This is a genomic window from Caulobacter sp. CCH9-E1, assembly GCF_001556515.1.
Lineage (GTDB): Bacteria > Pseudomonadota > Alphaproteobacteria > Caulobacterales > Caulobacteraceae > Caulobacter.
In genome coordinates this window covers 1-53948 of record NZ_LSJA01000018.1, presented here as the reverse complement: position 1 = coordinate 53948, position 53948 = coordinate 1, and the positions used below count along the sequence as shown (strand labels likewise).

At 69.0% G+C, this 53948-nt stretch carries 62 protein-coding genes and 1 pseudogene; 37 read left to right on the top strand and 26 right to left on the bottom strand.

From position 1 onward, the window contains the following. Nucleotides 1-222 precede the first annotated feature (222 nt). Nucleotides 223-702 (top strand): helix-turn-helix transcriptional regulator, encoded by a 480-nt coding sequence (locus AX690_RS01230; RefSeq protein ID WP_066685886.1) that lies wholly within the window; start codon nucleotides 223-225, stop codon nucleotides 700-702. Here the strand turns inward: AX690_RS01230 and AX690_RS24080 are convergent. Together AX690_RS24080 and AX690_RS01225 are read right to left on the bottom strand one after the other, a co-directional pair. Continuing rightward, entirely contained in the window at nucleotides 596-985 is a 390-nt protein-coding gene (locus tag AX690_RS24080; RefSeq protein ID WP_369798157.1) for a transcriptional regulator domain-containing protein, read from the bottom strand. The genes AX690_RS01230 and AX690_RS24080 overlap by 107 nt on opposite strands. 137 nt (nucleotides 986-1122) lie before the next feature. Beyond that, nucleotides 1123-2129 (bottom strand): annotated as a pseudogene (locus AX690_RS01225) (DUF2285 domain-containing protein). Between the two features lie 74 nt (nucleotides 2130-2203). Here AX690_RS01225 and AX690_RS01220 point away from each other — a divergent pair. Then, nucleotides 2204-2482 carry a DNA -binding domain-containing protein gene (locus tag AX690_RS01220; protein ID WP_066685885.1) on the top strand — a complete coding sequence of 93 codons (279 nt, stop codon included), beginning with the start codon at nucleotides 2204-2206 and terminating at the stop codon, nucleotides 2480-2482. An 8-nt stretch (nucleotides 2483-2490) separates the two neighbouring features. Here AX690_RS01220 and AX690_RS01215 read toward each other — a convergent pair whose 3' ends face one another. Continuing rightward, on the bottom strand, nucleotides 2491-2802 hold the full coding sequence (locus AX690_RS01215) for an AlpA family transcriptional regulator (RefSeq protein WP_231732078.1): 312 nt from the start codon (nucleotides 2800-2802) through the stop codon (nucleotides 2491-2493). A gap of 234 nt (nucleotides 2803-3036) precedes the next feature. On the opposite strand from AX690_RS01215, the gene AX690_RS01210 reads away from it, so the two are divergent. The 3 genes from AX690_RS01210 (at nucleotide 3037) to AX690_RS01200 (ending at nucleotide 5246) form a co-directional block, all read left to right on the top strand. Then, nucleotides 3037-3288 (top strand): AlpA family transcriptional regulator, encoded by a 252-nt coding sequence (locus tag AX690_RS01210; RefSeq protein WP_066685884.1) that lies wholly within the window; start codon nucleotides 3037-3039, stop codon nucleotides 3286-3288. 394 nt (nucleotides 3289-3682) lie between these two features. Further along, the gene (locus AX690_RS01205) at nucleotides 3683-3970 is read left to right on the top strand and encodes a hypothetical protein (protein WP_156449519.1); all 288 of its coding nucleotides are present in this window, start codon (nucleotides 3683-3685) and stop codon (nucleotides 3968-3970) included. Then, nucleotides 3960-5246 carry a hypothetical protein gene (locus tag AX690_RS01200; RefSeq protein WP_066685881.1) on the top strand — a complete coding sequence of 429 codons (1287 nt, stop codon included), beginning with the start codon at nucleotides 3960-3962 and terminating at the stop codon, nucleotides 5244-5246. Before AX690_RS01205 ends, AX690_RS01200 begins: the two co-directional genes overlap by 11 nt. On the opposite strand, the gene AX690_RS01195 is transcribed toward AX690_RS01200, so the two are convergent. The 3 genes from AX690_RS01195 to AX690_RS01185 all read right to left on the bottom strand — a co-directional run bounded on the left by AX690_RS01195 (nucleotide 5243) and on the right by AX690_RS01185 (nucleotide 6547). Then, nucleotides 5243-5464, bottom strand: a complete 222-nt coding sequence (locus tag AX690_RS01195; protein ID WP_062098090.1) for a hypothetical protein — start codon at nucleotides 5462-5464, stop codon at nucleotides 5243-5245. The genes AX690_RS01200 and AX690_RS01195 overlap by 4 nt on opposite strands. A gap of 285 nt (nucleotides 5465-5749) precedes the next feature. After that, nucleotides 5750-6220 carry an SRPBCC family protein gene (locus AX690_RS01190; RefSeq protein ID WP_231732076.1) on the bottom strand — a complete coding sequence of 157 codons (471 nt, stop codon included), beginning with the start codon at nucleotides 6218-6220 and terminating at the stop codon, nucleotides 5750-5752. A 45-nt stretch (nucleotides 6221-6265) separates the two neighbouring features. Next, nucleotides 6266-6547: a hypothetical protein gene (locus AX690_RS01185; RefSeq protein ID WP_062098094.1), complete on the bottom strand. Its 282-nt coding sequence runs from the start codon at nucleotides 6545-6547 to the stop codon at nucleotides 6266-6268. Between the two features lie 122 nt (nucleotides 6548-6669). Between AX690_RS01185 and AX690_RS01180 the strand changes: the two genes are divergently transcribed. The 3 genes from AX690_RS01180 (at nucleotide 6670) to copD (ending at nucleotide 8295) form a co-directional block, all read left to right on the top strand. Beyond that, nucleotides 6670-6939, top strand: coding sequence for a DUF2933 domain-containing protein (locus AX690_RS01180; RefSeq protein WP_066685877.1), 270 nt, complete (start codon nucleotides 6670-6672; stop codon nucleotides 6937-6939). 63 nt (nucleotides 6940-7002) lie between these two features. Continuing rightward, complete coding sequence (gene copC, locus AX690_RS01175; RefSeq protein WP_066685876.1) at nucleotides 7003-7365, top strand: copper homeostasis periplasmic binding protein CopC; 363 nt, start codon at nucleotides 7003-7005, stop codon at nucleotides 7363-7365. 3 nt (nucleotides 7366-7368) lie between these two features. Continuing rightward, complete coding sequence (gene copD, locus AX690_RS01170; RefSeq protein ID WP_066685875.1) at nucleotides 7369-8295, top strand: copper homeostasis membrane protein CopD; 927 nt, start codon at nucleotides 7369-7371, stop codon at nucleotides 8293-8295. Nucleotides 8296-8304: 9 nt separating this feature from the next. Here copD and AX690_RS01165 read toward each other — a convergent pair whose 3' ends face one another. From AX690_RS01165 to AX690_RS01135, 7 genes are all read right to left on the bottom strand, one after another. Beyond that, complete coding sequence (locus tag AX690_RS01165) at nucleotides 8305-9408, bottom strand: acyltransferase (RefSeq protein WP_066685874.1); 1104 nt, start codon at nucleotides 9406-9408, stop codon at nucleotides 8305-8307. Nucleotides 9409-9461: 53 nt separating this feature from the next. Further along, complete coding sequence (locus AX690_RS01160) at nucleotides 9462-9716, bottom strand: copper-binding protein (RefSeq protein ID WP_082769426.1); 255 nt, start codon at nucleotides 9714-9716, stop codon at nucleotides 9462-9464. An 84-nt stretch (nucleotides 9717-9800) separates the two neighbouring features. After that, nucleotides 9801-10841, bottom strand: a complete 1041-nt coding sequence (locus tag AX690_RS01155; protein WP_066685871.1) for a copper resistance protein B — start codon at nucleotides 10839-10841, stop codon at nucleotides 9801-9803. Continuing rightward, a complete protein-coding gene (locus AX690_RS01150; protein ID WP_066685870.1) occupies nucleotides 10838-12679 on the bottom strand; it encodes a copper resistance system multicopper oxidase in 1842 nt (613 codons plus the stop codon). The genes AX690_RS01155 and AX690_RS01150 overlap by 4 nt, the downstream gene beginning before the upstream one ends. Nucleotides 12680-12793: 114 nt before the next feature. Then, on the bottom strand, nucleotides 12794-13366 hold the full coding sequence (locus AX690_RS01145) for an RNA polymerase sigma factor (protein WP_066685867.1): 573 nt from the start codon (nucleotides 13364-13366) through the stop codon (nucleotides 12794-12796). Next, complete coding sequence (locus AX690_RS01140) at nucleotides 13363-13803, bottom strand: periplasmic heavy metal sensor (RefSeq protein ID WP_062098114.1); 441 nt, start codon at nucleotides 13801-13803, stop codon at nucleotides 13363-13365. Before AX690_RS01140 ends, AX690_RS01145 begins: the two co-directional genes overlap by 4 nt. Nucleotide 13804: 1 nt before the next feature. Next, on the bottom strand, nucleotides 13805-14092 hold the full coding sequence (locus tag AX690_RS01135) for a hypothetical protein (protein ID WP_066685866.1): 288 nt from the start codon (nucleotides 14090-14092) through the stop codon (nucleotides 13805-13807). 454 nt (nucleotides 14093-14546) lie between these two features. Between AX690_RS01135 and AX690_RS01130 the strand changes: the two genes are divergently transcribed. From AX690_RS01130 to AX690_RS01060, 15 genes are all read left to right on the top strand, one after another. Then, on the top strand, nucleotides 14547-14900 hold the full coding sequence (locus AX690_RS01130) for a hypothetical protein (RefSeq protein ID WP_066685865.1): 354 nt from the start codon (nucleotides 14547-14549) through the stop codon (nucleotides 14898-14900). Nucleotides 14901-15016: 116 nt separating this feature from the next. Next, nucleotides 15017-15466, top strand: a complete 450-nt coding sequence (locus AX690_RS01125; protein WP_062098120.1) for a heavy metal-responsive transcriptional regulator — start codon at nucleotides 15017-15019, stop codon at nucleotides 15464-15466. 132 nt (nucleotides 15467-15598) lie between these two features. Then, on the top strand, nucleotides 15599-15979 hold the full coding sequence (locus AX690_RS01120; RefSeq protein ID WP_066730188.1) for a hypothetical protein: 381 nt from the start codon (nucleotides 15599-15601) through the stop codon (nucleotides 15977-15979). A gap of 17 nt (nucleotides 15980-15996) precedes the next feature. After that, nucleotides 15997-17895, top strand: a complete 1899-nt coding sequence (locus tag AX690_RS01115; protein ID WP_066681832.1) for a 2Fe-2S iron-sulfur cluster-binding protein — start codon at nucleotides 15997-15999, stop codon at nucleotides 17893-17895. Then, nucleotides 17895-18617: a hypothetical protein gene (locus tag AX690_RS01110; protein ID WP_062100026.1), complete on the top strand. Its 723-nt coding sequence runs from the start codon at nucleotides 17895-17897 to the stop codon at nucleotides 18615-18617. Before AX690_RS01115 ends, AX690_RS01110 begins: the two co-directional genes overlap by 1 nt. Further along, nucleotides 18617-19330 (top strand): cytochrome C, encoded by a 714-nt coding sequence (locus AX690_RS01105; RefSeq protein ID WP_231732075.1) that lies wholly within the window; start codon nucleotides 18617-18619, stop codon nucleotides 19328-19330. The genes AX690_RS01110 and AX690_RS01105 overlap by 1 nt, the downstream gene beginning before the upstream one ends. Further along, complete coding sequence (locus AX690_RS01100) at nucleotides 19317-19718, top strand: DUF1622 domain-containing protein (protein WP_062100024.1); 402 nt, start codon at nucleotides 19317-19319, stop codon at nucleotides 19716-19718. The genes AX690_RS01105 and AX690_RS01100 overlap by 14 nt, the downstream gene beginning before the upstream one ends. 30 nt (nucleotides 19719-19748) lie before the next feature. Further along, nucleotides 19749-20195, top strand: a complete 447-nt coding sequence (locus AX690_RS01095) for a four-helix bundle copper-binding protein (RefSeq protein WP_062100023.1) — start codon at nucleotides 19749-19751, stop codon at nucleotides 20193-20195. A 118-nt stretch (nucleotides 20196-20313) separates the two neighbouring features. Beyond that, nucleotides 20314-20673, top strand: coding sequence for a hypothetical protein (locus AX690_RS23150; protein WP_062100022.1), 360 nt, complete (start codon nucleotides 20314-20316; stop codon nucleotides 20671-20673). 154 nt (nucleotides 20674-20827) lie between these two features. Continuing rightward, nucleotides 20828-22348 carry an aldehyde dehydrogenase family protein gene (locus AX690_RS01085; protein ID WP_062100021.1) on the top strand — a complete coding sequence of 507 codons (1521 nt, stop codon included), beginning with the start codon at nucleotides 20828-20830 and terminating at the stop codon, nucleotides 22346-22348. Between the two features lie 22 nt (nucleotides 22349-22370). Further along, nucleotides 22371-23396, top strand: coding sequence for an alcohol dehydrogenase AdhP (gene adhP / locus AX690_RS01080; protein ID WP_062100020.1), 1026 nt, complete (start codon nucleotides 22371-22373; stop codon nucleotides 23394-23396). Nucleotides 23397-23424: 28 nt separating this feature from the next. Then, nucleotides 23425-25113: a copper resistance system multicopper oxidase gene (locus AX690_RS01075; protein ID WP_066681835.1), complete on the top strand. Its 1689-nt coding sequence runs from the start codon at nucleotides 23425-23427 to the stop codon at nucleotides 25111-25113. Then, on the top strand, nucleotides 25110-26063 hold the full coding sequence (locus AX690_RS01070; protein ID WP_066681838.1) for a copper resistance protein B: 954 nt from the start codon (nucleotides 25110-25112) through the stop codon (nucleotides 26061-26063). The genes AX690_RS01075 and AX690_RS01070 overlap by 4 nt, the downstream gene beginning before the upstream one ends. Further along, a complete protein-coding gene (locus tag AX690_RS01065) occupies nucleotides 26054-27316 on the top strand; it encodes an MFS transporter (RefSeq protein ID WP_062099701.1) in 1263 nt (420 codons plus the stop codon). The genes AX690_RS01070 and AX690_RS01065 overlap by 10 nt, the downstream gene beginning before the upstream one ends. A gap of 64 nt (nucleotides 27317-27380) precedes the next feature. Further along, a complete protein-coding gene (locus AX690_RS01060; RefSeq protein WP_062099702.1) occupies nucleotides 27381-27818 on the top strand; it encodes a DUF411 domain-containing protein in 438 nt (145 codons plus the stop codon). Here the strand turns inward: AX690_RS01060 and AX690_RS01055 are convergent. The 3 genes from AX690_RS01055 to AX690_RS01045 all read right to left on the bottom strand — a co-directional run bounded on the left by AX690_RS01055 (nucleotide 27812) and on the right by AX690_RS01045 (nucleotide 30490). Continuing rightward, nucleotides 27812-28261: a response regulator gene (locus tag AX690_RS01055; protein WP_062099703.1), complete on the bottom strand. Its 450-nt coding sequence runs from the start codon at nucleotides 28259-28261 to the stop codon at nucleotides 27812-27814. The two genes, AX690_RS01060 and AX690_RS01055, sit on opposite strands and share 7 nt — an antisense overlap. A gap of 80 nt (nucleotides 28262-28341) precedes the next feature. Further along, complete coding sequence (locus AX690_RS01050) at nucleotides 28342-28965, bottom strand: response regulator transcription factor (RefSeq protein WP_066681842.1); 624 nt, start codon at nucleotides 28963-28965, stop codon at nucleotides 28342-28344. Beyond that, a complete protein-coding gene (locus tag AX690_RS01045) occupies nucleotides 28955-30490 on the bottom strand; it encodes a PAS domain S-box protein (protein ID WP_062099705.1) in 1536 nt (511 codons plus the stop codon). Before AX690_RS01045 ends, AX690_RS01050 begins: the two co-directional genes overlap by 11 nt. 387 nt (nucleotides 30491-30877) lie before the next feature. On the opposite strand from AX690_RS01045, the gene AX690_RS01040 reads away from it, so the two are divergent. Together AX690_RS01040 and AX690_RS01035 are read left to right on the top strand one after the other, a co-directional pair. After that, nucleotides 30878-33214 carry a heavy metal translocating P-type ATPase gene (locus AX690_RS01040; RefSeq protein ID WP_062099706.1) on the top strand — a complete coding sequence of 779 codons (2337 nt, stop codon included), beginning with the start codon at nucleotides 30878-30880 and terminating at the stop codon, nucleotides 33212-33214. 60 nt (nucleotides 33215-33274) lie between these two features. Continuing rightward, a complete protein-coding gene (locus AX690_RS01035; protein WP_062099707.1) occupies nucleotides 33275-35041 on the top strand; it encodes an oleate hydratase in 1767 nt (588 codons plus the stop codon). Nucleotides 35042-35072: 31 nt separating this feature from the next. On the opposite strand, the gene AX690_RS01030 is transcribed toward AX690_RS01035, so the two are convergent. From AX690_RS01030 to AX690_RS01015, 4 genes are all read right to left on the bottom strand, one after another. Next, nucleotides 35073-35699: a response regulator transcription factor gene (locus tag AX690_RS01030; protein ID WP_062099708.1), complete on the bottom strand. Its 627-nt coding sequence runs from the start codon at nucleotides 35697-35699 to the stop codon at nucleotides 35073-35075. A gap of 152 nt (nucleotides 35700-35851) precedes the next feature. Further along, on the bottom strand, nucleotides 35852-36736 hold the full coding sequence (locus AX690_RS01025; RefSeq protein ID WP_062099709.1) for a ribose-phosphate pyrophosphokinase: 885 nt from the start codon (nucleotides 36734-36736) through the stop codon (nucleotides 35852-35854). Then, a complete protein-coding gene (locus tag AX690_RS01020; RefSeq protein WP_062099727.1) occupies nucleotides 36733-38271 on the bottom strand; it encodes a thymidine phosphorylase family protein in 1539 nt (512 codons plus the stop codon). Before AX690_RS01020 ends, AX690_RS01025 begins: the two co-directional genes overlap by 4 nt. Further along, entirely contained in the window at nucleotides 38268-39800 is a 1533-nt protein-coding gene (locus AX690_RS01015; RefSeq protein ID WP_231732072.1) for an MBL fold metallo-hydrolase RNA specificity domain-containing protein, read from the bottom strand. The genes AX690_RS01020 and AX690_RS01015 overlap by 4 nt, the downstream gene beginning before the upstream one ends. Before the next feature lie 133 nt (nucleotides 39801-39933). On the opposite strand from AX690_RS01015, the gene AX690_RS01010 reads away from it, so the two are divergent. Both AX690_RS01010 and AX690_RS01005 read left to right on the top strand, forming a co-directional pair. Then, on the top strand, nucleotides 39934-40203 hold the full coding sequence (locus tag AX690_RS01010; protein ID WP_062099711.1) for a DUF2933 domain-containing protein: 270 nt from the start codon (nucleotides 39934-39936) through the stop codon (nucleotides 40201-40203). Then, nucleotides 40200-40838, top strand: coding sequence for an isoprenylcysteine carboxylmethyltransferase family protein (locus tag AX690_RS01005; RefSeq protein ID WP_062099712.1), 639 nt, complete (start codon nucleotides 40200-40202; stop codon nucleotides 40836-40838). Before AX690_RS01010 ends, AX690_RS01005 begins: the two co-directional genes overlap by 4 nt. A 35-nt stretch (nucleotides 40839-40873) precedes the next feature. Here AX690_RS01005 and AX690_RS01000 read toward each other — a convergent pair whose 3' ends face one another. Beyond that, nucleotides 40874-41353: a DUF305 domain-containing protein gene (locus AX690_RS01000; RefSeq protein WP_062099713.1), complete on the bottom strand. Its 480-nt coding sequence runs from the start codon at nucleotides 41351-41353 to the stop codon at nucleotides 40874-40876. A 288-nt stretch (nucleotides 41354-41641) separates the two neighbouring features. Between AX690_RS01000 and AX690_RS00995 the strand changes: the two genes are divergently transcribed. From AX690_RS00995 to AX690_RS00975, 6 genes are all read left to right on the top strand, one after another. Next, on the top strand, nucleotides 41642-42004 hold the full coding sequence (locus AX690_RS00995; protein ID WP_062099714.1) for a hypothetical protein: 363 nt from the start codon (nucleotides 41642-41644) through the stop codon (nucleotides 42002-42004). 115 nt (nucleotides 42005-42119) lie between these two features. Then, the gene (locus AX690_RS23835) at nucleotides 42120-42245 is read left to right on the top strand and encodes a hypothetical protein (protein ID WP_255357039.1); all 126 of its coding nucleotides are present in this window, start codon (nucleotides 42120-42122) and stop codon (nucleotides 42243-42245) included. A gap of 124 nt (nucleotides 42246-42369) precedes the next feature. Further along, nucleotides 42370-43596, top strand: a complete 1227-nt coding sequence (locus AX690_RS00990; RefSeq protein WP_066681845.1) for a TolC family protein — start codon at nucleotides 42370-42372, stop codon at nucleotides 43594-43596. Beyond that, nucleotides 43593-45107 (top strand): efflux RND transporter periplasmic adaptor subunit, encoded by a 1515-nt coding sequence (locus tag AX690_RS00985; protein ID WP_066730187.1) that lies wholly within the window; start codon nucleotides 43593-43595, stop codon nucleotides 45105-45107. Before AX690_RS00990 ends, AX690_RS00985 begins: the two co-directional genes overlap by 4 nt. Further along, on the top strand, nucleotides 45104-48262 hold the full coding sequence (locus tag AX690_RS00980) for an efflux RND transporter permease subunit (RefSeq protein ID WP_066730186.1): 3159 nt from the start codon (nucleotides 45104-45106) through the stop codon (nucleotides 48260-48262). Before AX690_RS00985 ends, AX690_RS00980 begins: the two co-directional genes overlap by 4 nt. Further along, nucleotides 48262-48651 carry a copper-binding protein gene (locus AX690_RS00975; protein WP_066681847.1) on the top strand — a complete coding sequence of 130 codons (390 nt, stop codon included), beginning with the start codon at nucleotides 48262-48264 and terminating at the stop codon, nucleotides 48649-48651. Before AX690_RS00980 ends, AX690_RS00975 begins: the two co-directional genes overlap by 1 nt. 60 nt (nucleotides 48652-48711) lie before the next feature. Here AX690_RS00975 and AX690_RS00970 read toward each other — a convergent pair whose 3' ends face one another. After that, nucleotides 48712-49164 (bottom strand): helix-turn-helix domain-containing protein, encoded by a 453-nt coding sequence (locus AX690_RS00970; protein ID WP_066681850.1) that lies wholly within the window; start codon nucleotides 49162-49164, stop codon nucleotides 48712-48714. Between the two features lie 148 nt (nucleotides 49165-49312). Between AX690_RS00970 and AX690_RS00965 the strand changes: the two genes are divergently transcribed. The 4 genes from AX690_RS00965 (at nucleotide 49313) to AX690_RS00955 (ending at nucleotide 51337) form a co-directional block, all read left to right on the top strand. Next, complete coding sequence (locus tag AX690_RS00965) at nucleotides 49313-49660, top strand: MFS transporter permease (protein WP_231732070.1); 348 nt, start codon at nucleotides 49313-49315, stop codon at nucleotides 49658-49660. Next, complete coding sequence (locus tag AX690_RS23960; RefSeq protein WP_082769425.1) at nucleotides 49657-49878, top strand: GDCCVxC domain-containing (seleno)protein; 222 nt, start codon at nucleotides 49657-49659, stop codon at nucleotides 49876-49878. Before AX690_RS00965 ends, AX690_RS23960 begins: the two co-directional genes overlap by 4 nt. 413 nt (nucleotides 49879-50291) lie before the next feature. Then, nucleotides 50292-50696 (top strand): hypothetical protein, encoded by a 405-nt coding sequence (locus tag AX690_RS00960; RefSeq protein WP_137803452.1) that lies wholly within the window; start codon nucleotides 50292-50294, stop codon nucleotides 50694-50696. A 203-nt stretch (nucleotides 50697-50899) separates the two neighbouring features. Then, nucleotides 50900-51337: a FimV family protein gene (locus AX690_RS00955; protein WP_062099722.1), complete on the top strand. Its 438-nt coding sequence runs from the start codon at nucleotides 50900-50902 to the stop codon at nucleotides 51335-51337. A gap of 8 nt (nucleotides 51338-51345) precedes the next feature. Here the strand turns inward: AX690_RS00955 and AX690_RS00950 are convergent, their stop codons facing one another. From AX690_RS00950 to AX690_RS00940, 4 genes are all read right to left on the bottom strand, one after another. After that, nucleotides 51346-52395, bottom strand: a complete 1050-nt coding sequence (locus AX690_RS00950) for an acyltransferase (protein WP_062099723.1) — start codon at nucleotides 52393-52395, stop codon at nucleotides 51346-51348. Nucleotides 52396-52468: 73 nt separating this feature from the next. Then, a complete protein-coding gene (locus AX690_RS22595; protein WP_156447825.1) occupies nucleotides 52469-52645 on the bottom strand; it encodes a hypothetical protein in 177 nt (58 codons plus the stop codon). Nucleotides 52646-52698: 53 nt separating this feature from the next. Then, complete coding sequence (locus AX690_RS00945; protein WP_062099724.1) at nucleotides 52699-53049, bottom strand: DUF190 domain-containing protein; 351 nt, start codon at nucleotides 53047-53049, stop codon at nucleotides 52699-52701. Nucleotides 53050-53122: 73 nt separating this feature from the next. Continuing rightward, nucleotides 53123-53948: cation diffusion facilitator family transporter (locus tag AX690_RS00940; protein WP_066730185.1), on the bottom strand; the 826-nt coding region annotated here is incomplete at its 5' end.

Below are 53948 nucleotides of genomic sequence, written 5' to 3'. Positions count from 1 at the left end.
ACGTCGGGACGCCCTCTGGCTCGCCGCCGAACCGCCAGCCTGCATGAACCGTGCAGGAATCCGGTACGGCCTTCCGGAAAATTCGCACGGACACGGATGAACACGCTTGGTGGTCGGCCAGGCGACATTAAATGTGGCCCAACAGCCCGGAATACGTAGGGTTGTGCTTTGACCATGGGTTCGCGTGAGGACTCATGTCTGTAGCCAGTGTCGAGTACAGCTTTGGTCAAACGCGCATCCGAGGACCTGGAGCGTCAGCGCCAGCTCCTGTCAAAGACCCTGAAACTGATCCGCGGCTTACGCCACATGAGCGCCCGCGCGGTCGCCGACGCCATGGGCATGCCGCTGCGCAGCTATTACAGCTTCGAAGCTGGCCAGGGTCCGTTGGACATCGCCAAGATCTGGCGGTTCGGCGAGGCCACCGACAGCGATCCGGCCGGCATCATGGACACGCTGATGCTCGGCTCGCCTGACCACGCCCTGCGCAGCATGGACAATAAGATCGTCTCCATTCAATTGGCCTCGTTCCGTCGGTTCAGCGACAAGGTCGGAGACCGGATGACCCACATCGGCCCGGCCATCCTGATCGAGGCGTTCAAGCGCCCGTTCGACAGTCTTGAGGATCATCTGGACAAGCGCGACGAGAACACCGAACGCTGGTTGGCGGAGAATCTGCCAAGGATGCTGCCGCCGGACGAATAGTCCTGGCCCGCCGCTGGCGGGGAACGTCGAGGATTGGCGGGCCGCGCCAGATCGCATCGACGGCGATGTCGACCGCGTCCGGATCGACCGGCGCCCGCAAGCCCCAGTGCCCGGGCAGGGTCTCCATCGCGCCAGCTCGCAGGCGCGCATAGTCCGCGCGGTAGCGAGGATTTCGTCGCAGGAACTCCCAGGCCAGACGCGCCAGGCACAGGGCGACGCCGGCTGGTTCCACGGATTCCGGGACGAGCGGGGGCGGGACGGCGGCGACGAGGGGCTTGGCCATGGCTTTATTGAAGCGCCTGATCCGCTCGCCCCGGAATCACCGGCGCCGCGAGGCTCGGCGGTCGCGCCGGAAAATTGGCGCCGTCGTGCGGTCCGCGCCGAATTCCCGTCCACGCCTACCGGTTTCCTGCACGACGTCTACCAAAGCCGGCACAGGCCGTGCAGATCTCCCGTCAGCGCACACGATGTCCCCAGGAAAGATCCGGACAGCAGCAGCATGACCGCGCTCCCGCCTCTCCAGCCGGCGGAGCGCCAGACCTCGACGGTCTTGGGCGGATCGGTGCGGGCCGGCCGCAGGCCGCAGAGCGCGCGGTAGCCGCCCGCGACGAGATCCTCGGCGGCGCGCAGCAAGCGCTGGACGCGCATGCGCATATAGTCGGATCGGCCGCCCCAATCCTCGTGAACCCGGGCCTCCCCGAACAGCAGCATGGCGATGTCGCGCTGGCTGGCCCCCGCGCGCCGGGCGTCGTGCGCCCGAAGCATTTGAACCCAGCGCGTGGCCTTCGAGCGCGAACCTCGTCCAACCGATGACAGTCGTCCGGTGTCGCGCAACGCGATCAGCGAACGCAGGCCGTCCATCGACGCCACGCCGACGCTATAGGCGGGCAGATGGAACCGGCAACGCACGGGTCCGGCCAGGACGTCGCCGTCGGCCACGGCGAAGCGAAGACGCCGCGCGCCGTCGCTGACCATCACGTGTTGATGGCCATCCTGCGTGCGCACCACGATGACGGCCAAGTCGAGCCCGCGCAGATCGAGGGCGTCTGGATCCTCGACCATCGCCGGTGTCAGGCTCAGCACCGGCACCGAACTGTCGGCTTGCCAGCGCCAAAGCACCGTAGGAACCGGGTCGGCGCCTGGGCCTTCGCCCACGAAACAGAGACCCGGGACGACGCCGGCCAGATCCTGCGCCTCGGCCACGGCCTGTCGTCGCCCAAATTCCCAGGCCCACACCGACGGGTCGGCCGCGAGCAGGGGGCGATAGGCCTCTTGGGACCTCCAGGGCGGCAATGGCGTCCGATCCGCCGACATGGCGACCCGCTCATCATGGCGCAGGACTAAAAGTCTGGCCAAAGGTCCAAGGGCTGTCGAGGGGCGGCCGGCGTCGGCGCCGGTTGCGCCTGGGCGGAAGCCGGGTCATTCATCGCCGGGTTGGACGGCCCCGACACGCTGTGGCGGGACCGTCCAGACGAAGACGAAGACCAGACGGAGGACGCGCATGGCGCCCGTGCTCGATCCTGAGATCGCCGACCTGGCGCCCTGGTCCGAGAGCCTGACGGACTACGACCTACAGCATCTGGTCGTCTACCTGCGCCTGCTCGACGCCCGCCGGGACGAGGCTGACTGGCGCGAAGTCGCGCTCTTGGTGCTGCACCGCGACGCCGCCCAGGATGAGGCCTCGGCCCGCGCCTGCTGGGAGACGCACTTGAAGCGGGCCGAGTGGATGACGACGACCGGCTACAAGGACCTCCTCACGGCCAAGACGGGCCAAGCCTAGTGGAGGCGCTAGGCGCCGCCCTCTGTTCGGAAGCGCGCCTTGGCCGGATAAACGACCCCCACGCCGACGTCGCTGGTTGAGGTCCGGGCGCCGAGCGCGACCCATGTCTGCAGATCCGCGATGCGGTAAACGACCCTGCCGCCGAGCTTCGAATAGGCTGGCCCCGTTCGGTAGGAGCGATGCTTTTCCATGGTCCTTGGCGAGAGGCTGACGAAGCGCGCCGCCTCCTTCGTGTAGAGCAGCCGGGGTGGCGGGAGCAGTTCATAGTGCGTGTGGGACTCGTGACTGGCGAACCGGAAGCGGCTCGTCTTGCAAGACATCTGGCGACGGCCGTTACCCTACCGGCCGCCCGCCACGATCTGACTCCGCCCGCCCTCGTATCGCCAACTCCGCTTTTCGTACGCGCTGGGCGCTATCGACATCGCCTGGTCCCGGTCTTGCCCCGGGCCGGGTTGCTTGAACGCCCCGCCGCGCCAAGGTGAAGGCCCATGAGCCCACGTGAATGGACGGCCCCGATCCGGTGGGCGCCGGCGCGGGCGCCGGGAGCCGACCTCATGGCCGACGAGAAGTTCCTGACCACCGAGGAGGTCGCCGAGCGCTATCGCGGCGAGGTCTCGATCGGCACCCTCGAAAATTGGCGCGCCCAACGCATCGGCCCTCCCTTTGTCAAAATCGGCAAGGCCGTGCTCTATCCGATCGAGGAATTGGACGCCTGGGACCGGCGGAATCTCGTCAGCTGCGACGACGCCAAGGTCGTGGGACGCCGCCGCCTGCGATCCGATGGCGAACCCCTCCCATTTCGCTAGCATCGGGACCACCGGCCTTGAGGCGGGCCGTTCGACGAGGCTGACGGGCGGCGGCGGACGTGGTCAACGACGGCGCGTCCGCGCGCGCGGTTGATGTGGATCATTGTCTTTGCGGCGGACGGCGCTGAAGATGGTGTTTCAGATGCAGCGCTCTGGGCTTCCTGGAGCTGACACCGATCGGTCCAGAGATGCAGAACCGCGGGACGTCACTTGATCATCCGACTTCGCGCCGCGGTCTGCGAGGCTGCGCGGTCGCCTTGATCGGCCTGTGTGGGGCCTATCAGGTCTGGCTCGGGACCTATTTCAAAGGCCGCCGGTCCTTGCGGAGGACCTGCGCTTCTTCGGCGTCGGACACGACGCGCTCAGGGCCGCCCAGCCCCGCCTCGAACCATGGTTGCACCTGGTGTTCACGGTGCTCGGCGGACAGATGGCGGCCGTCGGCGTGCTCGTGATCGGCGCGAGCGTTCGGCTCGGCCACCGGAAAGCCAGCCGCAGCGAGCTTGCCCTGTTGGCCGTGGCCGGCACCCTGTCGGTCGGAACGATGGCCGCGGTGAATTTCGCCTTGGGATCGGACTTTCGCTGGCTGCTGATCTTGCCGGCCGGACTGTGGCTTCTTAGTCTTGTGCTGGCGCTGGGCGGCCCGCCAGGGCCTGCATGGGCGGAGGACCGTCATGCCCGATGACAGCGGCGCCAGAGGCGATCTTGACGCGGTGCTGAACAGGGATTGCTTTTGCATCACATTGGATGGCGCCGGCCTGCGGGCGGCGATCGAGGCGCAAACGCGCGACGCGGACCTTCTCGCCGCGCTGCTGTCGGCCAGGCCCCACCTTTTCTCCCAAGGCCCGGTGTTCCTCTCCAGCCGCGACCTGTCGGCCATGGCCGATGTTGTCGCCGCCATCGAGGCGGCCGCGCAGAGCCCGGCCTATCAGGCGACGGTTCTGGAGTGGGCTCCCGACATCGCCCGTGCGGATTTGGGTCCGCGCGGCGTCTTCATGGGCTACGACTTTCACCTGGGCCCAGATGGCCCCAGGCTCATCGAGGTCAACACCAACGCCGGCGGCGCCTTCCTCAACGCCTTCCTCGCGCGGGCGCAGACCGCCTGCTGCCGTGAAGCCGAGGCGGCGTTGGGCGCGCCCCTGCTCGCCCAATTCGAGCCCGCGGTCTGGCGCATGTTCCTCACCGAATGGCGCCTGCAAGGGCGGCTAAGCCCGCCGCGGACCATCGCCCTGGTCGATGATGGCCCCCAGGACCAGTACCTCTACCCCGAGTTTCTCATCGCCCAGCGTTTCTTTGAACGGCAAGGCTTGAAGGCCTGGATCCTCGACCCGGCCCAACTGCGCTTCGCCGAGGGCGGGTTGCGGCACGAAGGGGAGACGATCGACATCGTTTATAATCGCCTGGTCGATTTCTCGCTCGAGGCCGCCGAGCATAGGGCCCTGCGGGAGGCTTATCTGGCCGGGGCGGTCGTGGTCACGCCCAATCCGCGCAACCACGCCCTGTTCGCCGACAAGCGCAACCTGGCCCTGTTGTCCGATCCGTCAGCCGCCGCGCGTTGGGGACTATCGCCGGATCAACAGAACAGCCTTACGGCCGTTCCGCCGACCACCCTGGTCACCGCCCAGAACGCCGAAGGGCTGTGGACCAGGCGCAAGGGGCTGTTCTTCAAGCCCGCCGGCGGTCATGGCGGCAAGGCGGTCTATCGCGGCGACAAGCTGACCCAGCGCGTCTGGTCGCAGATCCAGCAGGGCGGCTACATCGCCCAGGGGCTGGCCCCGCCCAGCGAGCGCCGGATCCGGATCGACGGCGAGATTCAGAGCCTGAAGCTCGACGTGCGCCTCTACACCTATCGCGGCGCGCCGCTGCTGCTCGCCGCCCGCGTCTATCAGGGCCAGACGACCAATTTTCGGACCCCCGGCGGGGGCTTCGCGCCGGTCTTCGTCCTCGATGCCTTGGACTAGCGCATCTTGGGACGCGCCGCCGCGACACTCGCCGGGCGGTCGGCTGGCGCCGAAAAGTGCTCGGCGGCGTCGCGCGCCATCCGGCCCACGCACCAGCGCGCATAGGCGGGGGCCGTCAGGAGCCCAAGCAGGCGGCCGGCTTGGCCCTTGGGAAGCGCGTAGCGGATCCAGACTCGCAGCTTCGAACCGTTGGGCGTGGGCGAGCGATCAAGGCCCATCTTGTCGGCTTAAAGGATGAGCAGGCGGGTGGCGCCGGTGGTTCGCCAGGCCTTGGGACGGTGCGGATCGCGTTTGGTCACGACCTCGTCGACCGCCAGAGAAAGGCCGATCTTAGCAATTCATGAAATCGCAAAATCCAACTATTATTCTCTATACGGGATACCAATAGCTAATTCTCAGAAAAATATCGCAACATCAATAATGCTCAGTATTGAATAACAATCTGACGGACTTTATAAGATATTTGTTGGCTTTCATGCAAAATACGAACCTGGCTAGCGCAATCACTTTCCGCCACGCTTGCCTTTAAAGTATTTCACAGCGTCAGCCGTCGTGCCGCCAAGGCACCAACGCCCGTAGAACCTCCCCAATAGCAAGCCGAGCCATCGGCGCGGCCCGGTTGGAAGATCGTAGTCGATCCAAACCGTGAGGCGAGAGCCCAAGGCTGTGGGCGTTATGTCGAACCCCATGCGATAGCCCGATAGAATGACGAGCTGTGAAGCGCCCGCCGTTTCCCACTGTTTTGAATGGGGTCGGTCCCGGGCCGTGACCACCTCGTCGACAAACAAGCGCAATCCCAAAGCCGAGCCGTCCATTCGAATATGGGAGCCCACGACCTGGCCGCGCCCTTCGTCGAAGTCGTACGACATCCGGCCGCCGGCCATCATCATGGACGACTTGGTCATATGGGCGGCCAGACGGGTCTGATCGTCGAGGTGGTCAAACACCTCGTCGGGCGTGGCGGTCAGGTCCACCGTCTGGCTTAATTGGCTGCCCATACGACCCAAGCCTTCTGCGTCCTACTTCTTCTCGCCCGCCATCTTCGCGGCGCAGGTCTTATGCATCTGCTCCATTTCGGCCTTGGTCAGGGCCTTGCCGTTTGGCCAGGTCGGAGCGCCGGTCTTGTCGCGCCCATGATCATGCGGCGCCGTGCGGTCCATGGCCTTGCCCATGACCGACTTGCACATTTCGTGCGTCGGCGCGTCGGCGGCAGCTGGACGGGTCGCGGTCTGTTGCTGCTGGGCAAAAGCCGTTCCCGAGACGGTCAGGACGAGTATCGAGGCGATAGCGAGCGCGCGCATGGCGTTCCTCCGTTGCAAGTGTGTTCCATGATGCGCGCCGCCCCGACCATCGCCTTGATCCGGATCAATGCCCAAATCCCCGCCTTGCCTAGTCTGGACGGAAAATCGGTGGAGCACGGCCGATGCCGTTGAACCTTACAAACCGCGCCCTCGCCTTGGCCGCGCTGTCGTCCGGCCTTGTTCTGTCCTTCTTCGTCCTGCGCGAACACTGGGCTCACGCCCTGGGCCTGGCGCCCTATCTGCTCCTGCTGGCCTGTCCCCTGATGCACCTGTTCCATCACGGTCATGGCGGTCATCGCCACGGCCGCGACGGACCTGCCCAGGCGCCGCCCCCAAAGCCGACGCCTGAGGGCCGCGTGGCATCGGGCGATGAACGGCTTGAGGCGTTTTGAGGGATCGGGCCGCGTCCCGCGTAGACACGTAGGACAAAGTCGCCCTTCAACAGGACCCGCCCCATGACCTATCGCGCTTTCCTCGCCACCGCCGTTCTGTCGGCCTCGATCCTGGCCGGCGGCCAGGCCAGCGCCCACGCCAAGCTGGTGGCCTCCGACCCCGCCGCCAACGCCACGGTCGCCGCGCCCAAGACCATCCGCCTGACCTTCAATGAAAAGCTCGCCCCAGCCTTCTCGAGCTTCGAGCTGGCCATGGCCGACGGCATGAAGGCGCCGGTCAAGACCACCGTCTCGGCCGACCGCAAGACGATCACGGGCGTGCCCAAGGGCCGGCTGATGGCGGGCGCCTACAAGCTCACCTGGCATGCGGCCGCCGCCGATGACGGTCACCGCATGGATGGGACCCTGGCCTTCACGGTGAAGTAGCCGATGGAGACCGCGGTAGTCCTCGTTCGCTGGGCGCAATATGTGACGTGCTTCGTCCTGGCGGGCGGGGCGCTCTTCGCGCTCTACGCCCTGCCGGCCGCGGGTCCGTCCAGCGCCGTGGCGCTGGGCTGGCCGCGCCGGCTCCTGGCGGGCTGCGCCGCCCTGCTGGTCCTGGCCAGCCTTCTGGGTCTCGTGCTGCAAACGGCCGTGGTCGCCGGGTCGCTTTCCGCGGCGCTGGATCCCTCGATCCTGACCTCGGTGATCAGCGAGATGGCGATGGGCGCGGCCTCGCTCGCACGGGCCCTGGCCGCGGTCGTGGCGCTGCACGTGCTTCTGCTCGCGCCGCCCGGCCGCGCCGCCTGGATCGCTGTATCAACGTTGGGGGCCGTGGCTGCGGCCAGCATGGCCTGGATGGGCCACGGCGCGGCCACCGAAGGTTTCGGCGGGAGCCTGCACCTGGCGGCCGACATCGCCCACCTCGCGGCGGCCGCCGTGTGGGTCGGCGCCCTGGTGTTCTTTCTGGGGCTGGCCGGGGTCAGTCGGCGTGACGCGCGACAGGCGCCGACCTTCCATGCCGCCCTGGCGGGTTTCTCGGGCATCGGCTCGGGCGTCGTCGCCGTGCTGGTCGCCAGCGGCCTGATCAACAGCTGGTTCCTCGTCGGGCCCATGGGCGTTGCGGCCCTGGTCCGCACGCCCTACGGGCTTCTTCTGCTTCTCAAGCTCGTTCTCTTCGGCGCCATGGTCGTGCTGGCCGCCGCCAACCGGTTTCGCCTGACCCCGGCCCTGCGCGAAGCCCTGGTCGAGCCGGCGCCGCCCAGCACGGCGGTCAAGGCGCTGCGCCGCAGTCTCGTGCTGGAACTGAGCGCGGCGATGGCGCTCGTCGCCGTGGTCGCCTGGCTAGGGCGTCTCGCGCCGATCAGCGCGCAATAGCCGCAACGTTCAGAGCACCGGTTCGTGCGCCGGCTCGGGCGTGGGGCGCCGCGCGAAGGGATCGCGCGCCCGCAACCAGTTACGCGCAGGCCGTTCGACAAGATGGTAGGCGACCATCGCGGCCAGCTGACAGGCCACGAACGCTCCTGCCCAGGCCAAGGCGATCCCGGCGCCGGACAGGTCTGGCGCCAGCCTTTCCAGAGCGTGGAAATAGACGATGTCGGCCGGAAGGTGGACCATGTAGAGGCTGTAGGAGACCTCGCCGAGATAGACGAGCGCCGGCGCCGACATCGCGCCTGGCTTCGCGGCCTTGGACGTCTCGGCCAGGCAGAAGATCAGCATAGCCAGACCCGGCCAGATATAGAGATCGCTCAGTCGCAGGTTGGCGGCGATCGCCACCCAGACCGTCGCGGCGAGCGCGCCGAATCCGGCCATGCCGGCCGGCAGGCTCAGGCTCGATCCCAAGCGATGCAGGGCCGCGCCCATCAGGAAGGCCGGGATGATCCGCAAGGCGCCGATCTGGGCGCTCATGTCGGTGAACAGCACCCCGCGCCCCTGGGCCGTCAGGAACATGGCGACGAACAGGGCGAGCACGGCGAGGACGAAGAGGCGTGGCCAACGCCTCAGCGACACCGAGGCGATGGCCGCGACCGGAAAGCCGAGGTAGGCGAACCACTCAGCCGAGATCGACCAGGAGGGGAAGTTCCATTGCACGGTGGGCGTCGTGCCCCAGGCATGCACTAGCAACAGGTGCTGGGGGAGCATGCGCGGGTCGAACGCCTGGGGATCGAAGCGGACGCCCAGCTTCAAGGCCGCGAGCCAGATGGCGATCGTCGCGGCCAGGGTGACCAGATGGACGGGATAGACCCGCGCCAGGCGCGCCCAAAGGAAGGAGCCGTAGTTGAACCGTCGCTCGGCCCAGGCCCGCGTATAGACGTGGCTGAGGATGAAACCCGACAGGATGAAGAAGAGGTCGACGCCGAGGTAGCCCTTGGCGGCCAGGCCAAAGCGCTCGAGACCAAGGTCCAGGTGGTTGCGGAAATGATAGACGAGCACCCACAGCGCCGCGCAGATGCGCAACGACGTGAGCGGACGGATGTCCGACGGATACATGGCCCCTCCCCCGAGGCAATGGTTGGAGCCGGCGAGCGCCGGCCCGATGGGCGCTAGACCGCGGTCAGGCCGACGATGGTCTGGCCCCGCAGCTTGAAGCGCACCTTGGTCCCGACGCTCAGGCCCTTCAGGAGGGTCGGATCAGCGACCTTGAAGGCCATGGTCATCGGCGGCCACTTCAGCGCCGGGATCGCTTCATGGGCCAGAGTGATCTTGGCGGCCTTGGCGTCGATGGCGCGCACGACGCCGACCGCCTCGACCGGCGCGCTCGCCTCAACCGCATGCGCCGCAGGGTCCATAGCGCTCATCTGGGCGGCCGCCGGCTGGGCCAGCAGGGTCAGGGCGCTCGCAAGAGCGAAGCATCTTCATGGAAGCCTCGCTAGGATCGATGGTCAAAACCAGGCCCTCAGGCCGAGCACGAAACTGGTCTCGGTGACCTCGTCGCCGCGCAGCCGGGCGAAGTCCGCGGCGCGCCCGAACCGCTTGGATAGGGCGACGCCGACATATGGCGCGAATTGGCGCCGAACCTCATAGCGAAGGCGCAATCCGAGCTCGCCGCTCGAGAGCCCCGAACCGATCGCCGCTGCGGGGATGTCTTGGGCGGCGAAGTTGAGTTCGGTGCGCGGCTGCAGGATCAGGCGCTGGGTGAGGCGCCAGTCGATCGCCCCTTCGGCGCGCGCGAGGACATCGCCCTTGCTGGAAACGAACACCGCTCCGCCCGCCTCGATCCAGTAGGGCAACAGGGTTTCGAACCCGACGGCGGCATAGGTGCGCGACTTGGGCTCGACATCCTGGCGCAAGCCCACCTGCAAGTCGGTATAGAGCGCCACGGGCCTGGAATAGAGCGCCTGCACCTCGCTGGCCTGAACGCCGTGACGGCCGCCCTCGCCCTCGGATTTGATCACCAGGCGATTGAGGTCGCCGCCGAACCAAGCCTCGCCGTCCCAGTGATAGCCGTTGCCCCCGGCCTGGGCGCGGTATTCCAGGAGGTTGGCCATCACCTGCGAGACCTGGGCGCCGCCATGCTCCTGCCGGAGCACGGCGCGAGCCCGGTCCATGGCGGCCGGATCGAAGACCCTGTCGGCCAGATGGTCGGTGGGCGGCGCCGGCGGAGCTGTTTCGTGATCGGGCAAGGGCGGCGGTCCCATCGCTTCGGCCGGGCGTTCCGATTGACCGGAGACAGCCAGGCCGGGCATGGCGCCCATGTCGTGGCCGGCGTGGGGGTCGGTCGCCGGCGCGACCTGCGTCTGAGGCATGGCCATGGCCGGCATGGCGCCCATGTCGTGTCCGGCATGGGGGTCGGCGGCTGGAGGCGGGGCCGCCGGCGCAGGCTTGGAACTGGGCGCGGCTGGCGCGCCGGCGTGGCCGGCGTGCTGGGCCAGGGCCGGCGCGGCCCACAGGACCGGCAAGAGGGCGATCAGCGAGGCCTTCATCGCGCGCCCTCCGCGGGGGTGTCGCGCACGCTGAAGACCTGAAACATCCCCGCGTGCATGTGATAGAGCATGTGGCAGTGGAAGGCCCAGTCGCCGGTCTCGGCGGTGAAGTCGAAGCTGACGCGGCCGCCGGGCAGGACGATGACGGTGTGCTTGCGCGGCATGTGGCCCGCCGGTCCGAAGGCCAGTTCGAAGAAGTGGCCGTGCAGGTGGATGGGGTGGGCCATCATGGTGTCGTTGACCAGGGTGACCCGGACCCGCTCGCCGTGGCGGAAGGCGTAGGGCGGCGGCCTATCGCTGAACTTGCGCCCGTCAAACCCCCACATGAACCGCTCCATGTTGCCGGTCAGGTGAATCTCGAGGGATCGCTCCGGGGCGCGCGGGTCGGGATTCGGCTCGAGGGCCACCAGGTCGCGATAGACCAAGACCCGGTGGCCGACGCTTTCGAGGCCCTGGCCAGGCTCGCCGGTGCGATCCATCGGCATCGGCGCGATCGACTGCACGCCCGGACCGAGCCTGACCTGAGGCGCGTTGTCCGGATTGCGCATGGACATGTCCATGCCGCCGTTGTCCATCTTGCCCATCACGTCGCTTCCGCGCTGGCGCGGCGGCGCCATGCCGGGCGCGGGGGTCGCGGCCTTGGCGCCCATGGCCGCGTGATCCATGCCGGACATGTCCGTGGAGCCATGGTCCATGCCCCCCATGTCCATTCCCTCCATATCCATGCCCATGTCGCGCATGGTGGTCAGCGGCCGCTCGCGCGGCGGCGGGACCTCGGCGCTCATGCCCAGCCGCGGCGCCAGGGTGGCGCGGCCCAACCCAGAGCGGTCGACCGACTCCGACACGATCGTGAAGGCCTTGTCTTCGGCGGGCTGGACGATCACGTCATAGGTCTCGGCGTTGCCGATCTGGAACTCGTCGACCTCGACGGGCCGCACGTGCTGGCCGTCGGCGGCGACCACGGTCATGCGCAGCCCCGGGATGCGGACGTTGAAGACCGACTGGGCCGCGGCGTTGATGAACCGCAGGCGCACGCGCTCGCCGGGCGCGAACAGCGCCGTCCAGTTGTCCGCGGGGCCATGGCCATTGACCAGGAAGGTGTAGGCCGCGCCGGTGACGTCGGAGATGTCGGTCGGGTCCATCAGCATCTTGGCCCAGTCCAGGCGCTCGGCCAGGGTCTGGTCCTTGCCGGCCAGAAGCCCAGCGAGGGTCTGGCGCTGGTAGTTGAATGCGCCGCTCTGCTGCTTGAGCTTCTTGAAGATCTGGTGCGGGTGCAGGCGGCTGAAGTCCGACAGCACCACGACGTGCTCGCGGTCGAAGGCCACCGGATCAGGACCGACCGGATCGATGATAATGGGCCCATAGTGGCCCATCTGCTCCTGCAGGCCCGAATGGCTGTGGTACCAATAGGTGCCCGCCTGGCGGACCTGGAATTCGTAGGTGAAGGTCTCGCCGGGCTTGACGCCCGGGAAGCTGACGCCGGGCACGCCGTCCATCTGGAAGGGCACGAGCAGGCCGTGCCAGTGGATCGAGGTGTCCTCGTCGAGCGTGTTGGTCACCGACAGGCGGACATGCTGGCCTTCCTTCAGCCGGATCAGCGGGCCAGGAACCGTGCCGTTGATCGTCACGGCGTGGCCGGCCTTGCCGTCGACCGTGATCGGCGTGTGGCCGATGGTCAGCTTGATGTCCTCGCCCGAAAGGGCGGCCGGCGCGCGGCCGGGATCGCCCGCCGCGCGCGCCCAGGACGGCAGCAGGCTCGCCAGGGTGGCGCCGCCGCCGAGGACGGCGAGCGATTGGAGAAAACGACGGCGATCGAAAGCCGCGCTGGATCGAAGCATGACAGCCCTTTGACGATGACGCGCCGGCGGCAGGCCGTGAGGGACGGCCGCGACGCGATCTCTTAGGTGGCTACGCGCCAAACCGTCGCCCCCCTCGCCGGCGGGCGAAAAAAGTCAGGGATCGACCAGCCAGTCGGCCAGCCGCTTGCGGGCGCGATAGGCGCGCATCTCGATGGTCTTGACGCTGACGCCCAGGACCGCCGCGGCGTCCTGTTGTGAATAGCCTTCCAGATAGGTGAGGATCAGCGGCTCCTTGAGCTGGTCGGGCAGGCGCGCGATCGCCGCCTCCAGGCGCGACAGTTGTTCGGCGCGCAGACTCGCCGCCTCGGGGCCCGGCGCGGGGTCGGCGGGATCGGGCGCGCCTGGCGCGTCGATCGACCGCTCGCCCAGGATCAGCCGCCGAACCAGCAGGCGACGCCCCCGGTCGCGGCACTTGTTCAGGACGATGGCCCGCATCCAGGCGCCGAACGGCCGGGTCGGATCATAGCGATCCAGCGCCTTCCAGGCGGCCACGAAGCTTTCCTGCACCACCTCGTGGGCGGCTTCGGAGTCGCCGACATGGCGCCGGGCGAAGGCGTGCAAGGCGCCCTTGTGACGCCGCATCAGCGTGCTGAAGGCGCGCTCGTCGCCGCGCGCCGCGCGCCTGGCCAGCGCGCCGTCCTCGTCCTCGCCAAGGCCGGCGGTCACGGCGTCTCGTTCGTGAGCGCCTCGCTGACGCGGCGGTCGAATTTGGCCGCCTGCTCGGGGGTCAGCACCTTACGCATCGCCAGGACGTGCTGGACCGTCTCCAGCTGCAGCGCCCCCATGGCGACATGGAAACGCTCGACCGCGGCCTCGACCTCGGGCCCGTATTCGTGGCGCGCCTGGATGGCGGCGGCCAGTTGGGCGTTGGCCGCGCGCAGCTCGGCCTCCCGGGCGCGGCGACGCACGGCGAAATCCTGTTCGAGCGCCTCGAGCCGGCGATCCTGATCCGGGCTGAGCTTCAGCTCGTGGTGAACCATCTCGTGCAGCGACTGGGCGTGATGCATCGGCAAGAACCGGCCCGAGCCGAGCCAGCCGCCGGCGATCCCGGCCAGCAGCGCCAGGACGACGGTCAGGGCCGCCCCGCGCGAGATCCGGCGCATGTCAGCGCCCGCCGAGCAGGGTCGACGGCGCCAGGTGCGCGTCGACCGAAAACGCCGAGATCTCGGAGGGGGCGCGCGCGGCGGCGTTGGCCGCGAGACTGCCGCCGACCATGCCCAGGCCCAGGGCCGCCACCACCGAGGCCGCGCGCAGCGGCACGAGCGCGTTCGCCGCGCGCCGGCCGTCGCGCCAGCTGTCGATCCTGGCCCACACCTGGCCTTCCAGGCCGGGCAGCTGGGCGTGCGGCTGGCGCCGCAACGCCTCGAAAAGTTCGTCGAGCTGGTCGCTCATCGTCGATCCCCTGACTCTGCACGCCTACATACGCGGCCCGCGGTCCAACCCCTCACCTCAGGCGCGACGCGCCCCCGGGCCGGCCGTGCGTCCGGCGCACGACGCGGAGAAAAACCATATGCTGAAAACGTCCGCACGGATCCACAGGTGTTGGGCCGCTGGCGACGCTCGGGCGCGGGTGAAAGCCACGCACGCCCCGGCCCCGCATGGCGATCGCCCCCCGGGGGGACGCGCCCGCGCCCAGGACGGCCGAGGTTCGGAGCGGCGCGATCGCCGCCGCGGCCTGGCGCCCCGTCGCGCGAGACGAGGGCCAAAACCTGCGCTTCGGAATCTACGTATTCCGACCCGGGACGTAGGACCCTAGTCCCTGACTCGAAGAACAACTTCTTCCCGTCGAAGATCAAACGGCGGCGCATCTACTCATCTCCAAACCTATTCATCTAAGGAGTCAAAGATGATCAAGACGTCCGTCATCGCCGGCTTGGCCGGCATCGCGATGCTCGTTGCAACGCCGGTTCTGGCGCAAGGGATCGGCCACACCTTCATCATGAAGGGCTCGATCGTCGCGAACGACAGCAACGGCACCGTGATCTGCATCGGCAAGGCGGACGGCGCCGAGGTCGGCCAGACCCTGGAAGTCTACCGCGTCAAGCAGCTGCCGGGGCCCAACAAGGCCCCGCCGTCCTATCGGCGCGACCTCGTCGGGCACGTGAAGATCGACCACGTCTTCGACGACCACTTCGCCCATGTCACGGTCGCCGACGGTACGCCGGCCAAGCACGACATCGTCGAGCTGCGCAAGAACTGAGCGGGCGATCGGTTCGCCAGCGGCGGGATGGCCCACGCCGTCTCGCCGGAGCGACCGGCGGGCGCGCCCCTCCGCTGACCTTGGGCTTTCGTCCAACGAGCGAGGCGACGAGTATCATGACGACCTTCAAGATCGGCGCGTTCGCCGCAGCCGCCGGCGTGCGGCGCGATACGATCCGGTACTACGAGCGCACCGGCCTGCTGCGCGATCCGGGCAGGACCGGCGCCGGCTACCGTGTCTATGAGGACGCCGACCTCCTGCGGCTCCATTTCATCCGGGCCGCGCAGGAGCTCGGCTTCACGCTCGCCGAAACCGCCGACCTGCTCGCGCTTCAAGCCTCCGACACCGCCAAGGCGTCGGCGGTGCTGGAGATCACCCGCGAGAAGATCCGCGACGCCGAACGCCGCATTCAGCGGCTGTCGGATATCCGTGACGTGCTCAGCGCGCTGGCCGACGATTGCCCGATGGACGTGGCGGCCTCGGACTGTCCGATCCTGGCCTTCCTCGCCGAAAGACGGGTCCGGCGGTCGGACGCCCGCGGCGACGCACCGCGGGAGGCGCTCTGACCCGCCCGGGCGCGCGGCGACACGTCAATCCTTGGCCGGCGACCTCGCCGGCTCCACCGCTCGCCCCTGGCGCGCCCGTCCGCGGCGAAGGCCATCGGTGTCGAGCCCATGATCTCCAGGGAGGAACTTGCCATGATCGACATCCGCCACACACTTCGCGCGCCCATCCAGGCGCTTGTGATCGGCGCCGCGGCGCTCGCCCTCACCGCCTGCGGCGACAAGGGCGCTGAGCCCCCGCCGCCCGCGGCCTCGGTCCAGGCCCCGGCCCCGTCGCCCGCCGCGGCCCCGGTCCCCAGCGCCGCCGATCCGGATCCCGGCGTCGGCGGCTCGACGGCGCCTTCGAACAACGCCGCCGGGCAACATGACGCCGATCACGACGCGGCGACGATGGAACGCCATCATCGTCAGGAGATGGATCACCACGCCATGCGCCAGGGCGGCGCGGCCACGGGGACGACGCCCCAACCCGACGCCGCGCCGATGAGCCCATCGGCTCCGATGAAGGACATGTGAAGACGAGGGCAAGCCCGATGCGCGGGACGACCAGCCGACAGGGATGGAGCTTGGGTCTGGCCGCCGCCTGCCTTCTGCTTTCGACGGCGGCCATCGCCCAGGAAGGCGACGAGCACGCGGCCCACCATCCGGGCGCGCAAGGCGGCGCGATGGCGGACGCCGGCGTCATGGGCGCCGCGCCGAGCCCCGCGGCAGCCGGCATGAGCGGAATGATGGACGAGATGATGGAGGGCGAAGGCGAGCATGGCGCCCGGCGCACGCCCTTCGTCTCACAACTGCTCGCCGCCCCGTCGCTCAGCGCCGAGGGGCGCAACCGGTTGATGGGCGAGGCCCAAGCGCGCGTGGAGCGCGGACTGGCCATGGCCGCCGAGGCCTCCGCCGCCGCGCGGTCCGAAGATCCGGCCGCCCGGGCGAGCGCGGCGCGGCGCCTGCGTGAAGCAAGCGACCTCTTCGCGAGCGGATCGGCCGCGCTCGCCGCCCTCGACCGCGGCGCGTCCCCGCAGCCGGCGGCGATCACCTGGTTTCGGGATCAGATGAGCCTGGGCGCGCCGCCGCACGCGGCGCCGATCCGGTGGCTCGGCGTCTCGCCGCCCCATTTCATGCTGATGTTCGTCCTGGCGATGGTCAGCGCGATGCTGCTGGGCCTGCAGGTCGCGCGCCTGCGGCGGGTCCGCAAGATCGTCGACGCCGGCGGGTCGACGGCCCCCGCGCCCGCCCCGGCGACCGCGACGGCCTCGCCACGCCAGGCGGCGGCCGTTGAGCCGGGCGCTGAAACGCTCACGCCGAGCAACGCCGCGCCGCCCGCCGGGGCGTCGCTGCGCAAGCCCAGGAGCTGGTCTGGCCCGTTGCGGGTGGTCCAGATCGTGCGGGAGACGCCGACGATTCAGACCTTCCGGCTGGCCGACCCGGCCGCCGATCGGCTGCCCTTCGATTTTCTGCCCGGCCAGTTTCTCCAGGTCGAGGTGGAGCCGGTGGATGGCAAGCCCTCGCGGCGATCCTACACCATCGCCTCCTCGCCGACGCAGCGCGCCTATGTCGAGCTAACGGTCAAGCGCGAGGAGCAGGGCGTCGTGTCGTGCTTTCTGCACGACAAGGTCGCCGTCGGCGACCTGCTGAAGACGACGGGCCCCTTCGGCGCGTTCACCTTCACCGGAACCGACGCCGACAGCATCGTGCTGATCGCCGGCGGGGTCGGCATCACCCCCATGATGTCGGTCCTGCGCTACCTGACCGACACGGCTTGGTCGGGCGAGATCTTCTTCCTGTACGGCGCCCGTTCGACCGACGAATTCGTCTTCCGCGAGGAGCTCGAGCGGCTCGAGCGGCGGTTCTCCAATCTGCACGTGATGGCGGCCATGCGACGCTCGGCCGGCACGGTCTGGCTGGGGCCGCAAGGCCCGCTCACCCGCCAGATGCTGCTCGACGCGGTCCCAGACATCGCCCGCCGCCGCATTCACATGTGCGGGCCGCCGGGCATGATGGCCGCGATGCGCAGGGAGCTGGCCGCTCTGGGCGTCCCGGACGCTCAACTTCACACCGAAGCCTTCGGGCCCGCGTCGCTGCCCGCCGACGCGGCCGAGCTCGAGGTCAAGGCGCCGCCCCCCGCGCCGTCATCCCCGAGCGTCGTCGCGCCCCCCACGCCGGCGGTCGCCGCGGCCACCATCACCTTTTCCGTGGCGGGCGTGTCGGCCCCGCTCCCCGCCGGCCAGACCGTCCTGGAAGCCGCGGAGGGCGCGGGGGTGGAAATCCCCTATGCCTGCCGCTCGGGTGAATGCGGCGTCTGCGTCACCCGGCTGATTTCGGGCGAGGTCACCATGGCGGTGGAGACCGGCCTGGATCCCGCCGACAAGGCCAAGGGCTACATCCTGGCCTGCCAGGCCAAGAGCACGGGCCAGCCGCTCGTGGTGGAGGCCTGATGCGCGAGCGCGGCGACATGGCCGTCGGCCTGCTTGTGGCCTTCCTGCTGCTCTTTCCGCTGGGCTACGTCCTGCACGTCGCGCCGCGCTTTCCCGGCAGCCTGGTCGGCGGCGTCATCGGCGTCGTCGCCGCCGTCCTCATGCTGCTGACCCTGCCCTATGTGGTGGTCAAGCACGTCAAGGCGGCGGAACGGTGGACAGGCCGGTTCGTCAGCAAGCCGACGCTGCTGGCCCTGCATGTGTATGCGGGCGTGCTGGCTCCGATCCTGGGGTTGGTTCATGCCGCCCACAAGTTCGGCAGCCCCGTCGGCCTAACGCTGACTGGCCTTGTGCTGCTGACGGTCCTCAGCGGCTTCGTCGGCCGCTACCTGCTGGCGCAGACGGCGCGGGCCCTGCGCGGCCGCCGCTCCGAGCTGGCGTCCCTGCAAGCGGCGTATCTCCACCTGCCGGCGCCCCCGGCGCCGACGGCGGCGGCCGTTGCGCTTTCCCGCTGGAAGCGGCTGTTCTTCGTCGCCGGCGAACCGCCGGCGCCGCCGCCCGATGGGGCCGAGGCCCTGGCCGCGGCCTTGGCCGACACCGAGTTCGCCATCCGCGCGGAGGGTGCGACCAACCGGCTGTTGTCGCGTTGGCGGTGGCTGCACGCTGTCCTGGGGGCGCTGGTCTACCTGGTGCTGCTTTTGCACATCGCCGCGGCCATCTATTTCGGGCTGCGCTGGCTATGATGCGGGACCGCCTCCTCTACTGGATCTTTGTCGCCGCCGGCCTGGCGCTGCTGGGCGTCGCGGCGATGATGCAGACAAGCGCGCCGCCCGGCGCCGGACCGGTGGCTCAGCTTGTCGCGCCAGGCCCCCTGTCGCCGGCCCACCAAGCCTTCGGCGCGCAGTGCGCCAGTTGCCACACGCCTCTCAAGGGCGTGGAGAGCAAGACCTGCGTCGCCTGCCACGCGAGCACCGATTTCGGAAACAAACAGTCGACCCAGTTCCATGCCCAGGCCAAGGAGTGCACGGCTTGCCACGTCGAGCACGAAGGCGCGCGCGCCATCGTGAAGATGGACCATCAGGCGTTGCTCGATCCGGCGGTGTGGCGAGGGCCGGCTGTTTCGCCACCCAATCCGCACGCCTTGCCGCCCGAAGCCGCGCTCAATTGCGCAAGCTGCCATTCCGTCCGCGATCCGCATCTGGGACTCTTCGGCCAGGACTGCGCCAGCTGCCACGCGACCAGCAGTTGGAAGGTTCCCAACTTCCGGCATCCGTCGGTCAGCTCGACGCAATGCTCGGAGTGCCACACCGCGCCGCCCAGTCATTTCATGGAGCACTTCAGCATGGTCTCCCAGCGCGCCGCCGGCTCCAAGGCGCGCGTCGAACAATGCTACGCCTGTCACACCACCGACAGCTTCAACAACATCCGCCGCCGAGGCTGGTATGATCACCATTGAGTCCGGCTGGCTCAGCGCCTTCTTCAGGCTCGCGGTGATCATCCTCGAGCTGGCGGGCACGCTGACCATCCTCAGCGGCGCGGCGCTGGCGACGATCCTGTTCGCCCTGCGGGCCCGATCGGGCGACCGGGCCAAGGCCTATGGCGCGTTCCGGTCCGCCCTCGGCCGAAGCATCCTTCTTGGCCTCGAATTCCTGGTCGCCGGCGACATCGTCAAGTCGCTCGTCATCAACCCGACCTTGGACGATCTCATCGTCCTGGCCGGTCTGGTCTTCGTGCGCACCTTCCTTAGCATCTCGCTCGGCGTCGAGATCAACGGCCACTGGCCCTGGGAGGACACGCGCATGGCCAGGGCCACGGGCCGCGAACCTTCCTCACCGCGGGTCTGACCAGACCCGCCCACCCGCCGGGAGATTGACATGCTGCAACGACGAGACCTGCTCACGGGAGCCGCCCTGTTGGCGGCCGGCGCCGCCCAGCCCGCCGCGGCGGCCGCCCAGGCCCACGACATGAAGGGCATGGACGCCATGCCCGGCATGGCGATGTCGATGAGCGACTGCATCGATCACTGCCTGGCTTCCCATCGCCGGTGCCTTGAGACCGCCGCCTACGCCCTCGGTCAAGGCGGCGCGCTCGCCGCCCCCGACCTGATCGCCATGCTCACCGACTGCGCCGAGCTGTGCCAGGCGACCGCCAACTCCATGCTCCGCGGCTCGGCCCTGCACCCGGTGCTCTGCCGCGCCTGCGCCGAAGCCTGCGACCTGTGCGCGGCGGCCTGTTCGAAACCCCGCGCCGACGCCCCGATGGCCCAGTGCGCGGAGACGTGCAGGGTGTGCGCCGCGGGCTGCCGACAGATGTCGCGCTGACCGCGCCTTCGGACCTTACGTATACGCGCGGCCGCCAATTGCGGGCATTGCAAGCGTCACGCCGTTAGAGATGCAGACGACGCCATCGGACGCGAACGTCATAAGTTGGAGATCAGAAATGATGCGCAAGATCGCAGTCGTGGCCGGCGCTGTCGGCCTTCTGGCCATGGGGACCGCCGCATTCGCCGACGGCCCCGCGCCCAAGGCCCAGACCCAGCCCGCGCCGGCCGCCTCCGCCCAGACCCCGCCGGACCACGCCCACATGCAGGGCATGGACCATGGCGGCCAGCAGATGCACGACCAGATGATGAAGGACCATCAACAGGGGATGGCGAACATGCCGGCCACGCCGCCCAAGGATCCCGCCGCCAAGAAGCCCATGAAGGGCTGCTGCATGGACAAGCCGATGGCCCCGAAAGGCAAACCCATGGCTCCCAAGGACGCCAAGGATCCCGCCATGCCCATGAAGGACATGTAACGCCCGCTCAAGCCGCGACGCGCCGAAGAACCTGCCGGGCGAGCACGCCCGGCAGGTTCTTTCACGTCCGGGCGCCGCCAGGCGATGTGACATCTACGGATATCCTCGGCCGCGCCCGCCACTAGGCTCGTCGTCACCAGCAGGGAGCCAAGCGATGTTCCACAAGGCCATCGAGACGATGCGCGCCGCGCCCTTGTTCAAGGCGCGCTACGACAACTTCATCGGCGGCGCCTGGTCGGCCCCGACCACGGGCGAGTACTTCGCCGACCACAGCCCGATCAATGGCGACCGGATCGCCGAGTTCGCCCTGTCGGGTCCGGCCGACGTGGAACTGGCGCTCGACGCCGCCCATCGCGCCAAGGCCGGCTGGGCGCGGTTGTCGCCGGCCGAGCGGTCCCGGCTGCTGAGCCGGGTCGCCGATCGCCTGGAGCAGAACCTCGACCTGCTGGCGCTCGCCGAGACGCTCGACAACGGCAAGCCGATCCGCGAGACGCGCGGCGCCGACGTGCCGCTCGCGGTCGATCACTTCCGCTATTTCGCTGGATGCATCCGGGCCGAGGAAGGCGCGATCTCGACGATCGACGCCGACACCATCGCCTACCATTTCCGCGAGCCGCTTGGCGTGGTCGGCCAGATCATTCCCTGGAACTTCCCCCTGCTGATGGCGGCCTGGAAGATCGCGCCCGCGCTGGCCGCCGGCAACTGCACGGTCATCAAGCCAGCGTCCCAGACGCCCCTGACGCTGATGATGCTCGCCGAACTCACCGCCGACATCCTGCCGCCGGGCGTGCTCAACGTCGTGACCGGGCCCGGCCGAACCGTCGGCCAGGCGATCGCCGCCAACCCGCGGATCGCCAAGGTCTCGTTCACCGGCGAGACGGTCACGGGCAAGGCGATCATGCACGCCGCGGCCGATCACCTGATCCCGCAGACGATGGAGCTCGGGGGCAAGTCGCCCAACATCTTCATGGCCGACGTCCTTGATGAGGAGGACGCCTTCTTCGACAAGGCGCTGGAAGGGTTCACGCTCTTCGCCTTCAACAAGGGCGAGGTCTGCACCTGTCCCTCGCGCGCCCTGATCCATGAATCGATCTTCGACCGGTTCATGGAGCGGGCCGTGGCCCGCGTGGCGGCGATCCGTCAGGGCGACCCGCTCGACCCCGCGACCCAGCTGGGCGCCCAGGCGTCCGAAGACCAGCTGCGCAAGATCCTCGGCTATATCGAGATCGGCAAGAACGAGGGCGCGCAATGCCTGATCGGCGGCGCGCGGGCGCTGCCCGGAGGCGAACTCGACGGGGGCTATTTCGTGCAGCCGACCGTCTTCGTCGGCGACAACAGCATGCGGATCTTCCAGGAGGAGATCTTCGGCCCAGTGTTGTCGGTGACGACCTTCAAGACCCTCGACGAGGCGATCGCGATCGCCAACGACACCCCCTATGGTCTGGGCGCCGGCGTCTGGAGCCGCAGCGGCAACACCGCCTATCGCCTCGGCCGCGCCATCGAGGCCGGACGGGTCTGGACCAACTGCTATCACCAGTATCCGGCCCACGCCGCCTTCGGCGGCTACAAGGCCTCGGGGTTCGGACGCGAGACCCACAAGGCGATGCTCGATCACTACCAGCAGACCAAGAACCTGCTCGTCTCCTACGACGAGCACGGCCTTGGTCTCTTCTGATCCCTCGCAAAGGAGCACAGCCATGGCCAAGACCATGAAGGCGGCTGTCGTCCGCCAATTCGGCGCGCCGCTGGTGATCGAGGAAGCGCCGATCCCCACGGTCGGTCCCGGACAGATCCTGGTGAAGATCGCCGCCACCGGCGTCTGTCACACCGACCTGCACGCCGCCGAGGGCGATTGGCCGGTGAAGCCGAACCCGCCCTTCATTCCTGGCCATGAAGGCGTCGGTCACGTCGCCGCTGTCGGGTCGGGCGTCACCCACGTCAAGGAGGGCGACCGGGTCGGCGTGCCGTGGCTCTACACCGCCTGCGGCCATTGCGTGCATTGCCTGGGGGGATGGGAGACCCTGTGCGAGAGCCAGCAAAACACCGGCTATTCGGTCAACGGCAGCTTCGCCGAATACGTCCTCGCCGACCCCAACTATGTCGGCCACCTGCCGGACAATGTCGGCTTTATCGACATCGCGCCGATCCTGTGCGCGGGCGTTACCGTCTACAAGGGACTGAAGGCGACCGAGGCCAAGCCGGGCGAGTGGGTCGTGGTCTCCGGCATCGGCGGCCTGGGTCACATGGCCGTGCAGTACGCCAAGGCGATGGGGCTCAACGTGGCGGCGGTCGACATCGACGACCGCAAGCTCGATCTGGCGACACGCCTTGGCGCGGCCGTGACCGTCAACGCCCGAGAGCAGGATCCCGCCGCCGCGATCAAGGCGGCGATCGGCGGCGCGCAGGGCGTCCTCGTCACCGCCGTCTCGCCCAAGGCCTTCCAGCAGGCGCTCGGCATGGTCCGGCGCGGCGGCACGGTGGCCCTCAATGGCCTGCCGCCCGGCGATTTTCCGCTGTCGATCTTCGACACCGTGCTCAACGGCGTCACCGTCCGCGGCTCGATCGTCGGCACCCGGCTCGACCTGATGGAGGCGCTGGCCTTCGCCGGCGAGGGCAAGGTTCACGCGACTGTCCACACCGAACCGCTCGAGAAGATCAACGACGTCTTCGCGCGCATGCACCACGGCGACATCGAGGGCCGCATCGTCCTCGACCTCGCCTAATCCCCCCGCGACGAACCGCGAGCAAACCATGTTCGACAGTCCTACCTTGCCGGCCACACGGCGCCGCTTCGTCCAGGGCCTGGCGGTCAGCGGGGCGGTGGCCGGAGTTTCGCCGGCGCTGCTGGCGGGCCCCGCCGCCGCCGCGACCGCCGAATTGCGCGGGACCGAATTCGATCTCGAGATCGCCGAACTGCCGGTCAACTTCACCGGCAAGCGTCGGATCGCCACGGCGGTGAACGGCGCCGTGCCCGCCCCCGTGCTGCGATTGCGCGAGGGCGACACCGTCACCCTGCGCGTCCGCAACCGCCTCAAGGAGATGTCCAGCATCCACTGGCACGGGGTCATCCTGCCCGCCGAGATGGACGGCGTACCAGGCATCAGCTTTCCCGGGATCGCGCCCGGCGAGACCTTCACCTATCGCTTCGAGCTGCGTCAGGCGGGCACCTACTGGTATCACGCGCACACCTTGGCCGAGCAAACCGGGCTTTATGGCGCGATCATCGTCGAGCCGCGCGCGCCGACCGGACCTGGGCCCGATCGGGACTACGCCATCCTGCTGAGCGACTGGTCGGACGAACCGCCGCTGCAGATCTTCACGAACCTCAAGAAGCTGAGCAGCTACTACAATTTCGCGCAGCCGACCGCCGGAGACTTCCTCAAGGATGTGGGCAAGCTGGGGTTCGGCGAGGCCCTCGCGCGGCGGCGGATGTGGAACCGGTCGCGGATGAACCCGACCGACTACAGCGACGTTTCCGCCGCCACCTACACCTACCTGATGAACGGAACGCCGCCGGCCGGGAATTGGACGGCGATCGCCGCCCCCGGCGAGCGAGTTCGCCTCCGGTTCGTGGGGGCGGGGACGGCGACCTTCTTCGACGTGCGCATTCCCGGCGTCGCGATGACCGTCGTCTCGACCGATGGCCAGCCGGTGGAGCCGGTGACGGTCGAGGAGTTCCGGATCGGACCGGGCGAAACCTACGATGTCGAGTTCGTCATGCCCGAGGGCGCCCGAACGATCTTCGCCCAATCGATCGACCGGACGGGTTTCGCCCGCGGCGTCATCGCCCCAGCGCCCGGCATGACGGCGCCGACGCCGGCGCTCGATGCGCGGACCTGGCTCGATCCGGTCGACATGATGGGCGCCATGGTCGCCATGGGCGGCGAACACGCCGGCCACGGCATGGCGGACACGCCCCCGAAGGCGCGTCACGCGCGCACCGAGTACGGCGCCAACACCGACATGCGCGTCGACTATCCGCGCACCAATCTCGACGATCCCGGCGCGGGCCTGCGCGAGCGGTCCTGGCGGGTGCTGACCCTGGCCGACCTTCGCACGCCCGGCGGCGATCCGGATCCTCGCGAGCCGGAGCGTGAGATCGAGTTGCACCTCACCGGCAACATGGAGCGCTTCATCTGGACGCTGGACGGGATCAAGCTGAACGATTCCCGTCCGCTCCACTTCAAGCCGAACGCGCGGCTGCGCATCGTTCTCGTCAACGACACGATGATGGCCCACCCGATGCACCTCCACGGCATGTGGAGCGATGTCGAAGGCCCGGACGGCGCGTTCCAGGTCCGCAAGCATACCGTGGTGGTCCAGCCCGCCCAGCGGATCAGCTTTCGCGTCACCGCCGACGCCATGGGGCGATGGGCCTTCCACTGTCATCTGCTCTACCACATGGCGGCCGGCATGTTCCGGGAGGTGGTCGTCGCATGACCCGTCTGGCCCTCTCGCGAGCGTCTCTGCTCGCCTTGGCTCTGAGCGTTTCGGCCGTGGCCGCGCCCGCAATCGCCCAGGACGCCCCCCATCAGCACGCCGCGCCACCGCCGCCGAGCCCGGCCCCAACGGCCTCCCCCGCGGCGCCTGCGGATCACGCGGGCATGGATATGTCCGGCGCGGGGACGCCCGCCGGCGGCATGACCATGGACATGGGACGGATGCAGGGCGGCAAGGCTCCGCCGGACGCCCGCAACTCCGACGACTATGCGGACGGCTATCGCAATTCGACGCTGCCGGGCTACGAGATGGCCGACAAGCTGTCGATCCCCAAGGTTCTCGTTGACGAACTGGAGTTCGCCAGCGGCAACGAGGGGCAGGGCGTCGGCTGGACCGTCCTCGTCACCCAGGGCCAGGACGACAGCAAGCTCTGGCTGCGCAGCCAGGGCCTCAAGAACTCCAAGGATCGCCTCGATCCGGAGAGCAGCGTCGAGGCGCTGTGGTGGCGCAGCAAGAGCCCGTTCTGGGGCACGTTGCTGGGCGTTCGTCAGGATCTCGGCAAGGGGGCGACCACTTGGCTCGCCGCCGGCGTCGAGGGCCTGGCGCCCTACTGGTTCGATGTCCAGCTGACCGGCTACGTCGGCGACGACGGCCGCCTCGGCGCCCGCGCCAAGGGCGCCTACGAGGTCCGCTTCACCAATCGCCTCATCCTGACCCCGCAGGTCGAAACCAACCTCTATTCCAAGCGCTCGACCGACCGTGAGCTCGGCGGCGGCTTCAGCAACGTCGAGCTGAGCGCTCGGCTGCGCTACGAGGTCTCGCGGAAATTCGCGCCCTATGTCGGCTTCGTCTGGGAGCGGGCGCTGGACGACACCGCCGACTTCCGACGTGCCGATCGCCAGCGCCCGGCCGAGCATCGGGTGGTTGTCGGCTTGCGATCATGGTGGTGAGGCGCTGCGCGGCGCCTTGGCGACCGGAAGACGGCCTGACGTGTTCTGCGGCGGACGATAGCCCTGGCCGGAGCCAGACGGCTGCGTCGATCCTGTTGCTTCTCGCGGTCGCGGCGGCGTCTGCGGGCCAGACCGCCGTCCTCGCCTTTCTCCCGACCCTCGTCGACGGAGGCCAGGCCGACTTGGCGCTGCGCATCCACGATGTCCATGTCGCGAGTTTGACGGCGGCCCACCCGCTGGCGGCGCTCGTCTTCGCGCCGCTCTGGGGATGGCTCGCCGACCGCATCGACTACCGGATCATTCTGCGCACGGCCCTGGTCGTCCTCGCGCTGGCGACCGCGCCGGTCGGGGCGGTCCCGCTCCCCATGCTGTATGGACTTCGCTTGCTGGCTGGGCTGTCCGCGGCCGCCATCATCCCGCTGGCGCTGCTGTCAACGAACTTCGCACCCGGTGGCCGGGACGAGCAGGCGAGGCGTTTCACCTGGCTGACGGCCTTCATGTTTCTTGGCGACCTGTTCGGCCCCCTGCTCGCCGAAGCGTCCGCGTCGCTCTTTCCCCGCACGCCGCTGTTGGTGCTCGCGCTCGTCATCGCCGTGCTGGCGCTGGCGCTGACGACCGGCATTGTGCGCTTGCCGGCCCGCTGTGCCGCCCGTCCCGAGGGACGTCGCCTGCAAGCCCCGCCGCGCGTCGTCACGCTTGTCCTCCTGCTTGTCACCATCGTCGGCGGCGGCGGACTCGCCGCCATGCATGTCAGCCTGCTCGTGACCCGCTCCGAGGGCGCGCTGAGCCGCGAGGCGATCGCCGGGATGCTCAGTCTCTGCGGGCTGGCGATGTTGGCGGCTCAGCTTTTCCACACCCGCGTCACCTGGCTGGTGACCGCGCCTCGACGCCTGGCCTGCCTCACGCTCGCGCTTCTAGCCCTGTCGCTGTTTCTCTTTCGGTTTGGAACGACCGTGGTCGAAATGGCCGGTCTCATCGCCGTCGCCGGCTGGAGCTCAGCCAGTCTTCGGCTGGTCACGAGCTTCTGGATCAGCGGCCCCATGCGGCCCTCTGGAGTCATGCTTGGGCTGCAGCATACAGCCGCGAGCCTCGGCCAGGCGCTGGCGCCCATGTCGCTCGCCGTCGTGTCACCCCATCGGCAAGCGGCCGTCGTCGAAGCGATCGGCTGGCTGTCGCTCGGTCTGCTCGCGCTTCTGCCGGCGATATGGCGCCGGACGGCGACACCGGTCCATCCAGCCGGGGAAAGGGCGTGACAGCGCCGCCACGTCCGAGAGCCGCGTCCGCCACGCGCCCAGCTTCACGCCAAGGAGTCCGCCCATGAAAATCCGCCTCGCCGCCGTTCTGCTGTTGCTCGCCTTGCCCAGCGCCGCGCTGGCGGCTGGCGACATCCTGCTCTATCGCGACCCTGGATGTGGTTGCTGCGAGGCCTGGGCCCAGGCCGTCCGTGCGAAACTGGACAGAAAGGTCATCGTCAGGGATCAGGTCGCCCGCGTGCGCCTGCAGCGCCAATCCGGCCTGCCGCCGGCGCTTTCCTCCTGCCACACCGCGATCATCGACGGTTTCGTTATCGAAGGTCATGTGCCGGTCGCCGAGGTGAAGCGTCTCCTGGCCGCCCGGCCGGCTGGCGTGAAGGGGCTCGCCGTCGGCGGCATGCCGATCGGCTCGGAGGGCATGGCGGCGCCGAGCGGGGCGCGGCAACACTACGATGTCGTGGCCTTCGGGCCGGCCGGCGCGCGGGTTTTCGCCCGCTACTGACCTCCAACGGTCAGGGCCATGGGCTGGCGTCGGGTCAATGCGCGTCGCGCGACATCCCCGACTGCCTGACGCAAGGCTTCGAGCACCGCCCGGCCGATCACCGGCTTGGGGATCACCTGATCGAAGCCGGCCGCGCGCGCGCGTTGCTCGAGATCCTCGTCGTAGAAGCCGGAGATCAGGATGGCGCCGCCGCGCCAGCCCTGGCGCCGGAGATGATCCAGGAGCGTCAGGCCGTCGATGTCGGGCATCCGGTAGTCGAGGATCACGCAATCGGCTTCCCTAGCGCGCGGATCAGCCAGAAGGGCGCTCCCCGTGGTGTAGCCGCTCACCGTGTAGCCGCGGGCTCGAAGCATGAGGAGGAGGCCGCGTCGCACGCCAGGATCATCGTCGGAGACGAGGACCGTATAGCGGCGATCGCGCGGCGAGGAACTGACCGATAACATCGCGCGATGAAGGCATCCGGTTGAAAGCCTGGTGACCGTCGCATGTCCGCCGCCTCCGGGTCGCTACGTAAACGTCGCAGTCACTTGGGTTTGCGGCCCATCCCGGCGGCGAAGGCGATCCTAAGCGCCTCGGACAGGTTGCGCACGTCCAGCTTGGTCATCAGGCTGGCGCGATGCACCTCCACGGTGCGTGACGAGCATCCAAGGTCATAGGCGATGGTCTTGTTGGGATGGCCTTGGGCCAAGCCCTCCAGCACCTCGCGCTCACGAGGGGTGAGGCTGGCGATGCGAACCTGCGCGTCCGACGCCTCGATCGCGCGGACGTCGGCGTCGTCGATACGCGCGAATGCTCGCTCGACCGCATGGAGAAGAGCGGCCTTCTCGAAGGGCTTTTCGAGGAAATCCACGGCGCCGGCCTTCATCGCCTGCACCGCGACCGACACATCGCCATGACCCGTCAGCACGATGACCGGCATCTGGATGCCGCGCTCGGCCATGGCGGTCTGCACCTCCAGGCCGTCCATCGCCGGCATGCGCACGTCGAGAATGACGCAGCCCTGGGTCGTGGGCCGGGCCCGGGCCAGAAATTCGACACCCGAGGCGTAGGTCTCAACGCCAAGGCCGACCGCCTTCAACGCAAACCCGGCCGCGCGCCGGATCGCCTCTTCGTCGTCGACGAGGTGTATGATCCGCCTATCCCCCATAATCCTCCTCCGCCCCCGCGTGGATCAAGGTGAAATGGAACCGGGCGCCGCCACGCTCAGGCGCCTCGACCCAGATCCGCCCGCCGTGCGCTTCGATGATGGTCCGGCAGATCGAGAGCCCCAGACCCATGCCGTCGGCCTTGGTCGAGACGAACGCCGTGAAGAGCTGCTCGCCGATGTCCTCGGCGATGCCCGGCCCGCTATCCTCGACGGTGACCTCGATCAGGCCGTCGCCGCGCAGGCGCGTGGCGATTCTCAGGTCGCGGATCGGGGTGTCCGCCATCGCCTCGATGGCGTTGCGCATAAGGTTGACCAGGACCTGTTGAATCTGCACCCGATCGACGAGGACGGGCGTGGCCGCCGGATCGAAATCGAAGAAGCTGCGCACCCCCCGCTCGCGCGCGCCCACGAGCGCCAGCTGGCCGGCGTCGCCGATCACCTGCGCCAGGTCGTGCAGGCTCTTCTCGACCTCGCCGCGCGCCACGAAGTCGCGCAGGCGGCGCACGATATGGCCAGCGCGCAGGGTCTCCTGCGCGGCCTCGTCCATGACCCGGCGAAAGGTGGCGAAGGGTTCCCCCTGCTCGGCTTCCAGCATGTCGCGGATCGTCTCCAGATAGAGCGAGACGGCCGCCAGAGGCTGGTTGAGTTCATGCGCCAGGGTCGAGGCCATGGTGCCCATGGCGCTCAGCCGGGAGACATGAACCAGCTCGGCCTGAAGCGCCTTCAGCTTCAGTTCGTCCTGCTCCTTGGCGGTCAGATCGCGAATGAAGCCGGTGAACAGCCGCTGGCCGTTCTCGCCCGCCTCGCCGACCGAAAGCTCCATCGGGAAGGTCGACCCGTCACGTCGCAGCCCCACCACGACGCGGCCGACGCCGATGATCCTGCGCTCGCCGGTCTGCAGGTAGTGGTTGATGTACGCGTCGTGCCGGCCATGGTCCGGCTCGGGCATCAGACACGCGACATTGCGGCCGATCAGCTCGGCCTCGCGATAGCCGAACAGGCGCTCGGCCGCCGCGCTGAACGAGGTGATGGCGCCGGCCTCGTCGATGATGATCATCGCGTCCGGCACCGTCGCCAGGATCGATTGCAAATGCTGCTCGCGCGTTTCGATGGAGGCGCGCACCGCGGCCTCGTCGGTGATGTCGCGGGCGATGCAGGCGAAGCCGCGATGCGCGCCCGCGTCGAACAGCGGCGTGACGGTCAGGCGGGCGAGGTATTCAGCGCCGTTTTCGCAGACCCGCCAGGCCTCGCGCTCCAGCACGCCGTCGCGCAAGGCCGCGGCGAGATCCGCCCGGGGACGCCCGGCGTGGATCTCATCGGGCGGATAGAAGACATCGTGCTGCTGGCCGACGACGTGATCGGCTGACCAGCATTCGATCCGTTCGCCGCCGATATTGTAGCTCAGGACCCGTCCCGAGGCGGCAAGCAGCGTCAGGACATAGCCGCCGGCCTGGCGCAGAAACAGCCGCGCAAGCTGCTCGACGGCGGCCACGCCCGCCTCGGGGCCTTGATCCTGGTCGCGCATGCCGCCGGCTCAGGCCAGATCCGCGGCGCGCAGGCGCGGCGATGCGGCGCGAGCGCGAGCTTGGCGACACCCCGCGGGGCCGGACCGGCAGGCCGCCCGACAACGCCGCGCGCCAGCCTTCAGCCCCCACGCGCGCGGGTCCGATAGTGCATCCATGGGTCACGGTCTCGCTTGTATCCGCGGGGTCCTATCGCGTTTACGCGCGGGCCGGCCGGTCCCCTCAGAATTTCAGCGCAAAGTGCGGCCGCGCCGTTGCTTGGCGCCCGCGCGGCTTGTCGAACGCCTCGCGGCCTGTTGCCCTCTCCAGCCGCGGGTCTGAGGAGAGTACGTATTGACCCCGGCACGATCTCAGACCCTACAAGGGCTGCTGGCGAAAGGAACGCGCGGATGAACGAGACCAAGCCCACGGCGCATGGCGCCCCGGCGGCCGACCAGGTGAAGGACCCGGTCTGCGGCATGAGCGTGGACCCGGCCAAGACCGCGCACCATGCCGAGCACGCCGGCAAGCCGCACCACTTCTGCAGCGCGGGCTGCCGGGCCAAATTCATCGCCGATCCCGACCGCTATCTCGGCGCGCCGGCCGCGTCGGCCGCGTCGGCCGCGCCCGAAGGCGTCATCTGGACCTGCCCCATGCATCCGGAGATCCGCCAGGACCATCCCGGAGCCTGTCCCATCTGCGGCATGGCGCTCGAACCGGCGACGGTGACCGCCGACGCCGGTCCCAGCCATGAGCTGATCGACATGACCCGCCGCTTCTGGGTCGGTCTGGCTCTCAGCATCCCGGTGCTGATCCTCGAGATGGGCGGCCATCTATTCCCCGCGTTGCATCACATCATCCCGATGCCGGTTTCGATATGGGTCCAGTTCGCCCTGGCTACCCCGGTGGTCCTATGGGCCGGTTGGCCGTTCTTCGAGCGTGGCTGGGCCTCGCTGAAGACCCGCAACCTCAACATGTTCACGCTGATCGCCATGGGGACGGGCGTGGCCTGGATCTATAGCGTCGTCGCCACGCTCGCGCCCCAGGTCTTCCCACCCGCGTTCCAGAACACCGACGGCGTGGTGGCGGTCTATTTCGAGGCCGCGGCGGTGATCACCGTGCTGGTGCTGCTGGGCCAGGTGCTCGAACTGCGGGCGCGCGAGCGCACATCGGGCGCGATCAAGGCGCTGCTCAATCTGGCGCCCAAGACCGCGCGCCGCATCGCGGCGGACGGGTCGGAGGCGGAGGTCAGCCTCGATCTGGTGACGGTCGGCGATCGTCTGCGCGTGCGGCCCGGCGAAAAGGTCCCGGTCGACGGGGTGGTCGAGGACGGCCGTTCCTCGCTGGACGAGTCGATGGTCACCGGCGAGTCCATGCCGGTCACGAAGGCCAAGGACGACAAGGTGATCGGCGGCACGCTCAACCAGACCGGCGCGCTGGTCATCGTCGCCGACAAGGTCGGTCGCGACACCATGCTCGCCCGCATCGTCCAGATGGTCGCCGAGGCCCAGCGTTCGCGCGCGCCGATCCAGCGCATGGCCGACCAGGTCTCCGGCTGGTTCGTCCCGGTCGTCATCGGCGTGGCGGTCCTGGCCTTCATCGCCTGGAGCGTCTGGGGGCCCGAGCCGCGCTTCGCCTACGGACTCGTGGCCGCCGTCGCCGTCCTGATCATCGCCTGTCCCTGCGCGCTGGGGCTCGCCACGCCGATGTCGATCATGGTCGGCGTCGGCCGGGGCGCGGGCGTCGGCGTCCTGATCAAGAACGCCGAAGCGCTCGAGCATATGGAGAAGGTCGACACCCTGGTCGTCGACAAGACCGGCACGCTGACGGAGGGCCGCCCGGCGGTCACGCAGGTCGTGCCCGCGGCGGGGTTTGACGAGGTCGAACTGCTGCGGCTGGCCGCGTCCGTCGAACGGGCGTCCGAACATCCGCTGGCGCTGGCCATCGTCGAAGCGGCCAAGGCGCGCGGCGTCGCGGTCGCCGAGGTCAGCGATTTCGATTCCCCGACCGGGCGCGGCGCGCTGGGAACCGTCGAGGGCCGCCGCATCGTGCTCGGCAACGCCCGGTTCCTGGCCGACGAGGGCGTCGCGACCGAGGCCCTGGCGGAGCAGGCCGACGCCCTTCGCCGCGACGGGGCCACGGCGATCTTCATCGGCGTCGACGGCCGGGTCGGCGGCGCCTTCGCCATCGCCGACCCCGTCAAGGCGACCACGCCCGAAGCCTTGGCCGCCCTCAAGGCCGAAGGCATCCGGGTGGTGATGCTGACGGGCGACAACCGCACCACGGCCGAGGCGGTCGCGCGGCGTCTGGGCATCGAGGAAGTGGAAGCCGAGGTCCTGCCCGACCAGAAGAGCGCCGTCGTCGCGCGTCTCAAGCGCGAGGGGCGCGTGGTCGCCATGGCCGGAGACGGCGTCAACGACGCGCCGGCCCTCGCCGCGGCCGATGTCGGCATCGCCATGGGCTCGGGGACCGATGTGGCGATCGAGAGCGCGGGCGTCACCCTCCTCAAGGGCGACCTCAACGGCATCGTCAAGGCGCGGCGGCTGAGCCAGGCGACCATGTCCAACATCCGCCAGAACCTGGTCTTCGCCTTCATCTACAACGTCGCGGGCGTGCCCGTGGCGGCCGGCGTGCTCTATCCGCTGTTTGGCATCCTGCTCTCGCCGATCATCGCGGCCGCGGCGATGGCGCTGTCCTCGGTCAGCGTGGTCACCAACGCGCTGCGGCTCAATCGGCAGAAGATATGAGCATGCGCGCTCGTCCCGAAGCCGCCGCCCAAACCGCTCGCCGCCCCTAGGAGCCCGCCAATGCATTACAGCCGCGGAAATTATGAAGCGTTCGTCCGGCCCCGCAAGCCGGAGCGGGCCGACAGGGCGACGGCCTGGTTCGTCGGCGCGGGCCTCGCCGGCCTGGCGGGCGCGGCCTTCCTCATCAGGGACGGCGGCGTCGCGGGCGAGCGCATCACGCTTCTCGAGGAGCTGGAGCTTCCCGGCGGCGCCCTTGATGGCCTGGACGTGGCGGAAAAGGGGTTCGTCATCCGCGGCGGGCGCGAGATGGAGGCGCATTTCGAGTGCCTCTGGGATCTCTACCGCTCGATCCCCTCGCTCGAGATCGAAGACGCCAGCGTCCTCGACGAATTCTACCGGCTCAACAAGGACGATCCGAACGTCTCGCTGCAGCGGGTCACGCAGAGCCGCGGGCAGGATGTGCCCGACAAGGCGCTGCTGACGCTGAACGACAAGGCCCAACGAGAGCTCCTCTCCGTCTTCCTGGCGACCCGCGAAGAGATGGAGAACAAGCGGATCAACGAGGTGTTCGGCCCCGATTTCCTGAAGAGCAATTTCTGGCTGTTCTGGCGTACGATGTTCGCGTTCGAGGAGTGGCATTCGGCCCTGGAGATGAAACTCTATCTCCACCGCTTCATCCACCACATCGGCCAGCTCGCCGACTTCTCGTCGCTCAAGTTCAACCGGTACAATCAGTACGAGTCGATGGTCCTGCCGCTGGTCAAGTGGCTGCAGGATCAGGGCGTCCGGTTCCGCTACGGCGTTCAGGTCACCGACATCGATTTCGCGATCGACGCCGAACGCAAGCAGGCGACGCGGATCGGCTGGATCGAGAAGGGCGCCGAGGGCGGCGTCGATCTTGGCCCCGACGATCTGGTGTTCATCACCATCGGGTCGCTGACCGAAAATTCCGACAGCGGCGACCATCAGACCCCGGCCAAGCTGAATCAAGGCCCGGCGCCCGCCTGGGACCTGTGGCGGCGCATCGCGGCCAAGGACCCGGCCTTCGGACGTCCCGACGTGTTCGGGGCCCATATTGCGCAGACCAAATGGGCGTCGGCGACCATCACCACGCTCGACGCGCGTATTCCGCAGTACATCCGCAAGATCGCCAAGCGCGATCCGTTCAGCGGCAAGGTGGTCACCGCCGGCATCGTCACGGCCAAGGATTCGAGCTGGCTGCTGAGTTGGACGGTCAGCCGCCAGCCCCATTTCAAGAAGCAGCCGAAGGACCAGCTCGTGGCCTGGTTCTACGCCCTGTTCGTCGATCGGCCCGGCGACTATGTGAAAAAGCCGATGCAGGCCTGCACTGGCGAGGAGATCACCCAGGAATGGCTCTATCACCTCGGCGTCCCGGTCGAGGATATCGCCGATCTCGCGGCGAGCGGCGCCAGGACCGTGCCGGTGATGATGCCCTATATCACCGCCTTCTTCATGCCCCGCCAGGCCGGAGACCGGCCGGACGTGGTCCCGGCGGGGGCCGTCAATTTCGCCTTCATCGGCCAGTTCGCCGAGTCCAAGCAGCGCGACTGCATCTTCACCACGGAGTATTCGGTCCGCACGCCGATGGAGGCGGTCTACACGCTGCTCGATGTCGAGCGCGGCGTGCCCGAAGTGTTCAACTCGACCTATGACATTCGCACTCTGCTGGCCGCCGTCGCGCCGCTGCGGGATGGCGAGGGCATCGAGATCCCCGGCCCCGCCATCCTGCGCAAGCTGCTGCTGAAGACGCTGGAAGGCACCGAGATCGCCAAGCTGGTCGAGCGGTTTCATCTGATCGCGGACTAGCGATCGCCGGGGCGGCCGCCGCGGCGAGCGTCTAGGCTCGCGGCGGCCGTCCCATCCCCGCCGCGAAGGCGATCCGCAGGGTCTGGGCCAAGGTCTGGACGCCGAGCTTGCGTGCCAGGCTCGCGCGACAGACCTCGACCGTGCGCGAGGAGATCCCGAGATCATAGGCGATGGCCTTGTTCGCGCGCCCCTGGGCGAGACCTTCGAGGACATCCCGCTCGCGCGGCGACAGAGCCTCGACGCGGCCCTGCGCCTCGGCTTCCTCGGCCGCCCGGCCATCGGCCCGGTCGATGCGCGCGAAGCCGCGATGGAGCGCTTCGAGCAGCATGGCCTTTTCAACAGGCTTGGCCAGGAAGTCGACGGCCCCGGCCCGCATCGCCCGGACCGCCAGGGCGACATCGCCATTGCCGGTCAGCACGACGACCGGCATGTCGACGCCGATATCGGCCAGGGCGACCTGAACCTCAAGCCCGCCCAGGCCCGGCATCTGCATGTCCAGGATGACGCAGCCGATCTTGGCCTGCGTCGCGACGGCCACAAACGCCGTCCCCGACGGATAGGTCTCGACGCTGAAGCCCGTGGCGCGGAGCATGAAGCCGACCGACCGCTGGATCGTCTCCTCGTCGTCGACGATATGAACGACACGCTTGTCCCCCATGGGCCTCCTCAGGCGAACTGAGCGGGCGCCAGGCTGCAGCGGCGAATGCGGCGCCGCTTCGCGGACGCCTTGTGCGGGTTGGACCGGGGTCCAGGGTCAAGAGGCTTCGCCGTTCGCCTCCCGGCGGCTGGCCGAGGATTGGCGAACGCCGTTCACAGCAGGGCGCGCACGGCCTGGGCGATCGCCGGCGTCATGTCGATGGCGTTCGACGCATGGGCGACCGTGTTGGTGCTGACGATGCGCGCGACGTGTTCGCCCAGGACCTGGGCGGCGTCGCCGGCGAACAGCGCATGCACCACGACGCAGTCCGGCGGCGCAAAACCCAGGGCCTTGAGCTGGCGGGCCGCGACGGCGAGCGTGCGGCCCGACGAGGCGATGTCGTCGACGAGCACGGCTTGGCGGCCCAGGAAGGCGCCGGCGTTGGGGATCGAGATGTCGACCTCACGATCCCCGGACCGCTGCTTTTGGCAGACCAGGAACGGCGCGTCGGCGCCGGCCGCCACCTGCGCCACCCACTGCTCGCTCTCCAGATCGGGCCCGACGATCACCGGTCGGGCGACGTTCCGCCTGATCCACGACGCCATGAGCGGCGCGGCGTGAACGAGCTGGCTGGGGATTCGGTAGATCTCCGCCAGGGCGTGATGGCGGTGCAGGTGGGGATCGACGGTCACCAGCCAGTCGAGGTGGCGCGAGAGCACCGCCGCGAAAATACGCGACGTGACCGCCTCGCCCGGATGGAAACGGGTGTCCTGGCGCATGTAGGCCAGATAGGGCGCGATCAGGCCCACCCCGCGCGCGCCAAGCTCGCGCAGCGTGTCCGCCGCGAAGAGCAGCGGCGGCAATTTCGCGTCCGGACGCTCGAGGCCGCAGACCAGGATGACATCGCGCTCGGTGACGTCGCTGTCGATCCGAAGGTAGGTCTCGCCATCTGGAAACTGGCGCTGCAGCAGGACCCCTGCCTCCGCGCCGAGCGCTGGGCCAAGGGCTTGGGCCAGGCGCTCGCCGCCGTCCAAGGCGAAGACGATCGGCGGCGTCATGGCGCCGCGATCGCGAAGATCGCCCCGTCGCTCAAGGCGAAGGCGGCCGCATAGTCCAGTTCGCCGGGGCTCTCGGCGTGAAGGGTGCACAAGGGCGACCCCGCGACGATCGACTGGCCGAGCCGGGCGTGGACCGCCACCCCGGCCGCCTTGGCCATCGGCGCGCCCGCGAGCTTGGCGACGGTCGCGAGTTTGCGGTTGTCGATGCTGGCGATCCGGCCGCTGGAGGGCGCGGTCAGGTCTCGCTGGAAGCGGGCGACCGGCGGCGAGCGCATGCCGCCTTGGGCCTGGCAGATGCGCTTGAACTTGGCCCAGGCGCGGCCGCTCTCGAGGCTTTGCCGCGCGCGCGCGAGGCCAGCGCCAGGTGCCGCCACGCCCGCCAGCTCGAACAATCCCCCGGCCAGTTCACAGGCCCTATGGGCGAGATCCTCGACGCCGGGCTCGCCTTGAAGCACGGCCAGTATGTCCAGCGCCTCCAGCGCCGGCCCGATGCCGCGTCCGATCGGCTCAGCCCCAGGGCCATACATCACCCGCGTGCGCAGGCCGAAGGCGGCGGCCACCGAGGTGAGCGCCGCCTCGAGATCCCGCGCGGCCTCCAGGCTCCGCACCTTGGCGGTCGGTCCCACAGGAACGTCGATCACCAGGTGGGTCGCGCCGGCGGCGATCTTCTTGGACAGCACCGAGGCCACCAGCTGGCCGACCGCGTCGATGTCGAGCGCCCGCTCGACGCCAATGATCACGTCGTCGGCCGGGCTCAACCGAACCGCCCCGCCCCAGGCGATGCAGCCCCCCTCGCGCGCCACCACCCGGCGGATCGCGGCGATGTCGAGGTCGACGGGCGCCAGAACCTCCATGGTGTCGGCGGTGCCGGCCGGTGAGGTGATCGCGCGCGAGGAGGTCTTGGGCATGACCAGGCCTTCGGCCGCCATGATCGAGACGATGATCGGCGTGGTGCGGTTGCCCGGCAAGCCGCCGACGCTGTGCTTGTCGACGACGATCGGCCCAGGCCAGCTCAACTGCTCGCCGACCTCGACCATGGCCTTGGTCAGTCCGATCGTCTCGGCCTGATCGAGCGGCGCCGCCGAACAGGCGGTGACGAACGCCGAGAGGTGGACGTCGCTATAGCGATGCTCGGCGATATCCGCGACGATCGCCGAAAAGGCCGCCTGGCTCAGGCGCTCTCCATAGATCCGGCGGCGCACCGCCCGCAGCGAGGCCAACGGCGGAGCGTGGGCGACCTCCACGCGGTCGCCCGCCTTGACCCCGAGCCGGGCCCATGCGGTCTCGGAAAGGCCGATCTCGCCGGGGTCTGGCGTGTCGCCCGAGCTGTGCAACAAGGACACCACCGCCTCGCGGCCGCCGGCGCGCAGGACGACCTGGGCGCGCGACCCCAGGCCCTCGGACCGGCAGACCGGGCAGTCGTGCCGCATCACCGCGATCATGTCGCCGCCAGCCGCGGTGAGCCCCATGCGACGCGCGCGCAGCGTGGCCGACGCCGGCCTCGCGTCGGCCTGCTCGTGCCTTGGGACGCTCACGCCAGCCGCCCCCAGCTGCCGAGGGTCGGGACGGTGCAAGGCCAGCCGTGTTCCTCGCCGATGCGCTTGGCCAGGACCTGCGCGCCGGCCGGCTCGCCATGGGTGACATAGACATGCCGCGGCGCCGCCTGCATGGCGCCCAGCCACCGCATGAGCTCGTCGCTGTCGGCGTGGGCCGACAGCATGGTCAGGTTCGCCACCTCGGCGTGGACGGGGACGTGTTCGCCGTGGATCTTGATCGTCCGGGCCCCCGAGACGAGCGCAGCGCCGCGCGTGCCGGCCGCCTGGAAGCCGGAGAACAGGATGAGGTTGCGCTCATCCGGGGCGAACCGCTTGAGATGGTGCACGACGCGGCCACCGGTCGCCATGCCGCTGGCCGAGATGATCACCTTGGGGGTGGCGTCCGCGGTCAGCGCCTTGGATTCCTCGACTTCGCGCACATAGTGCGCGACGCCGCACGCGGCTTCGCATGCCGCGCGGCTCAGCCTGTGTTCGTCCATGAAATCACACATCAGCCCGCTGGCGTCGATCGCCATCGGGCTGTCCAGATAGATCGGCGCATCACGCAGCCGGCCGTCCGCGCGCAGACGGGACAGATGATAGAGCAGCGATTGGACGCGACCGACCGCGAAGGCGGGGATCACCACGGTTCCCCCGCGTCGGATGCACCGTTCGATATGGTCTCCCAGCGCCCGCGACGGATCCACGCGGTCATGGCGGCGGTCGCCATAGGTGGATTCGACGATGACGTAGTCGGCCCGCGCCGGCGGTTCGGGGTCCTTGATCACCGCGTCGTCATAGCGCCCGATATCGCCCGAGAAGAGAACCGACCGGCCCTTCCAGTCGATCTCGATCGACGCCGCGCCGAGGATGTGGCCGGCGCGATGGTAGCGCGTCCTGATCCCGTCGGCGAGCGAGCGCCATTCGCCAAACCCGATGGTCTCGAACAGCCGCAGGGCCAGGCGCGCGTCGGCCTCCGTGTAGAGCGGCAGCGCCGGATCGTGGCGCGAGAAGCCGTGGCGGTTGGCGAACTCCGCGTCCTTCTCCTGGATGCGCCCGCTGTCGGCGAGCAGCAGTTGGCAAAGGGCCGCCGTGGCCGGCGTGCTGAGGACGGTCCCATCCCATCCCAGGCGGGCCATGCGTGGCAGGGCGCCCGAATGGTCGAGATGGGCGTGGGTGAGCAGCACCTGCTCGACGTCGGCCACCTCGGGCGCAAGCGGCGCCCAGTTGAGGCGGCGCAGGTCCTTGGCCCCCTGGAACAGACCGGAATCGACCACGATCCGGGTCTGGCCGTCGTCCAGCAGGTAGCGCGAGCCCGTCACCGTGCCCGACGCGCCGAGGAAGGCCACGGCAAGGCCGCCGGCCGGCCGCTCGGCAAGGTCGATGCGCGCTTCGCGTTCAAGGGCGGCCGTTCCGAAATTGCCGTGGAGCCGTTGCTTCTTCCTGTTCCTGTGCATGGGCGGCTTGCCTCTGGTGATGATGCTCGCCGCGCAGCCTTTCAGGCTCGGTCGCCGCGGGCCAATACGCAAAGGCCGCAGACATCGCCGCCTGCCTCCGGGGACCCGCGGGCGCCGCCCCCACCCGCCGCTGCGGCCTCTACCTATACTTGGCGCCCGGGTCGCGGGCCTATGATAGGGCGTCAAGGCCTGAAGTGAGCGATCCATGGATGTTCAACACCAAAAGCTGCGTCGGCGCGGAACGATCGTCCTGGTCGGGTTCCTGCTGATCGCCGGCTTCTTCCTGACCACCGAGCACGCCGCGCATGTGCTCGGCGTCTTGCCCTATCTGCTCCTACTGGCCTGTCCGCTGATGCACCTGTTCATGCACCATGGCCATGGCGCCCATCAGCACGGGCGAGAGGACGCGCCCGGCCGCATCCCGGCGGACGCGCCGGCCAATCCCAACGAACCGGTCGAGAGGCAGCGGCGATGACCCATCCCGGTTACGGCTACGGCCTCTGGGGACTGGCTTTGGTCAACGCCGCCGTCTTCATCCTGTTCGCGTTCAGCTTCTTCAAGCCCGCGACCGGCCGCGACTGGCGCAGCTTCGGCGCGTTCAGCGCCTTTATCGTCGCCCTGTTCGCCGAGATGTACGGCTTCCCCCTGACCATCTTCCTGCTCTCGGGATGGCTGCAGTCTCGTTTTCCCAGTGTCGACTGGTGGAGCCACGACGCCGGCCACCTGCTGGAGATGATGTTCGGCTGGCGGGTCAATCCCCACTTCGGACCGTTCCATATCGCCAGCTTCGTGCTGATCGGGACCGGGTTCTGGCTGATCTCGGTCGGCTGGGTGGCGCTGCACGCCCGTCAGCGCCACCGGGAGCTGGCCACCACGGGGGTCTACGCCAGGGTGCGCCATCCCCAGTACGCCGGCTTCATCCTGGTGATGCTAGGCTTCCTGCTGCAGTGGCCCACGCTGTTGACGCTGGCGATGTTCCCCGTGCTGGTGGTGATGTACGTCCGCCTGGCCCGTCACGAGGAGCAGGCGGCGCTGGCGCAGTTCGGCGACGCCTATCGCGACTACAGGGCGCGGGTTCCCGCCTTCATCCCCCGCTGGCCGTTGCGTTGACCCCCGCCATCGCCGCGGGGGCGACCGGGCGATGCTCAGCGAAGGGGCGCGAGCATGGCGCTCATCTGGTCGATCTCCTGCTGCTGGCCCTTGATGATCGTGGCGCAAAGGCTGCGGATCTCAGGATCCTTCACCGGCGCGCGTCCGCACATCAGGATCGCGCCAGCGTGATGCGGGATCATCGAGCGCAGGAACTCGCGGTCGCCGACCAGCCACTGCTGGCGAATGGCCGCAAAGCACAAGACCCCGATGACAAGGCTGGACGCGACCAAGCCGCGGTTGAGGCCCTTGCGCGGATACATCATGCCCATGAGCACGAGTTCGAGCATGACCATCGGCGCGGTCATCAGGCCGGCCATGTAGGCCTGGTTGAAGCTTGGATGGATGTTCGCGGCCCTGTCGACCATGGCGTACATCAGGACATACATGGCCAGGAACGACAGCACGGTCATGGCGGCCAGGCGCAGGTAGGGCCTGTGGTGTTGATGGTCTTTGGGCGCGTGGTGCTCGGCCATGACTGTTTTCCGCTCCTGGAGCCCGGCGCAACCACGCGCCGGGGCGAGGTTTTCCAGCGGGTTGCGATGCTCCCACAACCGGCGAACGGCGCCCCCGTTCCGCCTCTGAAAATATTCACCGCGACCGCGCCAAAGGTCGAGGGATGGTCCAGGCCGCTGCGTATTGGACCAGATCGCGGCTTTCAGGCCCCGCCTCCAAGCCGTCGCCAGTCCGCGCGCGTCGCGGCAAATCGCATTCGGGGATTGTCCGGACATGACGAGGCCGTGTGACCGCGCTAAGCTCGCCCGATGCTAAGGCATGCGCTCGCTTTCCTGGCCGCCGTGGCCCTCGCGTTCAGTCCGCTGGCGGTCAACGCCGCGCGGGCTGATTGCGACATGGCCGGCATGGACGCGATGAGCATGATCGCCATGGCCCCCGCCGGCGACGACGTGGCCCAGGCCGAGCCCTGCTGCGATCACGGCAAGACCATGTCGGCCAAGGATTGCGCCAAGGCCTGCGCGATCAGTTGCGCCCTGTCCGTTGCGGCCCCCTGCCCGGGCTCGGAGACCCCGATCGCCGTCGGCTATCGCGTCGAGACCCGCTGGTCCAACACCAGCGGCCGCACCCACCGCCTCATCCCCGAAGATCCGCCCCCCCGAACGATCGCCTAGGACCGGCCCGAGGGCCGATCCCCGCCATCGCTGGTTTCACGCCCCGGTCCTGCCGGGCGCGCGTGATCGCCCGCGCTTTCGCCGGCTGGCTTTTCGATCTTCAAGGATGACCTTCATGTCTCCCCGCCTTCCCGCGCTGGCGCTCGTCTCCGGCCTAGCTTCCGCGACGACCGTCTCGGCCGCCACGCCACGCGCCTGCGGCTATTTGCGGGCCGCCCAACCGGCCTGCCTGGCTCGCTAGCTCGGCCGGGACGGGTGGGGCCGATCCCCTGTCTTCGCCCGTCCCGTCCGGCCCCGGCGAAGCGGCTGCAAACGCTTCGCCGGGGCGCTGGCCCCTCACGGCTTCCTCCAGGATTTTCGTCTCCATGCGTATTCTCCCCCTTCTGGCCGGGCTGAGCTTGGCGAGCGTCGCCCACGCCGCGCCCCTGACCTACGCCCAGAGCCTCGACGCGGCCGCGGCCAATGCGCCGGCGCTGCGCGCCGCGGCCCTGCAGGTCGAGGCCGCCAAGGCCTCGGCCAAGGCGGCCGGCGCCCTGCCCGATCCCAAGCTCGCCGTCGGCCTCGACAACTTCCCGGTCTCGGGGCCGCCGGCCGGCCGGTTCGGAACCGACGAGATGACCATGGGCAAGGTCGGCTTCAGCCAGGACATGCCCAGCGCCGCCAAGCGCCAGGCGCGGATCGGCCGGGCGCAGGCCGACATCGTCGCGGCCGGGGCCGAGGGCGCGGTCGAGGCCCGCCAGGTCCGGGTCGCCACGGCGCTGGCCTGGATCGAACTGCTCTACGCCCAGCGCAAGCTCGCCGCCCTGGACGGGGTGGTCGCCCAGCTGGCTCCCCTGTGGAGCGCCGCCCCGTCCGGCGTCGCGTCCGGACGCTCGCGGCCCGCCCAGGCGCTGGAGGCCGCGCAGATGCGCGCGGCCCTGGCGGATCGCCGCAGCGAGGCGGTCTCGGCCCTGGGGAGGGCCCGTGCGGCCCTGACCCGCTGGACCGGAGATCCCGACCCCGAGGCGCTCGGTCCGGCGCCCGACCTCGATCTCCCCCCCGCCAGTCTTCGGGCCGCGATCGACCGCCATCCCGCCGTGCTGGCCAAGGACGCCGCCGCCCGCCAAGCCCAGGCCGACGTCGCCCTGGCCAAGGCCGACAAGCAGCCCGACTGGAGCTGGGAAGTGGCCTACCAGCGCCGCGACCCGATGTTCGGCGACATGGTCTCGGCCGGGGTCAGCATCAGCCTGCCGCTGTGGGGCAAGAGCCGCCAGGATCCGATGATCGCCGCGCGCACCGCCAGCGCCGGCCGCGCCGACGCCCAGCGCGAGGACGCCCGCCGAGCGCTGAGCGCCCAGCTCGAGGCCGATCTGGCCGACCACGTCATGCATCACGAGCAATGGCTGCGGGCCCGCGACACGCTGCTGCCGCTGGCCAAGCAGCGGGCCCAGCTGGAGACCGCCGCCTATGGCTCCGGCGCGGCCGGTTTGCCCGACGTGCTGATCGCCTTCTCGAGCCTGGCCGAGGCCCAGCTCACCACCCTAGATCGCGAGGCCGCCGTCGCCATCGACGCCGCCCGCCTGACCCTCACCTACGGAAGCGACGATCAATGACCCCCTCCCCCTCGATGAAGGCCCTGCTCGGCGCCGGCGCCGCCCTGGTCGTGCTGGCCGGGGCCGGCGGCTATGGCCTGGCCCGCCTGACCGCCAAGCCGCCGATGCCGGCGACCTCGGCCGACAGCCGCAAGGTGCTCTACTGGTACGACCCGATGGTCCCGGCCCAGCACTTCGACAAGCCGGGCAAGTCGCCGTTCATGGACATGCCGCTGACGCCCAAATACGCCGGCGAGGCCGAAACCAGTGGTCCGGCGGCGGGGGTGCGGATCGACCCCTCGGCCGCCCAGAACCTCGGCTTCCGGCTGGCGACCGTGGAGGAAGGCGCGCTTTCCAGCGGCCTGACCGCCACCGGGATCGTCGACTTCAACCAGCGTGACGTCGCCGTCGTCCAGGCCCGCAGCGGCGGTTTCGTGCAGCGGGTTTATGGCCGCGCGCCGGGCGACGTGATCGCCGCCGGCGCGCCGCTGGCCGACCTGTTGGTTCCCGAATGGGGCGGCGCCCAGGCCGAATATCTGGCGGTCCGGCGCACCGGAGACGCGGCCCTGAGCGCCGCCGCCCGCCAGCGCCTGCGCCTCTTGGGCATGCCCGACGGCGTGGTCGCCGGTCTCGACCGAGACGGGCGGCCGCGCACCACGATCACCATCACCGCGCCGCTCGGCGGGGTCGTTTCCAAGCTCGACGTGCGCGCCGGCATGACCGTGGGCGCGGGCCAGACCCTGGCCGAGATCAACGGCCTCTCGAGGGTCTGGGTCACGGCCGCCGTGCCCGAGGCGCAGGCCGGGCAGCTGCGTCCGGGCCAGGGCGTTGGCGTCACCCTGGCGGCCTATCCGGGCGAGACCCTGCGCGGGACGGTCCAGGCCGTGCTCCCGCAGGCCCAGGGCGACAGCCGCACCTTGCAGGCGCGGATCGAACTGGCCAACCGCGACGGCCGCCTCAAGCCTGGCCTGTTCGCCACCATCGCCTTCGACGCGGCGACGCGGACCGCCCTGCTGATCCCGTCCGAGGCGGTGATCCGCACCGGGGCGCGCGACGTGGTGATGCTGGCCGCCGACGGCGGCCGCTACCAGGCCGTCGAGGTCCGGACCGGGCGCGAAGCTGGCGGCCGGACGGAAGTCCTGGCTGGGCTGTCTTCTGGTCAGAAGGTCATCGCGTCGGGCCAGTTCCTGATCGACTCCGAGGCCAGCTTGGCAGGCTTGCAGGTTCAGCCGCTTCCGGCGTCGGGTCCTTCGACCTCGCCGAGCGACATGACCATGGCCAAGCCCACGGCGGCGGCCAAGCCGGCCCTGGCCGAAGCCACCGGCCGCGTCGAGCAGGTGACCCCGGACGGCGTCACCCTCTCGCACGGCCCCGTGCCGGCCATCGGCTGGCCGGCCATGACCATGACCTTCCGCGCCGACCCGAGGCTGCTGAAGGGCGTGAAGGCCGGCGACCAGGTCCGCTTCGCCTTCGACCCGCCGCCGGCCGACCCGATCATCCGGCGCATCGCCAAGATCGGCGGTGGCGCATGATCGCCGCCCTGATCCGCTGGTCGGTCGCCAACCGCTTCTTCGTGCTGCTGGGCGCCCTGGCGCTGATCGTGGCCGGCGGCCTGGCGGTGCGGTCGACCTCGATCGACGCCCTGCCCGATCTCTCCGACACCCAGGTGATCATCCGCACCAGCTATCCGGGCCAGGCCCCGCAGCTGGTCGAGAACCAGGTCACCTATCCGCTGGCCACCACCATGCTCTCGGTCCCTGGCGCCAAGACCGTGCGCGGCTATTCGTTCTTCGGCGACAGCTTCGTCTATGTGATCTTCGACGACAAGACCGACCTCTACTGGGCCCGCTCGCGGGTCCTGGAGTACCTCAATCAGGTCCAGGGCCGTCTTCCGGAGAGCGCCCGTCCGGCCCTGGGTCCTGACGCCACCGGGGTGGGCTGGGTCTACGAGTACGCCCTAGTCGACAAGACCGGCGGCCACGACCTCAGCCAGCTGCGATCGATCCAGGACTGGTTCCTGCGCTATGAGCTGAAGACCCTACCGGGCGTGGCCGAGGTCTCGGCGATCGGCGGCATGGTCCGCCAGTACCAGGTGGTGCTCGACCCGCAGAAGCTGGCCAGCTTCGGGGTCACGCACCAACAGGTTGTCGCCGCGCTGAAAGGCGCCAACGCCGAGACCGGCGGCTCGGTGCTGGAGCTGGGCGAGGCCGAATACATGGTCCGCGCCACCGGCTATCTGAAGACGATCGAGGACTTCCAGGCCGTGCCGCTGAAGACGGCGGCCGGCGGCGTCCCAGTGCGCCTCGGCGACGTGGCCACGATCCAGGTCGGCCCGGAAATGCGGCGCGGCGTCGCCGAACTCAACGGCCAGGGCGAGGTCGCCGGCGGCGTGGTGATCCTGCGCTCCGGCGAGAACGCCCGCACGACCATCGCGGCGGTGAAGGCCAAGCTGGCCGAGCTGAAGAAGAGCCTGCCGCCCGGCGTCGAGGTCGTCACCACCTATGACCGCTCGGGCCTGATCGACCGGGCCGTCCATAACCTGACCGGCAAGCTGCTGGAGGAGTTCCTGGTCGTGGCCCTGGTCTGCGCCCTGTTCCTGGGCCACCTGCGCTCGGCCCTGGTGGCGATCATCTCGCTGCCGCTGGGCGTCCTGGCCGCCTTTCTGGTCATGAAGAGCCAGGGCGTCGACGCCAACATCATGTCGCTGGGTGGCATCGCCATCGCCATAGGAGCCATGGTCGACGCGGCCGTGGTGATGATCGAGAACGCCCACAAGAAGCTGGAGCGATGGGCCCACGAGCATCCGGGTGAGACCCTGGCTGGCGAGACCCGCTGGAAGGTGATCACCGAGGCCGCCGCCGAGGTCGGGCCCGCCCTGTTCTTCAGCCTGCTGATCATCACCCTGTCGTTCATCCCGGTCTTCACCCTGCAGGCCCAGGAAGGCCGGCTCTTCCGCCCCCTGGCCTTCACCAAGACCTACGCCATGGCGGCGGCGGCCATCCTTTCGGTGACCCTGATCCCGGTGCTGATGGGCTATCTGATCCGCGGCAAGATCCCCGACGAGGCGGCCAATCCCGTCAACCGCGTGCTGACGGCGGCCTATCGTCCGCTGCTCGACCGGGTGATGCGCCGGCCCAGGACCACCCTGCTGGTCGCGCTGCTGGCCTTCGCGACCACCGCTTGGCCGCTCGCCCACCTGGGTGGGGAGTTCATGCCCAACATGGACGAGGGCGACCTGCTCTACATGCCCTCCGCTTTGCCAGGACTGTCGGCGGCCAAGGCGGGCCAGCTGCTCCAGCAGACCGACCGGCTGATCAAGACCGTGCCGGAAGTCGAGAGCGTGTTCGGCAAGGCCGGCCGGGCCGAAAGCGCCACCGATCCGGCGCCGCTGGAGATGTTCGAGACCACCATCCGCTTCAAGCCGCGCGAGCAGTGGCGGCCGGGCATGACGCCCGACAAGCTGGTCGCCGAACTCGACCAACGTGTCCGCGTGCCCGGCCTGACCAATGTCTGGGTCCCGCCGATCCGCAACCGCATCGACATGCTGGCCACCGGCATCAAGAGCCCCATCGGGGTCAAGGTCTCGGGGGCCAACCTAGCCGAACTCGACCGCATCGCCCGCGAGGTCGAGGGCGTGGCCAAGAGCGTGCCGGGCGTCAGCTCGGCCCTGGCCGAGCGCTTGACCGGCGGACGCTATGTCGATGTCCGCATCGACCGCGCCGCCGCCGCGCGGTTCGGGCTCAACATCGACGACGTCCAGTCCATCGTATCGGGCGCGATCGGCGGCGAGACCATCGGCCAGACGGTCGAGGGCCTGGCACGCTATCCGATCAGCGTCCGCTATCCGCGCGAGCTGCGGGGCAGCCTGGAAGGCCTGCGAGCCTTGCCGATCCTCACCCCGGGCGGCGCCCAGATCACCCTGGGCACGGTGGCGCAGGTCCAGATCGCCGACGGGCCGCCGATGCTCAAGAGCGAGAACGGCCGGCCGACCACCTGGGTCTATGTCGACGTGCGCGGCCGCGACCTGGCCTCGGTCGTCGGCGATCTTCGCCAGGCCGTGAGCCAGAAGGTGCGGCTCTCGCCCGGCGTCAGCCTCTCCTATTCGGGGCAGTTCGAATATCTGCAGCGGGCCGCCGACCGGTTGAAGATCGTCGTGCCGGCCACCCTGCTGATCATCTTCGTCCTGCTCTACGTGATCTTCCGTCGCTTCGACGAGGCGGGACTGATCATGGCGACGCTGCCCTTCGCCCTGACCGGCGGGATCTGGACGCTCTATCTGGCCGGCTTCCACCAGTCGGTGGCAACGGGCGTCGGGTTCATCGCCCTGGCCGGGGTCTCGGCCGAGTTCGGGGTGGTGATGCTGATCTACCTCAAGCACGCCATGGAGGCTCTGGGTCCAGACCCCACGTCCGACCAGGTCGAGACGGCGGTCCGCGAAGGCGCCCTGCTGCGCGTGCGCCCCAAGGCCATGACCGTGGCGGTGATCCTGGCGGGCCTGGCCCCCATCCTCTGGGGCCATGGCGCGGGCTCGGAAGTCATGAGCCGCATCGCCGCCCCGATGATCGGCGGCATGCTGACCGCGCCCCTGCTGTCGATGTTCGTGATCCCGGCTGGCTACCTGCTGCTGCGCCGCCGGCAACCCCGAACCGCTCTTTCCGCTTCCGCCCAGCTCAAGGAGATTAGCTGATGAAGACCCTGTCCCTGACCCTCGCCGCCCTGCTGGCGACGACCAGCCTGGCCGCCTGCGACCGCAAGGCCGAGGCGCCGACGGCGCCCGCCGCGTCGGCCCCGGCCGCCGCGCCCGCCCCAGCGGCAGGTAACGCCATGGCCGGCATGGACATGGCGCCGGCCGACAAGATGGCCAAGGGCGTCGGCGTGGTGACCGCGATCGACAAGACGGCCGGTGCGATCACCCTTGACCACCAGGCCATTCCGGAAGCCGGCTGGCCGGCCATGACCATGGGTTTCAAGATCGCGCCAGCCTTGCTGGACGGGATCGCGGTCGGCGACAAGGTCGCCTTCGACCTGAAGCTCCATGACGGCGCGGGCGAGGTCACCGCCATCAGCAAGCCATAGCGGCCCGGTCGGCGGGCTCGAACCAAAACTCGCGCCCGCCGATCCGGTCATCGGCGAAGATCAAGGCTCCGGCGCGGTCGCGGCGGAAGCCGCGCCTCGCCCTGTTCCTTGGCCCTTCGCGCCGAGCGCCTGGATCAGCGGACAACCTGGATCTTGTCCGGTCTCGCAAGCTGTCACAGCGTCCGCCAAGACCTGCTCCATCCGCCTAAGGTCGGCGATCCGCGCACGCACGTCGTGAAGGTGCGCCGCCGCCAGATCGCGAACTTCGGCGCAGGCGGCGGCTTCATCGGTCGCCAAGGTCAGCAAGGCGCGGACTTCATCCAACTTGAACCCCAGCTCCCGCGCTCTACGCACGAAGCTCAGCTGCTCCACGTCCCGGGTCTCATAGGTCCGGTAGCGTCCTCGGCGCAGGGGCGCGGAAATCAGGCCGATCCGCTCGTAGTAGCGGATCGTCTCGATGTTGCAGCCGGTGCGGCGAGCAAGTTCGCCGATCTGAATTGCCTGGCCAGCCATGGTTCGCGGTCTTCAATTAGGGCTTGAGTCTGTAGTCGCTACAGATGGCATCTTGGCGCGGATCGCAACAGCAGGTGATGGCGTGATGACAAGACGCGGACTTGGGACACCGGGCGACGAAACGCCCCGGCGCATGACGGAGGCGGCCTTGAGCTGGACCGCGCTGACAGCGGCGGCCAGCGCGGTGCTGGCCTGGGCGGCTTGCTGCATTTTGCCGATGTCCCTGGCGCTGGCGGGCCTAGGCTTGGGCGGTCTTGGCTGGATCGCGGGTCAGCGCGCCTGGCTCACCCTTCTGGCGCTCGGCGCCATCGGCGCGGGCTGGGCCCTGACCTGGCGACGGGCGCGGAGATGTCGGATCGACAACGCCTGCGTTGCCCCCTCGCGGCTGGAGATGGGTCTGTTGGGCGCGGCCACCCTTCTCGTCGTCCTTGCCATGCTCTGGCAGCCGATCATCGAACCTTGGGCCCTGGGCCTGATCCGGAGTGCGCGCCGATGAGCGATGTCCAGATCAAACCGCAATCGACCCTGACCTGTCCGCAATGCGGCCACCAGGCGACCGAGACCATGCCTACCGACGCCTGTCAGTATTTCTACGACTGCCGAGGCTGTGGCGCGGTGCTGAAGCCCAAGCCGGGCGACTGCTGCGTCTACTGCTCCTACGGCGACGTTCCGTGCCCACCGATTCAGAAAAATTGCAGCGCGTGTTGCGGGTGAGTACTACAGCCCGCCTCACCTCGATCTAGCCGGCTTTAGATGAAATTGACCTCCAGTGGGCCGCCGCCTAGAGTACTTAGCCCTCGACACCTTCAAGGGTCATCGGGCCGGGGCGGTGCGGCAGCCTCAGGCGGCGGGATGGAGCCTAAATCGCTCGTTCCTGAACGTGCCGGACGTCTCGCGTATCCCGCCCTGGCCGAAAGCTGGGATCGACATCAGGTCCGACCAATGCCCATATCGGGAGCCACTATGTGAAGCAGTGGGTCAAAGACGGCCTCAGCCCGCGGGCAGCCCGGACCGCTGTCCGAAACGGATAGCTGAACACACTCGCAACCGGCCTGCAGCGTTGAAGATATCGGCCGAAAGCGCAAGAGTGTCGGCATTGCAGCTAGCGGGGGACCGTGGGGGTTGGCGTGTTAGGGCAGCTTCGTCAGGTGGTGGTGGCCATGGCCGCCCTGCTAATGGCGGTGCTCGCCCTGCTGATGCCGGTCGACCGGACCCATCTTGACGCCGACCTCTTCGGGGCCGCGCCCTCCACGATCGCTGAGGACCCGGAGCGCCCCGTCGGTAGGACAGACGATCGCGTCTCGGCGCCGTCGACGCCGACCGATCTCCAGACCTCAGAATCGCCCGCCTCGGGCGCCCATCAGCACCATGCCGATGGCCCCTCCCTCTTTGGGTCGACCGCCCATGCGATCGAACCCACGGTCTCGCTCGCCATGGTCGTCCGGTTCCACCTGACGAACGACCGCAGCACGGGCCTGACCAGCAACCCGCAAGACCGTCCGCCCAAACCCGATCTCGAATCCATCGCCTAGACCGCGCGGCCACGGCCGCGCCCTCCGTGTTCGAGGAATTCCATGTCTCAGAAATCTATCGGCCGCATGCCGCGGCTCTGCGCGTCGGTGCGCGCCGGCCCCCTCCTGTCCTACCCGTCACTAGCCGGAAGCAACGCCTCGTGACCCCGATCCACGATCTGACGCTCTATGCCGCCGCCCACCCCTGAGCCCTGACCGCCGCCGTGCTGTTGGTTTTCATCGCCCTAGTCGCGGTACTGATCTTGGTCTGGATGCACCGGTTCGAGGGGGTGCTGGCGCTCTACCACGACGGCGATGGCGGAGACCCCCATTGCATCTATCTCGACAATGGGGCCATTCGGCTGGAGATCATTCGCCGCCGGGCGGCCTGGAACTTCCGCGTAACCCCGCTCCTGGGAAGCCTCCAAGCCGACCAAGTCGTCGTCGCCACGCTGCGCGCCGACGGCCTTGGACTGAGGTTCGTTTTCGACCGACGGAACGGTCGGCTGGAGTCGACCGCCAAGGTCCGCGAGCCCCTAACGTTCGTGGCGCACGTGTCGATCACCCGCGGCTCCACGGTCAGCGAGTTCGTCGTCCTGTTTGACGGGACCGAGAAGGACGGCGCGCTCGTCAGGCCGGCTGATGGGGCTCGGGCCGCCTGACGAACGGATCATGGCGGCGTAGCCAGCCGCGCGCGGGACGCTCCACGCCATGATAGACCGCAACGGAGACGAACATGCAGAAGACCAGGACACCGCCCCAGGCCACCCACGCCCAGCCGCCGACCGGCCGCACGAAGCGATCGAGCAGCTCGAAATAGGCGATGTCGACCGGTAGGTGGGTCATGTAGACGGCGTAGGAGACCTCGCCCAGATAGACCATCAGCGGCGCCGGCCAGGACGCCGCCCCGCCCGGCCTTCGCCGTCTCGGCGGTGCAGTAGATGAGCGCCGCCAGACCCAGCCAGGTCCAGCGATCGGCCAGGCCCAGCGTCGCGGCCACGACGATCCAGACCACGGCGACGCCCATGCCCGTGTGCGCCACCAGCGTGGGCGGCGCGCGGGTCGAACCGAGCCTATGGAGCGCCACGCCCATGGCGAAGGACGGGATGATCCGCAGCACGCCGCCGTGCGCGGTCAGCCTGGTCAGCGATCCGCCGTAGGCCTGAACGATGGCGTCGAGCGAAAAGAACAGGGTTGCCGCCAGGACGACCGCCACGATCGGACGTCGGCGCAGGGTCAACGACGCCAGGGCGAAGGCGGGGAAAGTCAGGTAGGCGAACCACTCGGCCGAGATCGACCAGGAGGGAAAATTCCACTGCACGGTCGGCGTCGCCCACCAGGCGTGGACCAGTAGTAGATGTTGGGGGATGGCGGCCGGATCGAAGGCCGCGGCCTCGAACCGGGCGCCGGCCCAGCGCCCCAGCCCCCACAGCATGATGGTCGCGCCGAGAGTCAGAAGGTGGACCGGATAGAGCCGCGCCAGGCGCGCCCAGAGAAACGAGCTGTAGGGGAAGCGACCTTCCGCCCAGGCGCGCACATAGACGTGGGACAGGATGAAGCCCGACAGGATGAAGAACAGGTCCACCCCAAGGTAGCCCTTGTCGATCATGCCGACCTGCTCGAGGTCGAGGCCGAGCCGGTTTCGGAAGTGATAAACGAGCACCCATCCGGCCGCGACGATGCGCAAGCCCGTCAAGGATTTGAGGTCAGCTGGATACATGTCGTCCCCCGACGGCGACGGGATGGCACCCGAGCGTCCCCGAACGCGGGTGGCGCTCCTGGTGCCGCGCGCCCTAGCCTTCGCCGATCATCCCGCCGTCGCGGCGGGTCTCGGTTTCACTTTCGACGCCTTCGACATTGCCGCGATAGACGCCGCCCTCGTCGATCATGCCGCCCTCTTCGGGGGGCGAACGATCGGATGGCGGCGCGGGCTGGGGATCTGGCTTGAGCGGGGATTTTGGATCGGTCATCTTCGGCTCCTCGACATAGACCCTTGCGGGTCGGGGCTAGCTTGATCGCGGCCTCAGGCGGGCGGCGCGCTGTGATGACGGTGGCCGCTATAGGCGACGACCTGGACCTTGCCCAGGGTCGCCAGACCGACATCGGCCGCCACTTCGAGCGTCGCGGCCAAAGCGTCGAGCTTGGACCGGGTATCGACCATCTCGACGATCAGGTGCTGTTCAGGCGCCAGGTCGCGGGCCTTGGCGCCATGCAGCACCGCCTCGCCGAAGGCCTCCTCGATGCGCAGCACCGCCGCGCCAGCGATGTCCATGGCGCGGGCGCGCTCGATCAGCACCGCGTCATAGGCCACGCCGTTCAAGGTCGCCTCGGCGTCGAGATAGATCCTCAGGATGTGCAGGTCGTCTTGGGCCACGGGTCACCTCACTCTCTAAAATCCTGGCGCGCCCCGGAACGCGGACGCGCCTTACGCTCATTCAGCCGGCCGCCTAGGCGTGCCGATCTTCCTCCGCGCACTCCACGACCTCGGTCTGGATCGTGACGTGATGCAGGTCGAAGTCGGTCTCCAGCCGCGCAGCGATGGCCTTGCGGACATCCTCACCCACTGCCCCGTCGGCCAGCACGACATGGACGGTGCAGACGGCCTGGTCGGCGCCGGTGGTCCACAGGTGCAGCTCATGGACGCTGGCGACGCCGAGCATCTCGGTGATGGCCTTGCGCACGCCGGCCAAGGCCATGCCCGGAGGGGCGCCTTCCAGCAGGATGCGGGAGGTGTCCTTCAGCAGGATCCAGGTGCGCGGCAGCACCCAGAGGCCGATGCCGATGGCGACGATCGGGTCGACGAAGCGCCATCCCGTGAACTTGATGACGACGGCGCCGACGATCACGCCCAGCGAGCCGAGCATGTCGGCCCAGACCTCCAGATAGGCGCCCTTGACGTTGAGACTCTTGTCTTTGTGGCTGCTGAGCAGGCGCATGGAGACCAGGTTGATGACCAGGCCCAGCACCGCGACGATGAACATCCCCACCGACCCGACCGGCTCGGGATTGACGATGCGCTTGACGCCCTCGACCAGCACGTAGATGGCCACGCCGAACAGCAGGATGGCGTTGAAGGCCGCGGCGAGGATTTCAAAGCGCCGATAGCCGAACGTGAATTCCTCGGTCGCCTTTTTCTGACCGACGCGGATGGCGGCCAGAGCGATGGCGAGGGCGGCGGCGTCGGTGAACATGTGCGCCGCGTCCGACAGCAGCGCCAAGCTGTTGAAGGCGATGCCGGCGACGACCTCGGCGATCAGAAACGTCGAGGTCAGC

Bases quoted from the DNA above. Each gene is read 5' to 3' on its own strand.
- AX690_RS24080 (WP_369798157.1), bottom strand. From the start codon at position 985: ATGGCCAAGCCCCTCGTCGCCGCCGTCCCGCCCCCGCTCGTCCCGGAA.
- AX690_RS01220 (WP_066685885.1), top strand. From the start codon at position 2,204: ATGGCGCCCGTGCTCGATCCTGAGATCGCCGACCTGGCGCCCTGGTCC.
- AX690_RS01215 (WP_231732078.1), bottom strand. From the start codon at position 2,802: ATGTCTTGCAAGACGAGCCGCTTCCGGTTCGCCAGTCACGAGTCCCAC.
- AX690_RS01210 (WP_066685884.1), top strand. From the start codon at position 3,037: ATGGCCGACGAGAAGTTCCTGACCACCGAGGAGGTCGCCGAGCGCTAT.
- AX690_RS01200 (WP_066685881.1), top strand. From the start codon at position 3,960: ATGCCCGATGACAGCGGCGCCAGAGGCGATCTTGACGCGGTGCTGAAC.
- AX690_RS01195 (WP_062098090.1), bottom strand. From the start codon at position 5,464: ATGGGCCTTGATCGCTCGCCCACGCCCAACGGTTCGAAGCTGCGAGTC.
- AX690_RS01185 (WP_062098094.1), bottom strand. From the start codon at position 6,547: ATGCGCGCGCTCGCTATCGCCTCGATACTCGTCCTGACCGTCTCGGGA.
- AX690_RS01180 (WP_066685877.1), top strand. From the start codon at position 6,670: ATGCCGTTGAACCTTACAAACCGCGCCCTCGCCTTGGCCGCGCTGTCG.
- copC (WP_066685876.1), top strand. From the start codon at position 7,003: ATGACCTATCGCGCTTTCCTCGCCACCGCCGTTCTGTCGGCCTCGATC.
- copD (WP_066685875.1), top strand. From the start codon at position 7,369: ATGGAGACCGCGGTAGTCCTCGTTCGCTGGGCGCAATATGTGACGTGC.
- AX690_RS01165 (WP_066685874.1), bottom strand. From the start codon at position 9,408: ATGTATCCGTCGGACATCCGTCCGCTCACGTCGTTGCGCATCTGCGCG.
- AX690_RS01160 (WP_082769426.1), bottom strand. From the start codon at position 9,716: ATGAGCGCTATGGACCCTGCGGCGCATGCGGTTGAGGCGAGCGCGCCG.
- AX690_RS01155 (WP_066685871.1), bottom strand. From the start codon at position 10,841: ATGAAGGCCTCGCTGATCGCCCTCTTGCCGGTCCTGTGGGCCGCGCCG.
- AX690_RS01150 (WP_066685870.1), bottom strand. From the start codon at position 12,679: ATGCTTCGATCCAGCGCGGCTTTCGATCGCCGTCGTTTTCTCCAATCG.
- AX690_RS01140 (WP_062098114.1), bottom strand. From the start codon at position 13,803: ATGCGCCGGATCTCGCGCGGGGCGGCCCTGACCGTCGTCCTGGCGCTG.
- AX690_RS01135 (WP_066685866.1), bottom strand. From the start codon at position 14,092: ATGAGCGACCAGCTCGACGAACTTTTCGAGGCGTTGCGGCGCCAGCCG.
- AX690_RS01130 (WP_066685865.1), top strand. From the start codon at position 14,547: ATGATCAAGACGTCCGTCATCGCCGGCTTGGCCGGCATCGCGATGCTC.
- AX690_RS01125 (WP_062098120.1), top strand. From the start codon at position 15,017: ATGACGACCTTCAAGATCGGCGCGTTCGCCGCAGCCGCCGGCGTGCGG.
- AX690_RS01120 (WP_066730188.1), top strand. From the start codon at position 15,599: ATGATCGACATCCGCCACACACTTCGCGCGCCCATCCAGGCGCTTGTG.
- AX690_RS01115 (WP_066681832.1), top strand. From the start codon at position 15,997: ATGCGCGGGACGACCAGCCGACAGGGATGGAGCTTGGGTCTGGCCGCC.
- AX690_RS01110 (WP_062100026.1), top strand. From the start codon at position 17,895: ATGCGCGAGCGCGGCGACATGGCCGTCGGCCTGCTTGTGGCCTTCCTG.
- AX690_RS01105 (WP_231732075.1), top strand. From the start codon at position 18,617: ATGCGGGACCGCCTCCTCTACTGGATCTTTGTCGCCGCCGGCCTGGCG.
- AX690_RS01100 (WP_062100024.1), top strand. From the start codon at position 19,317: ATGATCACCATTGAGTCCGGCTGGCTCAGCGCCTTCTTCAGGCTCGCG.
- AX690_RS01095 (WP_062100023.1), top strand. From the start codon at position 19,749: ATGCTGCAACGACGAGACCTGCTCACGGGAGCCGCCCTGTTGGCGGCC.
- AX690_RS23150 (WP_062100022.1), top strand. From the start codon at position 20,314: ATGATGCGCAAGATCGCAGTCGTGGCCGGCGCTGTCGGCCTTCTGGCC.
- AX690_RS01085 (WP_062100021.1), top strand. From the start codon at position 20,828: ATGTTCCACAAGGCCATCGAGACGATGCGCGCCGCGCCCTTGTTCAAG.
- adhP (WP_062100020.1), top strand. From the start codon at position 22,371: ATGGCCAAGACCATGAAGGCGGCTGTCGTCCGCCAATTCGGCGCGCCG.
- AX690_RS01075 (WP_066681835.1), top strand. From the start codon at position 23,425: ATGTTCGACAGTCCTACCTTGCCGGCCACACGGCGCCGCTTCGTCCAG.
- AX690_RS01070 (WP_066681838.1), top strand. From the start codon at position 25,110: ATGACCCGTCTGGCCCTCTCGCGAGCGTCTCTGCTCGCCTTGGCTCTG.
- AX690_RS01065 (WP_062099701.1), top strand. From the start codon at position 26,054: ATGGTGGTGAGGCGCTGCGCGGCGCCTTGGCGACCGGAAGACGGCCTG.
- AX690_RS01060 (WP_062099702.1), top strand. From the start codon at position 27,381: ATGAAAATCCGCCTCGCCGCCGTTCTGCTGTTGCTCGCCTTGCCCAGC.
- AX690_RS01055 (WP_062099703.1), bottom strand. From the start codon at position 28,261: ATGTTATCGGTCAGTTCCTCGCCGCGCGATCGCCGCTATACGGTCCTC.
- AX690_RS01050 (WP_066681842.1), bottom strand. From the start codon at position 28,965: ATGGGGGATAGGCGGATCATACACCTCGTCGACGACGAAGAGGCGATC.
- AX690_RS01045 (WP_062099705.1), bottom strand. From the start codon at position 30,490: ATGCGCGACCAGGATCAAGGCCCCGAGGCGGGCGTGGCCGCCGTCGAG.
- AX690_RS01040 (WP_062099706.1), top strand. From the start codon at position 30,878: ATGAACGAGACCAAGCCCACGGCGCATGGCGCCCCGGCGGCCGACCAG.
- AX690_RS01035 (WP_062099707.1), top strand. From the start codon at position 33,275: ATGCATTACAGCCGCGGAAATTATGAAGCGTTCGTCCGGCCCCGCAAG.
- AX690_RS01030 (WP_062099708.1), bottom strand. From the start codon at position 35,699: ATGGGGGACAAGCGTGTCGTTCATATCGTCGACGACGAGGAGACGATC.
- AX690_RS01025 (WP_062099709.1), bottom strand. From the start codon at position 36,736: ATGACGCCGCCGATCGTCTTCGCCTTGGACGGCGGCGAGCGCCTGGCC.
- AX690_RS01010 (WP_062099711.1), top strand. From the start codon at position 39,934: ATGGATGTTCAACACCAAAAGCTGCGTCGGCGCGGAACGATCGTCCTG.
- AX690_RS01005 (WP_062099712.1), top strand. From the start codon at position 40,200: ATGACCCATCCCGGTTACGGCTACGGCCTCTGGGGACTGGCTTTGGTC.
- AX690_RS01000 (WP_062099713.1), bottom strand. From the start codon at position 41,353: ATGGCCGAGCACCACGCGCCCAAAGACCATCAACACCACAGGCCCTAC.
- AX690_RS00995 (WP_062099714.1), top strand. From the start codon at position 41,642: ATGCTAAGGCATGCGCTCGCTTTCCTGGCCGCCGTGGCCCTCGCGTTC.
- AX690_RS23835 (WP_255357039.1), top strand. From the start codon at position 42,120: ATGTCTCCCCGCCTTCCCGCGCTGGCGCTCGTCTCCGGCCTAGCTTCC.
- AX690_RS00990 (WP_066681845.1), top strand. From the start codon at position 42,370: ATGCGTATTCTCCCCCTTCTGGCCGGGCTGAGCTTGGCGAGCGTCGCC.
- AX690_RS00985 (WP_066730187.1), top strand. From the start codon at position 43,593: ATGACCCCCTCCCCCTCGATGAAGGCCCTGCTCGGCGCCGGCGCCGCC.
- AX690_RS00980 (WP_066730186.1), top strand. From the start codon at position 45,104: ATGATCGCCGCCCTGATCCGCTGGTCGGTCGCCAACCGCTTCTTCGTG.
- AX690_RS00975 (WP_066681847.1), top strand. From the start codon at position 48,262: ATGAAGACCCTGTCCCTGACCCTCGCCGCCCTGCTGGCGACGACCAGC.
- AX690_RS00970 (WP_066681850.1), bottom strand. From the start codon at position 49,164: ATGGCTGGCCAGGCAATTCAGATCGGCGAACTTGCTCGCCGCACCGGC.
- AX690_RS23960 (WP_082769425.1), top strand. From the start codon at position 49,657: ATGAGCGATGTCCAGATCAAACCGCAATCGACCCTGACCTGTCCGCAA.
- AX690_RS00950 (WP_062099723.1), bottom strand. From the start codon at position 52,395: ATGTATCCAGCTGACCTCAAATCCTTGACGGGCTTGCGCATCGTCGCG.
- AX690_RS22595 (WP_156447825.1), bottom strand. From the start codon at position 52,645: ATGACCGATCCAAAATCCCCGCTCAAGCCAGATCCCCAGCCCGCGCCG.